Source organism: Bacteroidota bacterium, assembly GCA_016718825.1.
GTDB lineage: Bacteria > Bacteroidota > Bacteroidia > J057 > JADKCL01 > JADKCL01.
Genome location: JADKCL010000006.1, coordinates 173,014 through 230,684, shown reverse-complemented (window position 1 = coordinate 230,684; position 57,671 = coordinate 173,014). Strand labels below are relative to the sequence as shown.

General features: G+C 50.8%; 47 protein-coding genes (2 of these 47 only partly in view). 14 read left to right on the top strand and 33 right to left on the bottom strand.

The window, feature by feature from the left end; all coding sequences use genetic code 11:
• Both IPN95_09240 and rbfA read right to left on the bottom strand, forming a co-directional pair.
• Window positions 1-371, bottom strand: the start of a protein-coding gene (locus IPN95_09240; GenBank protein MBK9449586.1) for an ABC transporter permease. Its footprint begins 451 nt before the window's first position; 371 of the gene's 822 nt are visible here — the first part of the coding sequence; its start codon is at window positions 369-371; the stop codon falls past the left edge of the window.
• Between the two features lie 18 nt (window positions 372-389).
• Window positions 390-752, bottom strand: coding sequence for a 30S ribosome-binding factor RbfA (gene rbfA / locus IPN95_09235; protein MBK9449585.1), 363 nt, complete (start codon window positions 750-752; stop codon window positions 390-392).
• Window positions 753-788: 36 nt separating this feature from the next.
• On the opposite strand from rbfA, the gene IPN95_09230 reads away from it, so the two are divergent.
• Window positions 789-2,615 (top strand): ABC transporter ATP-binding protein, encoded by a 1,827-nt coding sequence (locus IPN95_09230; GenBank protein MBK9449584.1) that lies wholly within the window; start codon window positions 789-791, stop codon window positions 2,613-2,615.
• Between the two features lie 94 nt (window positions 2,616-2,709).
• Here IPN95_09230 and IPN95_09225 read toward each other — a convergent pair whose 3' ends face one another.
• The 4 genes from IPN95_09225 to ubiE all read right to left on the bottom strand — a co-directional run bounded on the left by IPN95_09225 (window position 2,710) and on the right by ubiE (window position 7,765).
• Complete coding sequence (locus tag IPN95_09225) at window positions 2,710-4,086, bottom strand: dipeptidase (GenBank protein ID MBK9449583.1); 1,377 nt, start codon at window positions 4,084-4,086, stop codon at window positions 2,710-2,712.
• Between the two features lie 137 nt (window positions 4,087-4,223).
• Window positions 4,224-5,969, bottom strand: a complete 1,746-nt coding sequence (locus IPN95_09220) for a hypothetical protein (GenBank protein ID MBK9449582.1) — start codon at window positions 5,967-5,969, stop codon at window positions 4,224-4,226.
• 369 nt (window positions 5,970-6,338) lie between these two features.
• Window positions 6,339-7,001, bottom strand: a complete 663-nt coding sequence (locus IPN95_09215) for a PorT family protein (protein MBK9449581.1) — start codon at window positions 6,999-7,001, stop codon at window positions 6,339-6,341.
• Between the two features lie 26 nt (window positions 7,002-7,027).
• A complete protein-coding gene (gene ubiE / locus IPN95_09210; protein MBK9449580.1) occupies window positions 7,028-7,765 on the bottom strand; it encodes a bifunctional demethylmenaquinone methyltransferase/2-methoxy-6-polyprenyl-1,4-benzoquinol methylase UbiE in 738 nt (245 codons plus the stop codon).
• Between the two features lie 135 nt (window positions 7,766-7,900).
• Here ubiE and IPN95_09205 point away from each other — a divergent pair, with 135 nt between their 5' ends.
• The 3 genes from IPN95_09205 (at window position 7,901) to IPN95_09195 (ending at window position 10,310) form a co-directional block, all read left to right on the top strand.
• Entirely contained in the window at window positions 7,901-8,521 is a 621-nt protein-coding gene (locus IPN95_09205; GenBank protein MBK9449579.1) for a YihA family ribosome biogenesis GTP-binding protein, read from the top strand.
• Window positions 8,522-8,604: 83 nt separating this feature from the next.
• Window positions 8,605-9,459, top strand: coding sequence for a UbiA family prenyltransferase (locus IPN95_09200; protein ID MBK9449578.1), 855 nt, complete (start codon window positions 8,605-8,607; stop codon window positions 9,457-9,459).
• 86 nt (window positions 9,460-9,545) lie between these two features.
• Window positions 9,546-10,310, top strand: coding sequence for a DUF2071 domain-containing protein (locus IPN95_09195; protein ID MBK9449577.1), 765 nt, complete (start codon window positions 9,546-9,548; stop codon window positions 10,308-10,310).
• On the opposite strand, the gene IPN95_09190 is transcribed toward IPN95_09195, so the two are convergent.
• The gene (locus tag IPN95_09190; GenBank protein MBK9449576.1) at window positions 10,284-12,938 is read right to left on the bottom strand and encodes an AsmA family protein; all 2,655 of its coding nucleotides are present in this window, start codon (window positions 12,936-12,938) and stop codon (window positions 10,284-10,286) included. The genes IPN95_09195 and IPN95_09190 overlap by 27 nt on opposite strands.
• 207 nt (window positions 12,939-13,145) lie before the next feature.
• On the opposite strand from IPN95_09190, the gene IPN95_09185 reads away from it, so the two are divergent.
• Window positions 13,146-13,517, top strand: a complete 372-nt coding sequence (locus tag IPN95_09185; GenBank protein MBK9449575.1) for an acylphosphatase — start codon at window positions 13,146-13,148, stop codon at window positions 13,515-13,517.
• A gap of 77 nt (window positions 13,518-13,594) precedes the next feature.
• Here the strand turns inward: IPN95_09185 and IPN95_09180 are convergent, their stop codons facing one another.
• From IPN95_09180 to IPN95_09165, 4 genes are all read right to left on the bottom strand, one after another.
• Complete coding sequence (locus IPN95_09180; GenBank protein MBK9449574.1) at window positions 13,595-15,760, bottom strand: S9 family peptidase; 2,166 nt, start codon at window positions 15,758-15,760, stop codon at window positions 13,595-13,597.
• 158 nt (window positions 15,761-15,918) lie between these two features.
• Entirely contained in the window at window positions 15,919-16,302 is a 384-nt protein-coding gene (locus IPN95_09175; GenBank protein ID MBK9449573.1) for a gliding motility-associated C-terminal domain-containing protein, read from the bottom strand.
• 242 nt (window positions 16,303-16,544) lie between these two features.
• Complete coding sequence (locus IPN95_09170; GenBank protein ID MBK9449572.1) at window positions 16,545-17,534, bottom strand: RHS repeat protein; 990 nt, start codon at window positions 17,532-17,534, stop codon at window positions 16,545-16,547.
• Between the two features lie 405 nt (window positions 17,535-17,939).
• Entirely contained in the window at window positions 17,940-19,208 is a 1,269-nt protein-coding gene (locus IPN95_09165) for an acetyl-CoA hydrolase/transferase family protein (GenBank protein MBK9449571.1), read from the bottom strand.
• Between the two features lie 167 nt (window positions 19,209-19,375).
• Here IPN95_09165 and IPN95_09160 point away from each other — a divergent pair, with 167 nt between their 5' ends.
• A complete protein-coding gene (locus IPN95_09160) occupies window positions 19,376-19,840 on the top strand; it encodes a DUF4268 domain-containing protein (GenBank protein MBK9449570.1) in 465 nt (154 codons plus the stop codon).
• Between the two features lie 66 nt (window positions 19,841-19,906).
• Here the strand turns inward: IPN95_09160 and IPN95_09155 are convergent, their stop codons facing one another.
• The 7 genes from IPN95_09155 to IPN95_09125 form a co-directional block, all read right to left on the bottom strand.
• Window positions 19,907-20,407: a hypothetical protein gene (locus IPN95_09155; GenBank protein MBK9449569.1), complete on the bottom strand. Its 501-nt coding sequence runs from the start codon at window positions 20,405-20,407 to the stop codon at window positions 19,907-19,909.
• Between the two features lie 419 nt (window positions 20,408-20,826).
• Window positions 20,827-21,474 carry a hypothetical protein gene (locus tag IPN95_09150; protein MBK9449568.1) on the bottom strand — a complete coding sequence of 216 codons (648 nt, stop codon included), beginning with the start codon at window positions 21,472-21,474 and terminating at the stop codon, window positions 20,827-20,829.
• Window positions 21,475-21,813: 339 nt separating this feature from the next.
• A complete protein-coding gene (locus IPN95_09145; protein MBK9449567.1) occupies window positions 21,814-24,618 on the bottom strand; it encodes a carboxypeptidase-like regulatory domain-containing protein in 2,805 nt (934 codons plus the stop codon).
• 45 nt (window positions 24,619-24,663) lie between these two features.
• Window positions 24,664-27,558: a CocE/NonD family hydrolase gene (locus IPN95_09140; GenBank protein ID MBK9449566.1), complete on the bottom strand. Its 2,895-nt coding sequence runs from the start codon at window positions 27,556-27,558 to the stop codon at window positions 24,664-24,666.
• Between the two features lie 218 nt (window positions 27,559-27,776).
• Window positions 27,777-28,208 carry a hypothetical protein gene (locus tag IPN95_09135; protein MBK9449565.1) on the bottom strand — a complete coding sequence of 144 codons (432 nt, stop codon included), beginning with the start codon at window positions 28,206-28,208 and terminating at the stop codon, window positions 27,777-27,779.
• Window positions 28,209-28,365: 157 nt separating this feature from the next.
• On the bottom strand, window positions 28,366-28,857 hold the full coding sequence (locus IPN95_09130) for a DinB family protein (GenBank protein MBK9449564.1): 492 nt from the start codon (window positions 28,855-28,857) through the stop codon (window positions 28,366-28,368).
• Window positions 28,858-28,949: 92 nt separating this feature from the next.
• Window positions 28,950-29,663, bottom strand: a complete 714-nt coding sequence (locus tag IPN95_09125) for a CHAP domain-containing protein (GenBank protein MBK9449563.1) — start codon at window positions 29,661-29,663, stop codon at window positions 28,950-28,952.
• A gap of 161 nt (window positions 29,664-29,824) precedes the next feature.
• Here IPN95_09125 and IPN95_09120 point away from each other — a divergent pair, with 161 nt between their 5' ends.
• Both IPN95_09120 and IPN95_09115 read left to right on the top strand, forming a co-directional pair.
• Window positions 29,825-31,474 (top strand): aryl-sulfate sulfotransferase, encoded by a 1,650-nt coding sequence (locus IPN95_09120; protein MBK9449562.1) that lies wholly within the window; start codon window positions 29,825-29,827, stop codon window positions 31,472-31,474.
• On the top strand, window positions 31,471-33,129 hold the full coding sequence (locus tag IPN95_09115; GenBank protein ID MBK9449561.1) for an aryl-sulfate sulfotransferase: 1,659 nt from the start codon (window positions 31,471-31,473) through the stop codon (window positions 33,127-33,129). The genes IPN95_09120 and IPN95_09115 overlap by 4 nt, the downstream gene beginning before the upstream one ends.
• Window positions 33,130-33,132: 3 nt before the next feature.
• On the opposite strand, the gene IPN95_09110 is transcribed toward IPN95_09115, so the two are convergent.
• The 6 genes from IPN95_09110 to IPN95_09085 form a co-directional block, all read right to left on the bottom strand.
• On the bottom strand, window positions 33,133-34,074 hold the full coding sequence (locus tag IPN95_09110) for an L-histidine N(alpha)-methyltransferase (GenBank protein ID MBK9449560.1): 942 nt from the start codon (window positions 34,072-34,074) through the stop codon (window positions 33,133-33,135).
• Window positions 34,075-35,226, bottom strand: coding sequence for an ergothioneine biosynthesis protein EgtB (locus IPN95_09105; GenBank protein ID MBK9449559.1), 1,152 nt, complete (start codon window positions 35,224-35,226; stop codon window positions 34,075-34,077). It abuts the gene before it with no gap.
• Window positions 35,227-35,321: 95 nt separating this feature from the next.
• Window positions 35,322-36,260, bottom strand: a complete 939-nt coding sequence (locus IPN95_09100) for a PD40 domain-containing protein (protein MBK9449558.1) — start codon at window positions 36,258-36,260, stop codon at window positions 35,322-35,324.
• Window positions 36,261-36,361: 101 nt separating this feature from the next.
• Window positions 36,362-36,772 (bottom strand): hypothetical protein, encoded by a 411-nt coding sequence (locus IPN95_09095; protein MBK9449557.1) that lies wholly within the window; start codon window positions 36,770-36,772, stop codon window positions 36,362-36,364.
• A gap of 103 nt (window positions 36,773-36,875) precedes the next feature.
• Window positions 36,876-37,838, bottom strand: coding sequence for a DUF1152 domain-containing protein (locus IPN95_09090; protein ID MBK9449556.1), 963 nt, complete (start codon window positions 37,836-37,838; stop codon window positions 36,876-36,878).
• A 151-nt stretch (window positions 37,839-37,989) separates the two neighbouring features.
• Window positions 37,990-40,095, bottom strand: coding sequence for a DEAD/DEAH box helicase (locus IPN95_09085; protein MBK9449555.1), 2,106 nt, complete (start codon window positions 40,093-40,095; stop codon window positions 37,990-37,992).
• Between the two features lie 397 nt (window positions 40,096-40,492).
• Between IPN95_09085 and IPN95_09080 the strand changes: the two genes are divergently transcribed.
• Entirely contained in the window at window positions 40,493-42,121 is a 1,629-nt protein-coding gene (locus tag IPN95_09080) for a DEAD/DEAH box helicase (GenBank protein ID MBK9449554.1), read from the top strand.
• A gap of 97 nt (window positions 42,122-42,218) precedes the next feature.
• Here the strand turns inward: IPN95_09080 and IPN95_09075 are convergent, their stop codons facing one another.
• The 5 genes from IPN95_09075 to IPN95_09055 all read right to left on the bottom strand — a co-directional run bounded on the left by IPN95_09075 (window position 42,219) and on the right by IPN95_09055 (window position 47,195).
• The gene (locus IPN95_09075) at window positions 42,219-43,040 is read right to left on the bottom strand and encodes a hypothetical protein (GenBank protein ID MBK9449553.1); all 822 of its coding nucleotides are present in this window, start codon (window positions 43,038-43,040) and stop codon (window positions 42,219-42,221) included.
• Between the two features lie 117 nt (window positions 43,041-43,157).
• On the bottom strand, window positions 43,158-44,591 hold the full coding sequence (locus IPN95_09070) for a hypothetical protein (GenBank protein MBK9449552.1): 1,434 nt from the start codon (window positions 44,589-44,591) through the stop codon (window positions 43,158-43,160).
• 360 nt (window positions 44,592-44,951) lie between these two features.
• Complete coding sequence (locus tag IPN95_09065) at window positions 44,952-45,809, bottom strand: outer membrane beta-barrel protein (GenBank protein MBK9449551.1); 858 nt, start codon at window positions 45,807-45,809, stop codon at window positions 44,952-44,954.
• Window positions 45,810-45,814: 5 nt separating this feature from the next.
• Window positions 45,815-46,642 (bottom strand): hypothetical protein, encoded by an 828-nt coding sequence (locus IPN95_09060; protein ID MBK9449550.1) that lies wholly within the window; start codon window positions 46,640-46,642, stop codon window positions 45,815-45,817.
• On the bottom strand, window positions 46,626-47,195 hold the full coding sequence (locus tag IPN95_09055) for a sigma-70 family RNA polymerase sigma factor (GenBank protein ID MBK9449549.1): 570 nt from the start codon (window positions 47,193-47,195) through the stop codon (window positions 46,626-46,628). The genes IPN95_09060 and IPN95_09055 overlap by 17 nt, the downstream gene beginning before the upstream one ends.
• Window positions 47,196-47,415: 220 nt before the next feature.
• On the opposite strand from IPN95_09055, the gene IPN95_09050 reads away from it, so the two are divergent.
• The 3 genes from IPN95_09050 (at window position 47,416) to IPN95_09040 (ending at window position 52,429) form a co-directional block, all read left to right on the top strand.
• Complete coding sequence (locus tag IPN95_09050) at window positions 47,416-48,651, top strand: tetratricopeptide repeat protein (protein MBK9449548.1); 1,236 nt, start codon at window positions 47,416-47,418, stop codon at window positions 48,649-48,651.
• A 93-nt stretch (window positions 48,652-48,744) separates the two neighbouring features.
• Window positions 48,745-50,418: an OmpA family protein gene (locus IPN95_09045; protein ID MBK9449547.1), complete on the top strand. Its 1,674-nt coding sequence runs from the start codon at window positions 48,745-48,747 to the stop codon at window positions 50,416-50,418.
• Window positions 50,419-50,626: 208 nt separating this feature from the next.
• Window positions 50,627-52,429 carry a M2 family metallopeptidase gene (locus tag IPN95_09040; GenBank protein MBK9449546.1) on the top strand — a complete coding sequence of 601 codons (1,803 nt, stop codon included), beginning with the start codon at window positions 50,627-50,629 and terminating at the stop codon, window positions 52,427-52,429.
• Window positions 52,430-52,513: 84 nt separating this feature from the next.
• Here the strand turns inward: IPN95_09040 and IPN95_09035 are convergent, their stop codons facing one another.
• Entirely contained in the window at window positions 52,514-53,065 is a 552-nt protein-coding gene (locus IPN95_09035) for a YqgE/AlgH family protein (GenBank protein ID MBK9449545.1), read from the bottom strand.
• A 254-nt stretch (window positions 53,066-53,319) separates the two neighbouring features.
• Between IPN95_09035 and IPN95_09030 the strand changes: the two genes are divergently transcribed.
• Entirely contained in the window at window positions 53,320-54,111 is a 792-nt protein-coding gene (locus IPN95_09030) for an SDR family oxidoreductase (GenBank protein MBK9449544.1), read from the top strand.
• A gap of 33 nt (window positions 54,112-54,144) precedes the next feature.
• Here IPN95_09030 and IPN95_09025 read toward each other — a convergent pair whose 3' ends face one another.
• Window positions 54,145-54,912: an SDR family NAD(P)-dependent oxidoreductase gene (locus IPN95_09025; GenBank protein ID MBK9449543.1), complete on the bottom strand. Its 768-nt coding sequence runs from the start codon at window positions 54,910-54,912 to the stop codon at window positions 54,145-54,147.
• Between the two features lie 543 nt (window positions 54,913-55,455).
• Between IPN95_09025 and IPN95_09020 the strand changes: the two genes are divergently transcribed.
• Window positions 55,456-55,872, top strand: a complete 417-nt coding sequence (locus IPN95_09020; GenBank protein MBK9449542.1) for a hotdog fold thioesterase — start codon at window positions 55,456-55,458, stop codon at window positions 55,870-55,872.
• Window positions 55,873-56,447: 575 nt separating this feature from the next.
• On the opposite strand, the gene IPN95_09015 is transcribed toward IPN95_09020, so the two are convergent.
• Both IPN95_09015 and IPN95_09010 read right to left on the bottom strand, forming a co-directional pair.
• Window positions 56,448-57,119: an SOS response-associated peptidase gene (locus IPN95_09015; protein ID MBK9449541.1), complete on the bottom strand. Its 672-nt coding sequence runs from the start codon at window positions 57,117-57,119 to the stop codon at window positions 56,448-56,450.
• 183 nt (window positions 57,120-57,302) lie between these two features.
• Window positions 57,303-57,671, bottom strand: the 3' portion of a protein-coding gene (locus IPN95_09010) for a hypothetical protein (GenBank protein ID MBK9449540.1). It continues 102 nt past the right edge of the window; only the last 369 of its 471 coding nucleotides appear in the window; the start codon falls outside the window, past its right edge; its stop codon occupies window positions 57,303-57,305.

Here is a 57,671-nt window from a genome sequence, read left to right as displayed (position 1 = left end):
ACAGCGAACAGGGAATCTGATTCCACCATCGTTTTCCCGCGCGCAGGCATCACGCGCACATCCGCGTCAAAAGCGGTGTACATGTTTTCAATATAGCCTTGGAAGCCGTTGAAAATCGACAAAACGACGATCAGCACATAAGTCACATACGTGATTCCCAGCACCGAAATGAAGGAAATGATGTTGATCGCATTGCGGTTTTGCTTCGAAAACAGGTAACGGTCAGCGATGTAGGCCGGTACGGTCCCCAACAGCAATCCCATGATTTTGCGCAGGAGAAACTTGGTATTGAGATACGACAAAAGCATCGCAGCCAACGGAATGACCGTGAGCAACAAACCAAGCAAAATGTATTCTCTGGCTGAGCACATGGGCAGGAAACGCGGAACCTAGGCCTCCGGATTGGGTTTGCGAAGGCTGCCGAATAGATCTTCCATTTTTTCGACCTCGTTCAGGGTATCGTCGAGGAAAAACTGGAGTTCAGGAATGTAACGTACCTGCGTTTTGATGCGCTGGGCCAACACGGATCGGATTTCGCGGTAACGCTTTTCGACCTCGGCCAAGGCCGCAATTCCCTTTTCATCCGGGAAAACGGAGATAAAAATGCGGGCCATGCGCAAATCGGGGGATGCACGCACCACCGTCACCGTGAGCATGGGTTCGCCTTCCAAATGCAGATCTCGCTGAAATACCTCGCTCAGCTCCTTCTGTAGCAGCTTCCCAAACTTCTTCTGACGGTTCGACTCTTTCATTCTTTGAATTTCTCTAACTTTGGCCAAAGGTACGAAATGAAGCTATACTTGCGCATTCTGGGCTACGGAAAACCCTTCCTCTCCCAGGGAATCATAGGGTTTTCCTGCCTGCTGGTCTACAATTTCTTCAGCATTTTTTCGATTGCGCTGGTCATTCCTTTCCTGCAAATCCTGTTTCAGCAAGGTGATACCGCTGCCATCGTGGAAGCTGCACGGTTGAGCGCAGACCCCTCCTGGATGGAACGCGGCTATATTTTCATTGCGGATCTCGTGCTGCAACATGGCAAAATCGTTGTGCTGTATTATCTCTGTGGCATTTTGGGCGCCTCCATCTTTATGAAAAGCCTTTTCCGTTACATGAGTTCATATTTCATTGCGCCCTTTGAACAAAGCGTGATCCATTTGATGCGGAAGCGGTTGTTTCATCACCTCAGCACACTCAGCATGTCATTTTTCACCGGCAAGCGGAAGGGCAACATCATCAATGTGCTGGTGACCGACGTGCAAATCGTGCAAGAATCCGTCATCGGGACCGTACAAAACATGGTCAGCGACCCCATTCAGATGATTTTGATCTTGGGAAGCCTCTTTGTGATTTCCTGGAAACTCACTTTGTTCACCTTGATCGTGCTGCCACTGACCGGAGTCTTCATCAATTACATCAGCAAGTCGCTCAAACGCAAGGCCCGCGCAAGTCAGGAGCGCCTAGGTACGCTTATCGCCATCATTGACGAATTTGTCTCCGGCATTCGGATCGTGAAGGCATTTCGCACCGAGGATTTTGAAAAGGGGCGCTACGAAGAAATGAACAGCCAATATCGCGACCTGATGGTGTCAGTAAAACGCCGCAGCGACATGGCCTCGCCGCTTACAGAAATTTTGAGTGTCGGAGTCGTGATCACGATCATCCTGTTTGGGGGAAGTTTGATTATCTCCGGCAAGGGCGAATTGATGCCCAGCGCCTTCATTGGATTTGTGGCTTTGTTTGGTTCGTTCATCCAACCGATCAAGACATTCAGTTCGGCTTTGTCCAGGATTCAACGCGGGGTGGCTTCGTTTCAGCGCGTGGAGGAATTCTTGCTGATTCCGGAGGATGTGAAGGAGCGGCCGAATGCGGTTTCCATGCGGGAATTCAAGGAAAAAATCTGCTTTGAGGGCGTTTCATTTGCCTACGAATCCGAGGAATGGGTGCTGCAGGACGTCAACCTCTGTATCGCAAAAGGGCAGAAAATCGCTTTGGTCGGTCCATCCGGCGGCGGGAAATCGACCTTGGCGGACCTGTTGCCGCGTTATTACGATCCTGTGAAGGGGCGCATCACCATTGATGGGCAAGACATCCGTGACTTGCGCGTCCCCGACTTGCGCGGGGCAATTGGCGTCGTGACGCAAGAAGGCATCCTCTTCAACGACACCGTACTTGCCAACATCGCCTACGGCGATAGCCAACCCAACCGTGAAAAAGCCACCGAAGCCGCGCGCATCGCCAATGCCCTGGACTTCATCCTACAGATGCCCCAAGGATTTGACACGATGATCGGCGAACGCGGCACCAAACTCTCCGGCGGACAACGGCAGCGCCTTTCCATCGCCCGCGCCATTTACAAAAACGCACCGATTCTGATTCTGGACGAAGCGACATCCGCGCTGGACTCCGAATCTGAACGACTGGTGCAAGAAGCCTTGGAACAACTCATGGAAGGCAGGACATCCCTTGTGATCGCCCACCGATTGAGCACCATCCTTGATGCTGACCAGATTTTCGTTGTCGAAGGCGGCAAAATCAAGGAACATGGCACCCATCACGAGCTGCTTGCGCTGGGCGGCTTGTACCGGAGTTTGCATGATTTGCAGTTTGGGGATTAGAAATAAAAATGGCGAAAACAGGATTTGAACCCATTTTCGCCATTCATTTCCCTGGAATTCCGCATTCGCAGGGAGGTCAAGGTCAAACAAATACTCAGCCTTTCTTGCTCATCGCCGCAAAATGCCGGTGAAACAAGGGAATCGTCTCGATGCCTTTGTAGAAATTGAAAAGCCCGTAGTGCTCGTTGGGGCTGTGGATGGCGTCGCTGTTGAGACCGAAGCCCATGAGGACGGTATTGGCGCCCAAGACTTCATTGAACATGGCCACGATGGGGATCGAACCGCCATCGCGGGTCGGAATGGGCGACTTGCCAAAGCTTTCCTCAATGGCGGCGCTTGCCGCCTTGTAACCGATCGAATCGATCGGCGTCACAACCGGGAACCCACCATGGTGGGGCCTGACTTCGACCTTGACGCTTTTGGGTGCGAGGCTTTCAAAATATTGCTGAAACAGCTGCATGATCTTGTCAGGATGCTGATTGGGCACCAACCGCATCGAAATTTTGGCCGCAGCCTTGCTCGGCAACACGGTTTTCGCACCTTCGCCGGTATAGCCGCCCCAAATCCCGTTCACATCCAAGGTCGGACGAATCGAAACCTGCTCGATGACGGCATATCCCTTTTCGCCACGCGTTTCAGCGATGTCGAGTTCGGCGCAGTATTGGGCGTAGTCGAATGGGCGTTGCGCCATTTTTTCACGCTCCGCAGCGGATAGCTCGACGACGTCGTCGTAAAATCCGGGAATCGTGATATGGCCGTTTTCGTCCTTGAGTTTGGCGATCATCTCGCAGAGCGTGTTGATCGGATTGTCCACCGCGCCACCAAATGTTCCCGAGTGCAAATCACGGTTCGGCCCAGTCAAAAACACCTCCATATAGGCCAATCCACGCAAGCCCGTCGTGAGCGAAGGCGTGTCATTGGCAATCATCGAGGTATCGGAAATCACGATCACGTCGCAGCCCAACATTGCCTTGTGTGCACGGATGAAGGTTTCGAGGTTCTTGGAACCAACTTCTTCCTCACCTTCGATGACAAATTTGACATTGCAAGGCAATTCGCCGAGGGATTGAAGGACTTCAACGGCCTTGACATGCATGAACATCTGCCCCTTGTCGTCGCAGGCGCCACGGGCATAGATTTTGCCGTCTTTGATGACCGGCTCAAAAGGCGGACTTTCCCAGAGATCCAATGGATCAGGGGGTTGCACGTCGTAGTGGCCGTAAACGAGGATTGTAGGCCGGTCGGGACGCAGCTCGGTTTCGCCATAGACGACGGGATGACCCGCAGTAGGGTAAATTTCCGTTTTGGCGAGGTTCAATCTTTTGAGATGATCCTGTACGAGTTCGGCAGTTTTGGCGACGTCCTCTTTGTGCGCTGGATTTGCGCTTACACTTGGAATGCGCAGCATTTCGAGCAGTTCCTCGAGAAACCGATCCTTGTTTGCCGCAACAACGGCTCTAATCTTGTCCATATTTAGCATTTACGGTCCATCATCCTGTCGTGAGCTGACGAAAGCGCGCGACAGAACTTTTTCAGATGCAAATCTAACTAAAATCTTACGCCACATTCGCGAGAAAAATCAAAGGTCAAAAAGTGTACCTCACGCGACTATTCCCAGGCAGCGATCCAGAATCCCGGCCGAAGGTTGTAGATCGGCGCCTTGGCAAATCGCTTGCTCAGGACAAGACATTGATTGTTTGTCCAAAGGAAAACATAAGGCTGTTGATCATAAATGGATTTTTGGATCTCCTTTGAAAGTGCCAAGTGCTTGCCGGGATCAATCGTTTCGTCATATCTTTCGACTTGTGCGTCAGATTCCTTGCTTCCAAATCCGACGAAATTGGAGCCGACGCCCCAGCTTTTGGAATGCCAAATCTGGCGGTAGGTATCTTCGTTGGGGTCTGCCACCCAAGCCCCAATGGCAATTTCAAAATCTCCGGATTTGAGCCTCGCAAGGTATTCTTTCCATGGCAGCGGGACGACGCTCACAAGAATACCAGCTTTGAGGGCATTTTCGGCAAGATGATCTGCGATGGCTTTTCTTTCGGACTTATTTTCATTGTAAATGCACTCAAGAACGATCTGGACATCTTCCCCGCCAATCGTTTTGTCGCGCAAACCATTGGCATCATGGTCCAACCAACCCGATTGATCGAGAATGGAATTGGCTTTTTCTGGGTCGAATGGAATCAATGGGAGGTCAGGATTCTTGAAATCCGGACGTGTGGCGGGATATTCGGATGCAATTCTCGTTCCCAAGCCATAACAAACCTGTACTGCAAGCAAATCTACGTGTACCAAATGCGCCAAGGCGCGCCGCACCGCAACATCTGCTGTAGCGGGATTGCGTCCACGATCCGTGCTGCGCATGTTCAAGCCGATATATTCATACGATGGACCAGGAGGCGAAACGAATTGGTACTTTGCCGCCAAGGCTGGAATGTCGCTTAGATTGGCGAAAATCTGCTGCGGCATCGAAGCGAAGAGGTCAAATCGGTTTTCAAAAATGGCCTTGCGAATAGCAGCCTCTTCGGAAACGATCTCAAAACGGATTTCGCCGACATTCTGCTTAAAATAGTCATTGGGAATCGGCAACACCTTTTTCCCCCAGAAGTGTTTGTTGGTTCCGAGGACAATTTCGGCACCACGGCGCCACGCAGTCAGGATGTAACTGCCGCAAGTAGGATCAGGATTGAAGGCTGCGAATGAGCTTCCGTACACATTCAGTCCGTCAGCGACCGTTTTCAAGGCCTTGAGTTTGTCCATTCCCAGCTTATCGCCGAGCCCTTCCTCCGAAATGGAGACGGCATCCAAGGAATGCTCCGGGTCAAAATGCTCCTCTGAAAGAATGGCAAACTCGCCTGTGATGCGCATCGCCTGGGAATTGGGCTTTTTGACATGGATCACAACTCTGCGTTCGTCGAGGGCGTTGGCATCCGTAATGATCTCAAAATGAACGCGTTTCTGGGAATTGTTGACATACGGATTTCTAAGTGCCTTGATACTGAAAACGACGTCGCGGGCTGTGACCTTTTTCCCGCTGTTGAATTTCGCAAACGGATGGATGGTATAGGTGTAGCTGAGCATGTCCGAACTCACTTCGGGCAGATTCTCGGCGAGCAAAGGGACAAAATCACCTGTCTTTTTGTCTGTGCGCAGGAGTGAAAAAAACAGGTACTCGTTGATGTATGAGCCTGTTGCTGAGAAATTTGTATAGGGATTGAGCTGATCCGCATCGCTTGTTTCACCGACTGTGACACGCTCGATGGACTGTGCTTGCACCCACATGCTCGACGCAACCAACAATAGCAGTCCGAGCATTTGCATCAATGCCTTTGCGTATTTTTGTTCCATGTCCTTCCAATTTTGATCCCAACAATTTTTACCCATTGAGAAGTTAGGCATTGGAATCGGGAATTCCCGTCGGCGAGCAGGACGATGTAAGCATCAAGCTTGCAATGGCAATGCTATATCCCCAACCGACCCGATGGATTCTGTTAGAATCTCGGCTTTGGAAACGAAAACTTGCCTCTGAAGCAATCCGATTTTACCCCATAGCGCAAGCAAAGCAACCCTCGCTACATTTCATCGGACCAAAAAATGGCGAATATCCATGAAAGGGAAGTAGAATTCCTGTCGCAATCGCGATGTGCGAATTCAACCGAAGAAATCGGATTTGGGGACCGAGGGCAACAAAAATTCGGATTTCCCGCGCGTCAAGCCCTACTCAAAATTGATATTGAGTACGAGCAACTGCGAAAACAGGTCAGAAATCGCCCTTGGGAAACGCGTGCGGTCAGGAATGTAGATGTTTTTGAACCCCCGTGTGAAACGCAGTTCGGGCGACAATTTCAGTTTTTCGCCGTAGAGGTCGATCCCGACAGAGGCCAAGTACTGCATATCAAAATTGTTGACTTTGAGCAAATCCGGATCGTTGCGGACCTTTTTGCTGCTTGCGAGGTTGAGGGACGGCTGAATGCCACCCATGACCCAAACGCGGACATTGCGATGGAAATCAGACTTGAATTTGATCGCCAATGGGAGGTTCAAGTTACTGGATTCGATCTTTTTGCGCACGATCGGATCGGAATTGGTCGTCGTCGAATCAAGGTAAAAGAGAAAATCCCGTTCTTCGAGCGATACTGACGGCATGAAACGCAAGTCAAAGTACTCGTGAAGTTTCAAATTGGTGATCAACCCAAGATAAACACCTGGCTTCGGGACCAACTGCACAGAATGCACGACACGTCCTGTCGACTGATCAAACTGATTGATCTGGGCGGTCATGTCATAATGCGCGAGGCACATGCCCATGGTGAACCCAAGATTAAACTTGCGGTAATCAAAGTAATGGGAAGTCTGCGCCGACAAAGAGCCTGCGGTCAAACAAACCAAAAAAGCCAGAGGAAGAATTACTTTTCTAAAAGATACAATGAGCATATACCCGCGGTGAGTGGTTTAAAGGTGCACTTTCTGAACCCGACCCGCTTGCAAATCTCGACAAAGTCTTCGCCATTCGGGAATGCTTTGACTGACTCAGGCAGGTAGGTGTAAGCGCGACGGTCGCCTGAAACGAGGCGGCCAAAGAAGGGTAGAATTCCTCTGAAGTATATCGAAAATAATTGTTTCATGGGAAATTTGGAGGGCACAGCCGGCTCCAAGATCACGGCTGCATGGCCGGGTTTAAGCACGCGCAGGATTTCGCCAAGGCCTTTTTCCAAGTGCTCGAAGTTACGCGCACCAAAGCCGACGGTGACGGCGCCGATGCTGTCGTCTTCAAATGGCAAATCCTCGGAGTCGCCCAAGACCATGTCGATTTTGTCGCTGAGTTCGCGTTTGGCGATCTTTTTGCGCCCTACCTCAAGCATACCGGCCGAAATATCCAAGCCGATAACCTTTTTGGGATTGAGCAAGCGCATGGCTTCCAATGCAAAGTCACCGGTGCCGGTGGCGATATCCAAGACAATCTCGGGATTGTAAGGCTTGAGCATCTTGATCGCCTTGCGGCGCCACCGGATGTCAATGCCCATACTCAGCGAATGATTCAAGAAATCGTAGCTGGGAGCGATGTTGTCAAACATTTCCGTGACCTGTTCCTTTTTGGAACGGTCGGCATCTTGGTAAGGGGTGACGATTTTGCTCACTGCCATCTCATCTCGTGTTTCAATATAAACGTATCTTTGGCCCGGTGGTTCTTGAAATACAGGGCAAATTTATTGACACTCACCCGATTTTTCTGGCACAAGCCGCAAAAACAGGGCCAAGTACGGGAAAACCGTCTGATAATGGAGATTACAACAGCATATTTTTTTCGCAGCGCACAGCATTATTCGCAGTTGCCGCCCGCCGACAAACCCGAATTTGCCTTTGTAGGCCGGTCCAATGTGGGTAAGTCTTCCCTCATCAACAAGGTGGTGAACCAAAAAGGCCTTGCCAAAACGAGTTCGACACCAGGCAAAACACAGTTGATCAATCACTTTGTGATCAACAAAACTTGGTACCTCGTCGACCTTCCGGGTTTTGGCTATGCGCGTGTCAGCAAGAAGACAAGGGCGCAGTTTCAAGGCATGATTCAAGACTACGTGACCAAACGGCCCAACTTGGTCACTGTATTCGTATTGGTCGACAGTCGCCATGAGCCGCAGAAACTCGATTTGGAGTTCATGGAATACCTTGGTGAAGCCGAAGTGCCATTCGCCATCGTTTTCACCAAATCCGACAAACTCGGAAAACCGTCTTTGGAATACAATTTGGGCATTTACAAATCCAAATTGTTGGAGCAATGGGAGGAATTGCCGCCACTTTTCGTGACGTCGGCCGAATCCGGCATGGGTTGTGCGGAATTGCGGGCCTACATCGGGGAAAATTTGGAGCTTTTGGGCGATTTGCCTGTACAAAGCGTTTGATTTTCGCGTCAAAAACCTCAGGATTCCCAAAAATCCAGTAATTTTCCGCCCCTGAATTTTTGTTTACACTTATCAATCTTCCGTTGGTAAAGAAGTATCTCTCCCTTGTCAAGTTCACGCACACGATTTTCGCGTTGCCATTTGCCCTGACGGGCTTCTTTTTGGGCTATATCACAGCGCCAGACAAATTTGAATGGCATTTGCTGCTCTTGGTCGTGCTCTGCATGGTCTTAGCGCGGAATGCTGCGATGGGATTCAACCGCTGGGCAGACCGGGACATCGATGCCGAAAATGCGCGGACAAAGGTGCGCGAGATTCCCTCCGGAGCGATCACGGCCAAAAACGCCCTCATTTTTGTGATTTTGAATGCCGTTGCCTTCATCATCACGACTTGGTTCATCAACAAGCTTTGCTTTTTCCTGTCTCCGGTTGCTTTGGCCGTTGTGCTCGGATATTCGTTGACCAAACGCATCACAGCGCTTTGCCATATCGTTCTGGGATTGGGCCTTTCGCTTGCACCTGTGGGGGCCTTTATCGCGGTCACCAACGAGTTTCAGATCGCACCGATTGTATTGGGAATCGCAGTGCTGACTTGGGTCAGCGGATTTGACATCATCTATGCCCTTCAGGATGAGCAATTTGACCGCGAACACAAACTTCACAGTATTCCTTCCTTTTTGGGCAAAAACAAGGCGTTGATGGTTTCCAGCTTGCTGCACGTGCTCACGGCGGGCTGCATTGCGACGTTTATCTATTTGATTGGCGGCGAATACTTGGCTTGGGGCGCAGCGCTGTTTTTTGTGAGCATGCTGATTTATCAGCACCTGCTGGTCAAGCCCAACGACCTCAGTCGCGTGAACATTGCCTTTTTTACAACCAACGGCATCGCTTCGGTTGTCTTTGCCAGCTTGGTCATTTCGGAATTGTTGCTTTTTTAAGCAAATCCTGATAAAATTTCAGACAAGTGCATTGATTTCGGCAACTGACTGCCGTAAATTCTCACTTTCTAAGAAACTTTGCTCCCATGAAGGTCTTCCTTTCCGCCGAATGGCACAATTTGATCAACCTCACCTACCGCGTTCCGGCCGAAAAGCTCGAACCACTCCTCCCGAAAGGCGTCGAATTGGATCTTTACGAAGGTCATGCCCACTTGAGCCTTGTTGCATTCGACTTTATCAATACACGGGTCAAAGGAATGAAAATTCCCTTTCACGTCGATTTCCCTGAAATCAACCTGCGTTATTATGTGCGGGCGGGCCGGCATCGCGGCGTGGTTTTTGTCAAGGAATTGGTTCCCAAACATTGTATTGCCTTCGTAGCCAAGCGCTTCTACAACGAGCCCTACGAATCGCAGCCCATGGAAAGTGGGCATGAAACCGATGGAGATGGCAAATTGAAAAGCCACCACAGCCTTTGGGTAGATTCACAGGAACATACCATTGACACGGTCGCATCAGCCGAAACTCAAATTCCCGGATCAGATACAGCAGCGCACTTTTTCAAGGAGCATGACCTTGGCTTCGGAATCAACAAAAATGGCGAGACGTTGTGTTACGAGGTTTCGCACCCTGTTTGGGAAACACGCGAATTATTGGATGTGAAGCTGCATTTTGACTTTGCAAAGGTCTATGGGGAGGAATGGGCCTTTCTGAATGGGCTTGAACCACAGTTCCCCCTCTTTGCAGTCGGATCTGCGATCAAAGTTTACCATCCATTGAGCTTGGAAAATTGGCTCGAAACACGCGGTGCAGAACAGGATGCGCTACTTGCCAAAGCGGTCGCCGATTGATTTGAACGGCTTTTTGATCTTGTCCAACGGCTTTTTCAACTTGTCCAGGACTTCTCTTGCACCTGCCTTGTTCAGGGTGTCGGCAGGATCACGTTGCACGTCGATCAAGTCATCGACTTCGTTGGTGTCTTGCACGCCCCAAGTTTCCTCCATCTCCTTCTTCCAGCCCTCCTTGAGTTCATCGCCTTGCTTTTTGATTTGCTCATCAAGCTTGGCAGCCACATATTCCCCTTCCAGGCGATACTTGGGATGATCGACGGTGCCCGTGATGTGAACTGGAATCACAATTTTGATGGGATCCGCCTGATTTTCTTCAATCAAGTCCTGTACCTCCTTGTTTTTGGAGGGTTTCGCGTCTTTTCGGGGCAATTCCACATAAACTTTGTAGTCAAGACTATTGTCAAATCCGTGTTTGCCCAAAATCACCATGCTGTAGCGATTGGCCTTGACGCTCATCTTGGGAATGTAAAAATGCTCTTCTCCGATCCGGAACTCGGTGTTGATCTCCGAAAACTCGATGTGCTGGAGATCTTCCATCTTCACAAAGCCTACCAAGCCCTCCAATGGCTCAAAATCGACCAATTTACAGTCCCGAATGTTGATCATACCCAATGACACCAAACTGCTTGGATCAAGTGTGAGTTCGTTGTCAACCTTGCCTGAGATGTGAATGTCACCCGAGAAAATGCCGAAAAGGTTTTCCTTGACCAAGGCAAATGCTGCCAATTGCTCAAACGTGCGGAAGGTTTTGTTGATATCAATGTTCTTGACAATCCCATCCAATTGCACTTGACAATGCGCTTCATCCAGCACCTTGATATAGCCCGAGACCTCACTCGATCCAGCCAAGGTGTTCATTTGCAGATTGTTCAACTGCAATTGCTGATCAAACAACCGGCAACTGCCATTCATCGCGGAAGCTTCAAACTTGGCAAATTTGAAATTTCCAATTTGCATGATCAACTCGAAATCAACTCCTTTGGGCAGCTTGAAGACAAAAGTTTCTGTCGAATTTGCTTCTTCAACCTTTGCAGCAACCGCGGGAGCTGCATCTTCGACAAACCATTCGTCGAGATCCATGTTGGCGCAACGCATTTCGGCGACACCTTTGATCGTGGCATTCTCGTCAAAAAACCAAGGCAGGTATTCTGTTACAGTTCCTTTGATGTTAAAATCGGAATGCCCTACTTTTCCGGTAAGGCTGCCCACTTCGATGCGATAATTGTCGAGGAGGATGTTGCCCGTCAGATTTTCGACGGGCATCGTGAGGCGTGGGTCATCAATACGCAATGCTGTGAAGCGCATGCCTCCAAATGCTTTGATCGCAGCATGGTTCCTTCCTTTAAAATCTGCGATTCGGCCTTCGACCTGGGCGTCTATCTGCACATTGCCTGACATTTCGGTACTGTCTGCGAATGCCGGATAAAAGTCACGCACATCCCTGAGAGACAACTCTCCCTGAAGTGCAACTGCGAGGCGCGGATCCTTGAAATTGGCATAGGTGAGCTTGCCCTTCACTGCCTTGTCGTGGAGCGTAGCATTGAACTTCTTGATATCAAAGTGGGAGGCACTCTGATCATTTTGTTCCAGGTGGAATTCACCGAGCATGTTGACGCCGGTGAGACGTGATTCGTAGCCAACGTAGTGAAATGCGCCATTGGAGACGCCGTAATCAGCATGAACATCAGGACCTTGACCGGGGCCTGCCTTACCTTTTAACCAGCCTTTGGTGACAAACTCGCCGCTGTATTCATATTCGCGGCCCGTGTCAAGCAAACCGCCCGGAAGCAGGGAAAGAAAGCTCTCAAAGCTGTTTTTGCTGCTCGCGAATTTCAAATCCAAGTCAAATACGTTGCCGTCGCGGCCAATTTGGCCTTCAATGGCAAGTTTCAGCGCAGCGATGTCGATGTTAGCGGTTTTCAACTTGTAACTTTCATTCTTTCCAAATTTGACATCGGCCAGAATGTGGGCGGCCACATGTTTATTGTGTGCCCAATTGGCCCGGCCTGACTTCCAATCTGCGAGATGCACTGCAAATCTCGTCTCAATGTCTGACCGGTCAGCACTGAAGTCGCCTTTCATTCCAAGCTGAATCGAATCAATCTGGACTTCCGAACCATCGCCTAAATCTGCATACTTAAAACGCCCGTCATCAATCCGCACATTGTACAATTCGAAGACGGGATCAGGCCCCTCTGTGGGTGTATCATTGGTGTCGGACGGTGGCTGAAACATTTCCCCATAGTTCCAGTCGCCTTTTTTGTCACGGATCAACCGCACATCCGGTTCACGTAGTCGCACACCATGCACCTTGAAATTATCCGTAAAAATGCTCCAGAATCCGATTTTGAACTCGGCAGACTTTACCGCCATGACATTCTCCGGAGTTTTGACCCCGCGCGGATTGAGTGTTACATCCTTCAAGCTCACACGCACCTGCGGCCAACTGCGCAAAAAGGAAACGTCGGTTTCGGAGACTTCGATGTCGGCATTAATCACCTTTTCCAGCTCGCGGATGGCCATCAGGTGGATTTTGTCTTCAAATACATAACCCAAAACCACCAACAACGTGATGAGCCCAAAGAGTATTCCAAAGGTCCAAAGGAGAATCTTCTTCAGTCGTTTCAATATCCGCTTTGCCAACATCTCTCGCTTTTCAGGCTACTATACGGCCAAACGGCAAATTTGGACAGTTAAGGCGATTAAATTCTGCGATATACACAAGTCGCGTTTACTATTCTGGACATACCGGCAAGTCAAAAATGAATGTGAGCCTTTTTCCCGGATCAAATCCAGGCTTCTGTTCTCGCGTTTTTTTCTATTTTTGTCCTACCTATGCATTGGCTCTATCTGATTTTGCTGTTTTCGCTGACTCCCATTGTAGGGGATGCATCGGGCAATGAATTCGCGGCAAGTGCGGTCGAAACCTCCCCTTATATGGTCACACAACGAATCCATGTTTTTTTTACCGGCAAGGTGCAAGGCGTTGGATTCCGGCAATCGGTGCACGATTACGCCGTCGAATTGGGCCTCAAAGGCTGGGTCAAAAACCTTGAAGATGAGCGGGTAGAGATGGTCGCCGAAGGAAATGAGGATGATCTGAATTTGCTGCTGGGCAAAATCTGCTCGGAATTCGAGGTCAAAAAAGCAGAAGTCAAAAAGGAAAAATATACCGGGAACCTCAAAGGATTTGAAATCGTGCGTTGAGTGATTCTCGTCTCAGAAGAATAGAAAAAGCCAGACAAATTGCCTGGCTTTTTCATTTTAATTCCCTGATTTTCTGATCAATAGATCACTGGCGAATTGGTATTGTAGAAGAGGAAGGCCCAAATGTCGGCGGCCTCTTCAATAATTTTACTGGTCGGCTTTCCGGCACCGTGACCTGCCATCGTATCGATCCGAATCAAGACGGGCAATTTGCCCTTGTGCGCCTCCTGCAGACGTGCAATGAACTTGTAGCTGTGTGCCGGTACGACGCGGTCGTCGTGGTCTGCGGTGGTGACCATCGTTGCGGGGTATGCGGTGCCGTCTTTGAGGTTGTGAAGCGGCGAATAACCATAGAGGTTGGCGAAATGCGCGGCAGAGTCACTGCGGCCATATTCGACGGCCCATGCGTGGCCGATGGTGAATTTGTGGTAGCGCAGCATGTCCATGACGCCGACACCTGGGTAGGCGACTTTAAAAAGGTCGGGACGTTGGCACATGACCGCGCCGACGAGCAATCCGCCATTGGAGCGGCCCATGATACCCAGCTTCTCGGAGCTTGTGTATTTGTTGGCGATCAGGTATTCGGCGGCGCCGATGAAGTCGTCAAATACATTTTGCTTCTTCAGGAGCATGCCACCTTGGTGCCAGGATTCGCCGTATTCGCCGCCACCACGCAGGTTGGCTACCGCATAGATGCCGCCATTTTCAAGCAATACAATGTTGGAGGTGCTGAACGCAGGCAAAATGTTGATGTTAAATCCGCCGTAGGCATAGAGCAACGTCGGATTGTTGCCGTCCATTTTCAAGCCCTTTTTGTGGACGATGAACATCGGCACCTTGGTGCCGTCCTTGCTATTGTAGAAGACCTGATTGGTCTCATACTTCGTGGGATCAAAATCGACTTCCGACTTCCGGTATTGTTCGGATTTGTTGGTTTCGACGTCGTATTTGAAGATCGTCGTGGGATAGGTAAAGGAAGTAAAGGTGTAGAATGCCGTTTTATCATCCTTTTTACCTTGAATATCGCTCGCAGTGCCGATGCCGGGCAGCGTCACTTCGCCAAGGGACTTGCCGTCGACGGAATAAACGTAGATTTTGCTGCTTGCATCCTTCAAGTAGCTTGCAAAAATTTTCCCGCCGACAAGCGAAACACCCGTCATGACTTCTTCCTTTTCAGGAATAACGACCGTCCAGTTTTCCTTTGCAGGCTTATTGACGTCGATTTTGACCAAGCGTTGCTTGGGGGCGCCTTCGTTGGTCATCACAAGCAGCTGGTCGCCGACGTTGTCAATCACATTGTAACTGTTGTCAAATGTCGTGACGATGTCAATGAATTTGGATCCTAGCTTGGACAGATCTTTGACTTTCAGTGCATTGTCATTGGTGGCACCTTCGCTCAAAAACAACAAAAGGAAGCGTTCATCCTCCGTAGTCCCAGCATAAACACCACGTTTCGGATGGGCTGGATCTTGATAAATCAACTGATCCTTGCTTTGATCTGTGCCGAGCTTGTGGAAATAGACCTGCTGATTTTCGTTTTCAGAGGAAAGCTGTTTGTTGGCTTTGGGTTCGGCAAATCTGCTGTAAAAAAAGCCATCCCCTTGCCAGGCTGCGCCCGAGAATTTGATCCATTTCAAGTGATCGGCGACTTTTTCGCCTTTGTCCACGTCCATGACAAAAAATTCGTTCCAGTCAGAGCCGCCTTCCGATACGCCATAAACGGCACGCTTGCCATCAGCGGAAACGCTAAATGTAGAAAGGGAGGCCGTGCCGTCGGCTGACAACTTGTTGGGATCCAAGAAAACCCGGGGTTCGCCATCCAAACCATCTTGAATGTAGAGAATGGCTTGATTCTGAAGTCCGTCGTTTTTGTAGAAGAAATAGTGATTGCCTTCCTTGAACGGGGCGGAATATTTTGGGTAATTCCAGACTTTCTCGAGGCGCTCCTTGATTTTGTTGCGGAATGGCACCTTTTCCAGCCAACCAAAGGTTACTTTGTTTTGCTCAGCGACCCAATCTTTTGTCGCAGCAGAATCCTCGACCTCGAGCCAACGGAATGGATCTTTGACTTTGGTGCCAAAGAAATCCTCTTCAACATCGACTTTTGCGGTTTGAGGGTAGGTAACGGGAATCAGGGGCATGGAATCGTGAGATTGATCAGAGTTTTGCGACTGTCCATCAGGCTTGTTGCAGGCTACAAGCAACAAAGCAGCAACAATCGGCAGGAAGTGTCTTTTTTTCATGTGAATGCGTATTTTCCAGAATTGAAATGGCTGGAAAATTAAGCATATTCCTTTGAACTAATGCCTTGTCAGCGGGGTGAATTGTTGCCATTCTGCAAAAACAGAAAATGCTCTCTTTTGAAAGCATTTCCCGTCTGAAATGTATTCTGAAAGTTTCCTTAGCGGACAATAGTGATGTTGCCTGAACGCCTGATATCGGCCTTCTTGGCATTGGAAGCGCTGAGTACAAAGACATAGATGCCTGAAGCGACTTGTTTGCCTGCCGATTCGCCGGTCCAGCGAAAAGAGGGGGAGTCTGAAAAATAAACCCTGTTTCCCCAACGGTCAAAGACTTGAAATTCAAATCTTGTGAAGTTGGCGTCAGGGATATAAAAAACATCATTGACACCGTCGCCATTGGGTGTGAAGGCGTTCGGGATAAAAACCCCGCTTTCGTCTTCACCCTTGGGTAGGGCACCAGAATAATTTTCACTGTTCTGCGCGTGCAGGACACCCACAGAAAGCAAGAGCAACAATGCGAGAAAGGATAGAATCCTCTTCATAGATTTCAAAACTCCAAATTACCTGTTAGCAATATACGCACATGTTGGCAAGAATCAATCCTTTTTTCGCGAATTGCAGGTTTTGGGCACCCAACGGTTAGTTTTTGTGCTTCAAATGTCATTCGAATGGATTCATCCGTATTGATTTCCCCATTCCCAAAGCCCTTTTTCCCAGCGTAGAATCACCAGTTTGACATCGAAGGCGCCCCAACTCAATCCCCAGATTCAGGGCCGAATGCAGATTACTTCACGGGAACCTTGCCGCTGTACTCAAATCGCATTTTTTTTGCCGGAAGGTCAGGACCTTGCCGCGCATGCTCCTCAGTTAAGACGCGACCTTGGGCATCATAAGTGTAGACAACTGTTTCATTCACCATGCATTTCCCGGCCGCAAAACCCGCCTCGTCACAGAGCCCCTTGTATTGCACCTGCTTTGTCAGACGTCCAAGTTTGTCATATTCAAACTTGGCTTTCAACTGCTTGGTCTTAAAATAGGCACTAAAATCCTGCAAATAAATCGCAGTCTTTTTGCCATCCGGGTTGTATTCAAAGTATTCAATTTGCGAAGGATTGCCCTCATTGTCCATTCGCTCGATCTTGGTTGGGTTGCCGCTGTCATTGTAGCTGTACTTGACTCCCAAGAGTTCCTTCCCATCAAAAGACTCAAATTGTCTGATCACCCTTCCTTTCGAATCGAGTTCCATCCGCATCTTGACCTGTGTTATTGCCTCCACAAACCTGCGGTCTTCCTCTTCCGAAGCGATCAAAGTTCCATTTGTATCAAATTTGTTAATCACCTTTAGCACCACCCGTGAATCGGCGGCGGAAAACAATTCCGTCGTTTGCTGGGTGTGATTGTCGTTCCAAACTGAACGGTATTCCATGGTCTGAGCCGCTCCGCCCATGTCTTCTACCTTTAAAGTTTCATATCCCCCGGCATCGTATTGTGTAGTTATGCGTTGAGGATTTGCGCCGTAAACAACTACGGCAATTTCATGCCCGGCGTCATCGTAAGTATAGTCTGCTGACAGTTGCCAATCGCTTTGGGCAGTACTGGAATCCCCCATGATCATGGTAAATTCCCGCTTCATATTGCCTTGAAGCGGAGCAACCTGCTGCTTCAAGCTATCAGCCGCAGTGCCCTTACTTTCAGCTTCACGGCTGCCTTCAGAGGTGCATCCGGCAGCGAAAACAATCATCGACCAAAATGCCAGCTTACCAAAATGTTTCATAGGGCGAGTTTATAGAAGTTCGCGGTAAATCACAATTGCTCGCTTTCAGGAAAGGATCTGTTGAAAGGGGGGGGGACAAATTGTCCCCCCCCCTTTCAGTATCGCTACAAAGGGCAACCGAACTTAAAATCACCACATTTCCAATCAAAAGGCATTCCCCAAAAAGATTCTTGCTGATTTCAATGGCTTTTCTCTGATTTTTATCTGTTTTAAACCATGAACGAGATCAACGTTTTGAGTCAAAACAGGTTCGAACCCTCTGGGACACCAAGGAAGAGCGATGGTATTTTGTGGTGATGGATAATTTGCTTCTACGCCTACCCCGGCGAGGGTCCCGGCCGCCCCCTGGAACCGCGGGGGGCGCGCCGGCAGGGGGGGGTGGGGGGGGGGGGGGGTGGGCGGGGTTTAACCTCCAAAATATTCAGCAGCCAACCGCTCCCGATGATCAGGATGGGCGATCTCAAGCAATGCTGCTGCACGTTGCCGGATTGATTTCCCGTATAGATTTGCTATTCCGTATTCGGTCACGATGTAATGTACGTGTGCACGGGTCGTCACAACGCCTGCACCGGACTTCAGGTAAGGCACGATCCGGCTTTCGCCTTTGCTTGTAAGCGATGGCAGGGCAATAATTGGCTTTCCGCCTTCTGCCAATGAAGCGCCTCGGATGAAGTCCATTTGACCGCCAACTCCACTGTAGAGGAACCTTCCTATGCTGTCGGCGCAGACCTGTCCCGTCATATCGACTTCGATCGCACTGTTGACGGCGGTCATTTTATGCTGCTTTCGGATCACCGCCGTATCATTTACATAAGCGATGTCCAACATGCGCACTTGCGGGTTGTCATCGATAAAGTCATACACCCTCCGAGAACCCATCACAAACCCGGAAACAATCATCCCGTGGTGGCGTTTTTTGTATTTTCCTGTGATAATGCCCTTTTCGACGAGGTCTACCACGCCGTCACTGAACATTTCCGTGTGGATTCCGAGGTCTTTGTGATTCCCAAGTGCTGCCAAAACTGCATTCGGAATGGCACCGATCCCCATTTGCAGGGTGGCGCCGTCTTCGATCAAACTTGCCACATGTCCACCGATTGCCATTTGTATTGCATCAGGCACAGGAACCTCGCTTTCAAAAATCGGCGAATTGTCCTCGACCAAAAATTTGAGTTTGCTCACATGTACAATGCCGTCGCCATGGCTCCTTGGCATACTGGGATTGATGACGGCGACAACATCGCGTGCCGTTTCCACGGCTGCCAAACTTGCATCGACTGAAACGCCCAAGCTGCAGAATCCATGGCTATCCGGCGGAGAAACCTGAATCAAGGCCACATCGATTTTGAGCAACCCACGCCTGAAAAGCAATGGTACTTCGCTGAGAAATACGGGAATGTAGTCAATATTGTCAGCGCGGCTGTCGTTGGTGGCCTTTCTCACGTTGGGGCCGATAAACAGTGACGAGACCCTGAAACTATCTTTGTATTCGGGAGCGGCGTAAGGCGCCGTGGCTTCATGGTGCAGGTGCACGATCTCTACATTTCGCAGGTCTGGCGCACGTTGTACCAAGGCATCAATCAATATTTGAGGAGCAGCAGCCGCGCTATGAATGAAGACGCGGTCCCCGGATTGGACGCACTGCAATGCTTGAATGGGTGTCAAAAAGGTCATCGAATTCTATTTTGCGCAAAAATACACCGACAGCGCACTTGCGCGACTGACTAAAATCAGTTTTTGATACCCGCATTCCTTTTCATGCCTGTTGCTTGGCGAGAAAGCGACCCGACTATTCTCAGCGGCGCACTGCGCGGTGCTTCACGATTTCCATATCTTGCACCATGTTTTCCAAGGAAGAGGCCAAGCAACTCCGTATCGACTTTTGGACCGCGTTTGGCGTGTACATGCGACAACATTTGCCTGTGGCAGACGCCAACAAGAAATGGGTCAATTACAACACCGGCGTGAAGGGCATATTTTTCCGATTGGATGCTGAACCGAAATTTGTGCGGGTATCCATTACGGTTGAGCATTCAGACGAAGGAATTCGGGGCCTTTTTTATGAACAATGGCTGGAACTCCGTAGCTACCTGGAAATAGAATCGAATGCGGAATGGACATGGGTTCGAGAAGAATTCCTCCCGGACGGACGCCCGATCAGCCGCATTTCCAGAATGCAGCAGGGACTCAGCCTCTACAACCGTGCAGATTGGTCGTCGATGTTTCAATTTTTGGAAAGCGGAATCCTCCCCCTCGATAGCATTTGGGCAGATTGCGGCGATGTTTTCAAGGACCTTGCCGAATGACCACATGCAATTGACCATCCTCAAGAAGCCTGAATCCTCAGCCATTAGGAAGCGATCCTACAGCACTTAATAGCAAAGTTCGACCTTTTCTGCAGGAACATAGTGGATACCAATCTCCTCAGAACGACCAGATTGCACAGAGAACTGAACACGGAGACATCCATATTTTTGCTTGAAAAACTGGACTTTGTATCCTGGAATTTTTTCCTCGCGCACAGGATCGCCGTAACGGAATTCCAGATCAGCAGGTTTCAAATTCAGCAAACGGTTGTCCCAAGCACCCTTGAAATCCTTTCTGATTTCCCAGTAGTCCCGGCCTGTGTAGGCATAAAAATCATGGTTAATGAAGAACACCCCTCCTCCACAATTATAACCTTCTTCTTCCTTGGTCACGCCGGTAAAGCATGGAAGTGCCTCCTGAATCTTGTCCATGGTGGCATTGGGCTTGAGTTTGTTGATCGTACCCTTTTTGATACTTACCACAATCTCAGGGCAATTGCCGTTTTGAGCGTGACCGCCCAAAACAATGCCCAAAAACATCAAAATCAATAGCAGTTTCAACTTCATCTTCATTATCCTATCCTGGAGATTACTTTCCACACAAAAACTGCTTTCCTCTTTCAAATGAAGGTGCTTTCTCAAGGCAACACTTCCAAAGGTGGCGCACCACCCAACCGTTTTCAAACAAAAATGCCAAGCGCAGATGGTTTTCAGGAACGGCAATCCTCACTTGGCACTCGAGATCGCCTCCCCAAAGTGCATACGCACCTCTTAAGGCAAAACCGAATTTCCTTGTGGAAACCGTTACTGAAAATACTGGACTTGGCGATAGACTGATTCAATTCGAAAGTTAGCAGATCGTGAGTCAAATGCAAGGGGTTTTGTAAAAAATATCTTTGTCAAACGTTCCAAATCCAAGCTATTTGGCAACTGTCATTTTCGTATCCGCCGCCACGATTTAGTTGGAATCGTTCAGAATCAATCGGTCAGGACTTTTTCAACCATCTTCGGAACCAACCTTTGCGGGTATAGAGTGGATCCTTTTTCGGTTGATGCCCATAGTCAAACTGAAAGAAATAGGTACCGTCATCCGCGATGCCGATTGGGAATGCCGTTCTGCGAAGCCAATACTCATCATCCAAGGCTGGATTGGGGTCCTTTGCAAGGTCCATCCGAAAGCGGCTGCGAGAAGTCTCGACGATTTCGGCTTCTTGGCTGTGTTGGTTCATTGCGTAGAATGCGACCTGATCGGCGGGAATTTGCAGCAAAGTGATGAGCGCATACTGCCCTTCCAAGAGCACGTCCAAAATCTTGAAAAAGCATCCACGCGGCATCGTCCAAGCACCATAGGCAACAAAACTCTCCCGAAACTCATTGGCCATGTTGGTAATCACATGGTAACGCGAATGCGCAAGCGGCCCACTTTCGAATTCGGAGACATCGATGAATCCCGTTTCTTGTATCACCAGGCCCGGCTTGTATTTGCCAAAGACGCCGGGAGCAAAATTGGCATCCCGAATAAACGTTTCTAAATCTGTGAGCGGAGCAGGCATGGATTGATTCTGATCCACTGTTGATTGGCCTGGAATCACTTCTGCCTTTTGCGCCGTTTCAGCTTTTGTTGATTTACACATCGTCGTTCTACTTGGCAATTGAGTATGCGACAAATGTAAATTGTCAAATTTCCTCGCGCAGCAAGAATGAACGAACGGTACACCTGGAAGGACGAAGTGGTCGTTTCACTTACCCAACGGGCAGGAGCGCATGGCGGAAATGCAAGCGGAAACGATCATCCAGAGGCAATTTAGCCATCGTCGCGTTCGCTTCAACGCCGATTTCATACCGATTAACTCCGTTTTCCCGTTTGCGGCTCAGGGCAAGCCCAATTTGGATGAACGGGTCAAATTTTGGATAAACGGGCCCGCTTTCCGGACGAAAGGGCAGGATGAGAAATGAAGATCTTTTGTTGGTGCCTACTTTTTCAGGTCCAAGGTCCAGCTCAAATAGGCGATACGGCCAATGGTTGGTGAACCATAAGCTTCGATGTGGTAATTCCCCAGCAAATTGGAAGCACCAAGCCTGAATACTGATTTCCAAGATTTTACATCATAGCTGATTTGAGCATCCATCATGGAATAGCTCGGAACGGGCCCATCACCAAAGCTGCTTTCCCAATAGAAATTGTCGACCCATTTGAAATTGGCGCCAAATCCCAAGCCTTTCCAAACATTCCGGCCAGTGACACCGACATTGAATTTATGCTTTGGCGTGTTGAATCCAGGGATAATCGGGTCGGTCAAACCGGTCGTGTCCAAAATCGAAAGCGTATAGTTCGCGGTTGCAGAAATACCCTTTCCGAAATAAAACGACATCGCCAATGTGCCACCATAGCTTGTGACATTCTCACTTGCATTCGTGGGGATCTGATAGACTTGGTAGGTTTGGTTGCTGCCTGAATTGGTGAGTAAGGCATTTTCCCCGCTCTCCTCCCCTGCCACGGCGCCATTCAGCGGGTTCACGACCCTGACATCGCCAATGAAGTTGCTGTAGATGCTGTAATAGCCTGAAAGGTCGATGAAAAGCCGTTCGCCCAAGATGGTGCGGTATCCGACTTCCAAGGACTTGATTTGCTCTTGTTTGAGCGGTGCCAAGGTGATGGTCTGCAAACGCGTCGGATCAATTTCAAAGGTCGAATCATAATGATCTTGAAAGTCCTCCACGGAGGCCAAGGTATAGAGATTTTCCCATCCATCGAGGTTTCCGGAGAGCGTGATCGGACCCAAATCGAGCAAAATGTACTGATTTTGCAACGTCGGGCTGCGGAATGCGCTTTGTGCTGCGACACGGAAATTGTGTGTCCGAAACGAATAAACAGCCGACAATCTCGGCGATACCTGCGGCTTGAAATTTTGATTCTTATCAAAACGCAAGGAGCCGGAGATTTTCAGACGGTCATCGAGCAAACGCTTGGATGCCTGCACATAGGCTCCCACTTCCCATTGCGAAATGTCTGCATACTTTGCATCAGGGTCATTTTGACCATTGGGCAGGGTGTCACCGACGTTGATCAGGGTGTCCCTGAAAATGGTACCGAAAGAATTGGGATCATACCGCCGCACGTTTCCGCCCATCATCAGATCCAATGGCTTCAGGTTAAAATTGTATTGACCTTCAACATGTTGCAAAGAGGAACGGTCCACAAATTTCGAACCTTCCTTGAGGTCCGGATTGGTTGTGATCGTGTTAAACAGACTGTCAAACGTGGTGGAACCCGGCTGATACCAAGCGTCAGATGCCGCAGTCAAGGCTGCTGCTTTGGCGCTGTCGACCATCCAAGGATCTGCATCTGCATCAAATCCATTCGTCAGGGTATCCAACGTTCCGAAGTACTGCTTCAGATACTCGGAAACGTAGTTTCCCACGCCCGCCTTTGAGATATTGATCGCGGTAAACACGATGTCATAGCTATCACCCGCATTTTCCAAGGTCGTGTAGGCGCGTACAAAACCATTCTTGCCTTTCAATTCCAGACGATGCTGCTGAAAGAGAATGTTGTTGATGCCATACCGGTTGGTGCCCTGGTAAATCGCCGTTCCGCGACCAAATTTGTAATCGTAGCTTAACTCAAGGCTGTCTTTAAGCTTGTAATGCAAGCCGGCCCCAAACTTGATGCTATGCGAAAAACGTTTGGTGAGGTCAATTTCGCGGTAGCCGGGGGCGGTGATATCGACATTCCCCGGATAGGCAACAGGGTTGAAATCCAGGTAGTTGTTGAGGGCAATCCATTTATCGCGGTCTTCCTGGCTCAAGCTCTGATCATACTGTTGTTGTTGCACGATCGAGCTGAGATTTTGCGTCGTGCTGATGTCGCCATAGAGATTAGCCACCGAATCGGTCGCCCACCATTCTCCTGCTTTTGAACCCGAACCTGTTACCTTGATGGCGAAACGTTGTTTGGCGCCAAAGGCATGGGCATAGCGAAATTGGCCATCAAACATGTCGCGATCCAAGGATCCGCCTTTTAGCTGCAAACTCAGTCCTTGATAGAGATAGGGATCCTTGGTGGTCATGCTGATGACCCCTTGAAACGCATTCGGGCCATACAAGGCAGATGCGGCTCCGGAAATCAATTCGACACTTTGGAGGTCGAGATCATTGGCGCCCACCAAGTTGCCGACCGGGAAATTCAAACCGGGCGCCTGATTGTCCATCCCGTCAATGAATTGCACCGAGCGCACCGGTGAAGTCGTATTGAAACCGCGGGTATTCACGGTCTTGAAGCCAATACTCGAAGTGGTGATGTCCACCCCAGCCAAATTCCCGATGCTCTGGTAAAAATCCCCGGAAGCTGCACCTTGAATTTCGCTAATGCCCATTTTTTGAATGGTGACGGGCGACTGCAAAATGTTTTCGGCGACGCGCGAACCCGTAATCACCACTTCTGCCCCCAAAACGGCGGTGCTGCGCAAACTGAATGACAATTGGGTTGCCGATTTGGCTGTCACTTTGGTGATTTGCGGCGAATAACCCAGGTAGCTCACCTCTATATCCACCGCCTCGTCCCCCTGAAAGGTCACTGCAAGTGAATAATTTCCGGATTCATCCGACATGGCACCCGCCGATTTGGCCTTTACCTGCACTTGTGCCCCTACCAAGGCTTCGTTCGTCTCACTGTCGAGGATCCGACCCTTGAAGGTCACGGTTTTGAGCTCGACAAACTGCGCCTGACCTACGACTGCAGCAACGACAAATAGGCAAAACAAAGCAATACGCTTCATGTATCAGTAGTTCTAGTTGTTCAAAAAGAAGGATTCTACCCCAAATTACTTCTGCACCACCAACTTTTCGGAGGCTGATTTTCCGGTTTTTTGGTCGATCATCTTGACGAAATACACGCCGCTTTGCATGGCGCCCATTTCCAATTCCATTTGCTCACGCATGTCACCGTCAATGACCAATTGCCCGATCGCATTGAACACTTGCAAACGGTAGTTCCCGGGCTTGCTCGCGTGTACGGTGGCAATGTTGCGCGTCGGATTGGGGTAGATCAGCATATCGGTACCCATTTCCATCGTTGCTGCCTCGGCCTCTCCCACAAAAAAGTTGGGATCATAAACGGGCAAATTGATGTATGCAGGGTGTTCCGGCGAAAAATGAACACGCTGCACCGCTACGCGTGGCGCCATTTCCACACCATTGTACATATAGGTCTGACCATCACCCGGCTTACGGCGGAAAAATTCGCCATCCTCGATCGGAAGATTTGGATTGACCTGATAGCGTGTATAGTTGCTCGAACTGATGAGGATTTTGACCTTGTGATCGATCCCCCAAGTGTAGGCAATCGGCAACATGCGGAATTTATACTGATAAATCTGACCGCTTTCGATGTTGTTGAAAGGGATATCAGCTTTCTCTACGCCATGGTCGGCCATGTGTTTGGCATACAACCGCGCACGGGCATTCACGGCACCTTCAAATACAAAATACTGACTTCCATCGGGATACACGTCCAACACACGCACGTTGAAATCGGTATCTGTTGGCCCGGCAGGCCCCGCAGGATTGGTCTTTGCATAGAGATTCATGACAGGAAAGCCCATGATGGTCATGGTATCGTTCAGGGCATCGGTTTCAAAGGCGATTACACCTTCACGGTCCATGGTATAAGGTGCGTACCGCGGGTCAGCCAGGTTGAATTGGCCTTGGCTGTCGCGGGTGCCATCGGGGGTCCGCACGATCATGTTGCTGCCACCAATCGTCGCAATCGGGTTGTCGGGATCGTGGACAAACAATTTGTAACCTTCGTCCGCAACCGGCGCGGCATCGTCCATGCGGCCATCTTGGTGCAAATATTTGGGCGTCCAACGGATGTGCTGTACCATTGGGAAGGTATCGGCAGCAAACCAATAATTGCCTACACCTTGATTGGCAGCAACACCATCATCCACAGGACCAGGCACATACATCCGCACAGCGGGTACACCCTGTGAAAAATCCTTGAAGGGAATCGCGCCCATCGGTGACGCAGCGATGTCCGGGATGAGCGGACCAAGATTCGGAACGGGAATCGTGAAAGGCAAAGTGTTGCCAAACAGATTTTCCTTGACCTCAACGGGTACACCCTGCAAGTCGCCTTCGCCGATGATAAAGTTGATCAGATCCTGCAATGGCAACACCAAATCAGCTGATGGAACACGCACTTGAAACAAGTTGCTTCCGACATCCTGCCAGATTTGGCTCTCAGGGATGATGACTTTGGGTTCGCCAAGCTCGCGGCCGGGGATATAATTCAAATTGTAGCGGAACCATCCGACAATCTCCGAATTGATCGCCTTTCCAAGGTCCAGATTATTGCCGAAGTCGTCGAGGTTGATGCCGATCAAGTCACCGACATTTTCGGGATAGGTGCGGTCACCTGTCGTGCGTCCACCTGTGGTTTGGTGAGCCCAAGGGCCGATAATGAGCTTTTGCAGGTTGCGAATACCGGGTTCATTGTATTGCCGCATCCTTTGCCATGTGTCAATTTGGCCATCCGTAAAGATGTCCCACCATCCGCTGAGATGGTAGGCCGGCACTTTCAGGTTGGTGTAGCGGCTGAATTGACCGTTGGGGTCGCCTTCGCCATTGGCATCAACGGGCGCAGCGGATGCGTCCATGTCGGCGCGGCCGCGACTTGTCGGGTAGTAACCGCAGGGCTCATCATTGTATTGAACGGTGCTGAAGTGGTCAATGGCCTTGTTGGCAGCATCGAATTTGTTGGGGAGACCGTAATCCGTGGCGCTGTGCAAGGTATTGTCGATGTCGTTGTCGATGTCGTTGAGGTCATCGTCGGTTCCCGTAAAAATCTGTCCCTTGAGCCATCCCGTGACAATGCGGTCACGGAAAACACCATTTTGGTAACCGGTATAGCGGTAATGCTCGAGGGTCGCGACAATCGGAAACAAGGCTTTGAGACCGGGTTTGGTGGGATCAGGATCGATGCGATGCGCGGCTGCGGCTTGATACTGCGAATTGCCCAGTGCAGAGGCACCAAACATCGCAATGTCGCCTGTGGTCATCTTGTCAGAGGTGTGGGGCAGGTTTCCGTAGTCGCGGAAAAGGCTGTCAATGATGAATTTAATCGAATTGTAACCGTCTTCGTGGCGGTTGCCGTTGCGCGGGTCTGACAAGTCAGTCACATCCAAAACGTGCCCGTAATTGGGGTGATAGGGGTTTTTGTCCCAACTGTCACTGTACATGGGCATGTAAACGCCCTCGGAGGCATAACGTCCACGCATGTCTTGCATGACGGAGGCGTAGCCAAAGAGGCAAACGTATTCGCCGGTGATGTCGCCCGTTTTATCATAAGGTGTACGCGTAAAAACGACAGGCAATTGATAAGGATTCGGATTCAATTGCCCGCCGATCGAATCATAAAAAATAATCTGCGTGCGATTGGGAATGAGCATCACATCGCCCAAATTGGTCGTACCGCCCAGCCAACCGGGAAGCGGAAGGGTGATGTTGACCAACATGCAGTCCTGGGTCTGCGGAATAAACACATCTGTGCTGAGTTTGATCCCATCGGGCATGGTAAATGGGATGGTTTGCCGCGTAGAAAACTCCGAAATAGCGTCAATTTTCCCGTTCAAGACGTTTTGGCCTTGAGCTTCGAATGCCCCAAAACAGCAGACAAACCCTAAAAACAGCAATGCCAATTGTCGAAATCGCATCATGGGAATACGTTTTGTTGATTGAAAGAAACCAAACCGAATTATTTCGGAGGCTGAATATATCAATTATCGGATGGATTTCCCAAATCCCCACCCCATTTGTGGAGATTTTGGTCGTATCTGGCAAAAATGTCCCTCCAAAAGTCAGCAGGAAATCAGGTGCATGCACGCTCATCAAAGCTTGTCACCGCCACGAACCTTCGATCCGACAACCTTATTTTTTATTTGTCCAAGTCCACATCCAGAAACCACTTCTCCCCCAACTCCGTCGCCTTTTCCATCACACCGATTGCCGTGTTGAGGTCGGTAATCAGAAATTCGTAGTCCTGCGGGCGCACCAATTCATTCCGGATGAATGCTGCTTCATTTTTAAGCAATTTTTCACGCAGGAAATTGAGTTTTCTGAGCCCCTCTTCCGGTTCAAATCGCTGCCGAAAAACCGGCAAGGTTTTCGGATCCAAGCCCAAATGGCCATGCAATTCCGTTTTGTAGTCCTTGCGGGTAAAAGTGGTATGGCGCATCCAGCTTTGCCCCCACTCCTCTTCAGCCATTCGGTTGAGCAAGGGCGCATATGTGCCCATGAACTCGCAAGTGCAATAAATGAGGGTGTGCTCCTCAGCATCCGTGACCACAAAAAACCAATATTCCTGCATCTGAACCTCGCTTTAGGTTGAAATAAGGCAATTTTAGCGAGAATGGAAAATGTATCCCAGCGCGTTGGTCGCGGTTTAGCCTTGACAATCGAATAATCAGCGATTCGCCTAGGGCTGTTTTGTGCGCATCAGGTCAAAGCATGAAGACAGCACCTTCTCAAAGGACGTAGCTTTGCATCTGCGCCAAATGGCGATTGGCATGGATTCCGCTGAAAATCACCCATTCGGCACGGGTGAGATTTCCAAAAAACGGATGCGGGAATGCCATACAAAGCCCGTCCCAGCCCTTTTCGTTCCCGAGCTGTACCAATTCGGCACGGTTGGCAACGTAGGCGGCACGCCACTCGGCGTAGTCGGCAAACCTGCCCTTGGGATCAATCGCGCTGCCCCCTGCGAAGGGTTGGTTGAGGTCGGCCATACCGCGGGTCATGCGATTGCGGCTTTTTTCCAGATCACGTTCCACCGGTTCGGCATCGGGACGGGAAAGCTTTGCAGCTCCCTTTTCCACAATGAAAAGGTGCTCCAATACTTCCAATACCGACCATTTTCCAGAAGATGGTCGCAATTCGAACTGATCGGCACGCAAGCCATCGGCCCAATCGAGCAAATTTTGGGTATTGACTTCGAATTCAGCGGCAATCGTATGCATTGTATCAATGAGCTTTCCTTTCAGGTCTGAAATTTGGTCAAAAAACCGCATTCGAAGAAAAAAGTATGCGAGGTTCCCAAAATCCAGCGAATCTACTTGGGCAAACGCAACCATCCGAGAAGCCTGCTATCTGCCAGGCGGTAGGTGGTGCGATCATCCCTGAAGCGTAGCTTTTCCCGTGGCTTGCCAAATGGACCTGGATTCTGTTGAATGTATTCGATTTCGTGGCGATCGGCCTTTTCGTCATCGATCACCTTGCTCACGATCGCCACGTGTCCGTAGGTGTTCCAAGTTGTAGGTCCCCAGACCAACAAGTCACCAACCTGCGGATGCGAACGGCTTCCATTCTTGAATTGCCGTAGTCCGCGTGCCCCATTGATCGCCCCATCCTTCAACTCGGGGTCAAAAAAATCCTTGGCATGCCCATAGACATTGGGCATTTTGTGATTGTAATGCTCAAGATAATAGCGCTTTACAAACTCCACGCATTGAAATTTGATGCCGACATTGTAGCCATCGACCATATTCCGGCCATGGTTTTGGCTCACGCCGCCATTGTAGTAGACCGCTACCCCGTCCAAACTATCCAAGGCCTCTCCCACGGTATGGGAAGGGTTCCAATTGACTCGCTTGGAGAAATAAAATCCGGAAAATGCCACCACACCTACCACGGCAGCGATGATGCCCCACTTGATCCAAGCTTTTTTGCCGGCGGATTTTTTGCCTGTCGCGCGTCTTGCTGTTGGCTTTTTGGCGGATGGCTTTTTTGCCGCTGGTTTCTTCTTCTTCGTGCTTGGTGGTTTCATTGCCCCAAACTAAGGGCATTTCAACGGCAAGGGCAAACGAAAAAGTCCACAGGCAGGTTGCCAAAATGTCCATTACCCAGTGCAGACAGATTTTTAACGCATGAACCTCGCATTCCAATCAAAAATCGCGAAATTGCATTCAGTTATTGAAATCAACCCGAATGCAAAAATTTACACTTCGCAGCTTTGCTTGCTTGCTTTTGCTTTTCTCTTTCAGCCAAATGGCGACTGCGCAGCAGACAGTCGGCCTGTTTCAAAATGATGCTGGAACGGCTGAGGGCTACACCCTTTTTGCACCGCTGACGAGCACAAAAACCTACCTGATCGACAATTGCGGACGTGAAGTGCATCAATGGCCAAGTGGCAATACGCCGGGAAATACGGTGTATTTGCGCGAAGATGGGATGCTCGTACGTGCTGATCGCCTTACTAACCCCGATTTTAACATCGGAGGCGTTGGGGGCCGCGTTGAAATTCTCGATTGGAATGGGAATGTAACTTGGCATTATACCGTTTCAGATAGTATGCAGGCCCATCACCACGATGCCCTTCCCCTGCCCAACGGCAATGTGATGCTGATCGTTTGGGAATCCATTGACAGCTTGGAAGCGATTGCGAATGGCCGCGATCCCAATACCCTGACCTCCGATCTATTGCCAGACAAATTGGTCGAAATCGAGCCGACCGTGCCCGGCCAAGGCAATATCGTCTGGGAATGGCGTGCTTGGGACCACTTGGTGCAAGACTTTGACAGTACCAAAAACAACTTTGGGGTTGTTGCCGATCATCCGGAATTGATCAATTTGAATTACTACGACGCCACCTCCAAGCGAAATTGGATGCACTGCAACGGCATCGATTATGACCCCGCCAAGGATCAAATCGTGATCAGCAGCCACCGCTTCGACGAAATCTGGATCATCGACCACAGCACGACGACACAAGAAGCGGCAAGCCACAGCGGTGGGCTTCGTGGCAAAGGCGGCGACTTGCTCTACCGCTGGGGCAATCCACAGACCTACAACCGCGGCACAGTGAATGATCAGCGCTTGTTCGGGCAACACAACATTGGTTGGGTGCCGGCTGGCGACCAATACGCTGGAATGCTCAAAGTCTTCAACAATGGCCTCGGCAAGCCCGCAGGACCATTTTCCACGGCCGATATCTGGGAGCCACCTATGGATTTGCTCGGAAATTATACCATTAACCCGGGACAGCCATTTGGCCCGGTCAATCTCGCTTGGAGCTATGCAGACAGCCCTGCCTATTATTCCAACATCCTGTCGAGCGTGCAACGTCTTCCCGGCAACCATACTTTGATCTGCGAAGGCACGACGGGTCATTTCTTCGAAATTGATTCGGCTGGAAACACTGTCTGGAGTTATGTGAATCCTGTACAGGCCGCCGGACCACTCAACCAAGGCGATTCGATCACGGGAAATACCGTTTTTCGTGCCATTAAGTACCCGTCCAATTATGCTGGATTTATTGGGCATACGCTTACGGCAGGTGCGCCGATCGAAGGAAATCCCTTGCCTCCGTTGCCCAATTGCGAGTTGGCTGCAATCGGCTCCGAATTGGATTTGACCTTGGCGGAAGTTGGTCCCAATCCCTTTGCGGATCACCTGACGATCGTTGCTGCACCAAAAGGAAGGCATGCCTTTGAAATTTTGGGCGTGCAAGGGAGAATCGTCTATTCAGCTGAAAATCTGCGCATTGGACAGGAAATCGCAACAGGAAACTGGCCTTCGGGATTGTACTTCCTACGCATCCAGGGCAGCGCAAAGGCACTCAAGTTGGTGAAACAATGAGAAGCACATTCCTGCGAATGTTTGTCATCCTCTCCCTCCTTTCGGGATTCTTGGATGCCGCTGCGCAGCAGACCATCGGCCTTTTCCAATACGATGCCGGCACTTCGGATGGGTACACGCTGCTCGCACCCACGCCGAGCACCAACACCTACCTGCTGGACAATTGCGGACGCGCAGTGCACCAATGGCCGAGTGGTTACACGCCTGGAAACGCGGTGAGACTACTGGAAAACGGCGAATTGTTTCGCACATGCCGCATCGCCAACACGACCTTTCCGGGCGGCGGCCTCGGCGGACGGGTGCAAACAATGGACTGGAACGGCAATGTGACGTGGTTTTACCAATATTCCGATGCCAATCACAGTCAGCACCACGATGCATTTGTTCTTCCGAACGGAAATGTCTTGATGATCGCTTGGGAACTGAAAACCAGGGCCGAAGCCATCGCAGAGGGCCGGGATTCGACGCTCTTGCAACAGCGCCTTTGGCCTGATCATCTGATTGAAATCGAGCCCACGACGCCCGGCGCGGGCAATATTGTCTGGGAATGGCATGTTTGGGATCACCTCATTCAGGACCACGACAGCAATAAACCCAATTTCGGGGTTGTTGCCGACCATCCGGAACTCGTGGACCTGAACTATGTAAAGCCGGGAACGACCACTTACCGCGATTGGATGCACACCAATGGCATTGATTACAATCCGACGTTGGATCAAATTGCGATCAGCATCCACAACTTTGACGAGGTCTGGGTGATCGACCATAGCACCACCACACAAGAAGCTGCAAGCCATAGCGGTGGCAACAGCGGCAAGGGCGGCGACCTGCTTTACCGCTTCGGAAATCCAGCGGTATATGGACGCGGCACGAGCAACGAACATCTGCTTTTTGGGCAACACAATGTACAATGGGTGCCCGCAGGGGACCAATACTCGGGTCAACTGATGGTCTACAACAACGGCCTTGGCCGCCCCGCAGGGGCTTATTCGACCATCGAAATCTGGCAGCCGCCCGTCGATGTCAACGGCAATTACAGCATTTCCACCGGACAGCCCTTTGGCCCCGCAGCCATGTCCTGGACTTGGCAAGACAATCCGCCGACGGATTTCTACTCACAGCTGATTTCAGGCGTGCAACGCCTTCCCGGCAACCATACCCTGATCTGCGAAGGCAATTCCGGTCGCATCTTCGAACTCGACGACCAAGGCACGCAAGTCTGGGAATATGTAAATCCCGTGCAATCTGCCGGACCGCTCAATCAAGGCGATATTGCCAACAACAATGCCGTTTTCAGGGCCTACAAGTATCTCCCGACCTATCCGGGGTTGAATGGACAAGTCTTGACACCGGGCAATCAGATTGAAGGAAATCCGCTACCGCTGCCGGCGATTTGTACGGGTTCGGCGGCTGCGGATCCCCTGAGTTCTGGATTTTCAGTTGCTCCGAATCCATTTTCGGACGGTTTTTCCTTGCAACTGCTACATGAAGAAGGCGGTGTGATCGAAATCCATGACATGCAGGGAACTTTGGTCTTGCGGCAAGCTGTGCATTCCGGTGGCAACGTCATCGCGGCCTCCCATTTGGCGGCAGGAATTTATTCCGTGAGATTGCAAGGGAATGCCTCGGCGGTCAGGGTTGCAAAGGTTTGGTAGGCATCAAGCTTCCGTTCGTCGCCACAGACTGTCCACAAAATGGTGCTGACAGTCAAAGAAATTCTGTTCAAGGACAAATCCAGCTTCATCGGCGAGCTGCGAAATCTCCAGCAGGCTGTATTTCTTGCTCATTTCGGTCCAAATCAACTCATTGCGTGCGAAAACGAACTGCCTGCCGAGTTGCCCGATCGTGACATTTTGCTGCTTGAGCGAAACGAGATAGCTCCGCAATTCACCGCTGTCGGGATTGTAATGGCAGTAGAAATCGAATTGATCGAGTTGGAAATTGCCGTCCAATTCACGGTTGATGCGTGCCAATAGGTTGAGGTTGAAGCGCTTGGTAATGCCATGCGGATCAAAATAGGCCTGATGAATGGTCAGCGGATTCTTTTGCAAGTCAAAACCAATCATCAAGCGGTCCTCGGGAAGCATTTGCTCCCTGATTTTGGCCAGCAAATCCAAGCTTTGTTGCAGCGAATAATTGCCGATGTTCGCGCCGAGGAACAGGAAAAGCGTGGGTTCCGTGCGTTCAAATGCTTCAAGGCATTCGAAGTAATCTCCAATCAACGGCGCGACCTCCAATTGCATTCCAGATGCCGCAATCCGCTGCTCCAAGTCAGAAATGGCCGCTGCGGACACATCGATCGGCACGTAGCGAATCGACATTCCGCCCGCCTGCAGATTTCCGAGAAAGGCCAAGGTTTTTGTTCCGTCACCAGCGCCCAATTCGACCACGTTGAAGCGGCTACGGAATTTGAGCTCGGCACCGATTTTCAAGGCCTGCTGCGTCAAAATCTCGAATTCAGCAGCGGTCAAATAGTACTCCGGCATTTCCATGATTTCCTGGAAAATGCGGCTTCCCTGCGCGTCATAAAAGTATTTTGAAGGGAGAAATTTCCTTTCCGCCGACAATCCACGCTCCACATCCAACTGAAATTGCTCCATTTATTTTACCAATCTGATCCCGGTGAATTGCCATTGATGCTGCGGATGGAAAAAGTTGCGGTAGGTCGGCCGGCTATGTCCTTCGGGGGTGGCGGTGCTTGCCCCGCGCAAGACCATTTGGTTGATCATGAATTTGCCGTTGTATTCGCCGACCGCTCCCGGCGCGATTGCAAAACCCGGGTAAGGCAAATACGCGCTGTTGTTCCATTCCCAGCGACTTCCCCATTTGAAAAACGGACTTGCGACCTCCCATTCTGCCTCGGTTGGGAGACGCATCTTTTTCCATGTCGCGAAGGCATGGGCTTCATAAAAGCTCACATGGCATAAAATCGCATCCGGATCGACCTTTTTCAGACCCGCCAATGTGTATTGATGCCATTCTTCCCCTACCCGATGCCAGTAAAGCGGTGCCTGAATGCCATTTTCCTTGACCCAAGCCCAGCCTTCATCCAACCAAAGCTCAAACTTTTTGTAGCCGCCCGCAGCCATAAATCCTAGGAATTCCCCGTTGGTTACCAAGGATTTGCAAATCGAATATCCATTCAAATAGACCTTGTGGCGGTCCAATTCATTGTCAAAGCAAAAGCCATCTCCCGCAAAACCGATTTCGTAAATCCCTTCTTGCATTTCGACGAATCCGACCTCGGAATTAACGCCCGATTCGAAGTTGGAATGGACATCGTATTTGGGAAAAGTCGGCTGATGACCCAGAACATACTTGAGATCCGTGACCAACAATTCCTGATGCTGTTGCTCATGGTTCAGGCCCAAAGTGATCAAAGCCACGAGCTCGGACGGCAATGAATCACTCTGCAGCAATTCGAGCATGTGCCGATCGACGTATTCACGGTAACGATAGACCTCTTCGACCGTCGGACGCGTATTTGCCCCGCGGTTTCCGCGTTCGGTGCGTTCACCGACATGGTTGTAGTAGCTGTTAAAAAGGTAGCCGTACATGATGTCAAACACCTCGTACTGTGGGTAATGGCGCCGCAGGATCATCTCTTCAAAAAACCAAGTGGAATGCGCCAAATGCCATTTCGGCGGACTCGCAAACACCACAGGCTGAGGCACATAGTCCTCGATCGCGAGTGGCTTGCAAATCGCTTCCGTGCGGGCACGCGTCATCAAGTATGCATCGCGCAAACTCATGGTCGGCATCCTTTCCTGGGCATAAGAGGGTGTTTCTGAAAAAGGAGCATCTTCAGAGGGTTAACATGGAAATCGCTGCGAATGTTTGCCGGATTTCAGGGCAATTTGAAGGGAATGCAAAACACGCGTTCCAAGCCGTTGGCAGGGGTTTTCAAACGTGTGAGCAATTCCGCAGTGGACATTTTGCGCGGCATTTGCTTGGGAATTTCGGAGCGCTCCGTGGTGAAATAGAGCAGGCCGGTGGAAGCCTCCACAAACGGACAGAAGTCGATTCGGGGAGAATTGACGGGCAACGGCATCGGTTTTGCGGCCGACCAAAGCCCTTTTGAATCACGCTGACTCACCCAAAGGTCGCCGCCTCCCTGATCACCGACGCGTTTGTAGGCGCCAAAAATCAAATAGGATTCGTCGGGCGCGACGAAGGCATTGTATTCGGCGCCCATGGTGTTCACGCCGGCACCCAATTGCTGGGCGGCCTGCCACTGATTTTCCTTCCATTCGCAGACCCAAATGTCTTCGTGCGGCGTGGCATCTGCCGTAGGCCGGGTGAAGTAGAGGTTGCCGTTTGCGGCGACCGAGGGGTAAAATTCGTCTTCTTTGGTGTTGACCATCGGGCCCGCGTGCACGGGAGCGGACCAAGGTTCGCCCTCTGCTTTGCGTTCCAGGTACCAGACATCGTAGTCCTTGGCCTCCTTGGAGGCGGCAGAAAGCGGTCTTGCGGATACAAAAAACAGCCGGAGCCCATCGGGCGAAAATGCAGGTTCCAAGTCGCGGAATTCTCCGCTGAAGCCAGCGACTTGCGGTTCACTCCATTTTTTGCCCTTCTTCAGGCATGTAAACAAGGCCGAAAACTCCTTTTTGTAGCTTTCGACAGTAAAGAACATTTCCTTGCCGTCTGGCGAAATGGCCATGTCGCGGACATTGGGCAGCCCGGCGAACAAATCCGGAAGAAATGCGCGCAGGCTGTCATTTTGGGCTTGCGGCACAAGGTAAAAACCGAGCAAAAGCAGCCCTGCTGCGATGAATCGTGGCATCGTGGTCATAAAACAATGTTGCATTGAACTGTAAATCTAAGGGAAAACCAGTTGACGATTGGGTCAAATGACTTTCCCTTTACCGTGAAAGGAACCACTTCTCAAATGGCCCTCATCCGGTTGTTTTTAGGATTGTGCTCCAATTCGCAGAGGCCCAAACGCTCCATCAACGGCGGCATATAGACCCCAAAACGCCCGCGAAGGCCCTTTTTCAAGCCATACCAACCGCCAACAGGATTGCTTTCGGAACGGCCCCAGGCTTCGACGGTGCCTTCCTTGACGGGCTTCTGTTCGTCGGCACCGCCCAAATCCATCCAATCACCGTGGGCTTTGAGCATCGCATGCAAGTCGGCAACCGCACGCCATTGATAGAGCAAGGTCGTCGAACCGACCACGCAGTAAATGACTTCCTGCCCGTCCTTTTCGCCTTTGTACATTTCATAGTCGGATGTGCCGGGCGGGGTTTTGAGTTTCCAAGGATTTTCTTTGGTGCCTTCGAGGGTAGTGCTCATGGATTTTTGAGTTTAGACTTTAGAGAATGAAATTTTGAAGCTGGAATTTCGCAAAATGCGGAGACTTGGCAAAGGAAATGTCTACGGCATTGGAGAATCATTTTCAAATCGGAAGTCGCTTGTGCTTACGTTTTGTTTTGAGATTGCTGCGGTATTCCTGCAAAATGCCCGACAATTCGCCCATCGAATTGGTGTCTTTGATCAAAGGATAGTATTCGATGCGATCGATCACCTTCCGCAGGTCAAATGCCCAAAATGCAGTCATCAAAGGATTGATCCAGAGATGACTACCCGCCGTGCGGCCACTGAAATGAACGTCACCGTAGTTTCCCAACAACGCTGACAAAATCGAGTTGCAGACGATGCTTGGGCGACTCGCAACCTTTTCATTGGCAAATTCAACGGCCGAAATGAATTGTTTGGCCTCGGACATTTCCTTCATCAGTTGCCACATGCCCAAGTATCCTCCTTCCTTTGCCAACAGCGCCACATTTTCCAGAAAACGGTAGTGGGAAACGCCGTGAAAATGATCAATTCCAAATCCGATGCTGAGAAGGAACTGATGCGTGATTCCGCTGCGAAAAGCTGCTGCCATCGAGCAGATGTCCTCATGCGGCGTGCCGAGGCTTTCTTCATCGCCAAACATCAAACTATCCGTGCCGCCATCCATCAAAACCACGGTGTCGATTCCGTGAATTCGGGCGATTTGTTTGTAGGCGTCTCTCAACGGGCGTACGCCTGTCTTGCGAAAAGCGTACACGGACAATGGAATTCCTTGATGTGCAAACCATTGGCAAAGCACCTTTTCGGGAAAATAATCGCCGCCATCGATTAGACGATCATTGGCATGCACTTTGTAGCAGGCGTTGAATAGCAGTTCAGAATTGGTACGAGAGAGATCCGTGAAGGAAAGGTTGGCCAATGTAACTTCCTTTCCAAGTGCTGTCAAGGCAAAATAAATCGGAATCCCGGTAAAAATATCGAAGCCTCCGCCCGCACCTGCGAGTAGGATCCGTTTGCTCGACTTCAAATGCTGGAAAAAAGGGATTTGGTCGACTTGAAACATTGTGTAGGCTGCGAAATGAGGGTGAATCTGTCAAATTTAGTTGAAGGCCTTCAATTTTTCGAGGTTTTCAGAAAATACAAATGGGGGCTAAAAACAAAAGGATCCTCAGTTGCCCAAGGATCCAATTTCATCTTATCTCAGTTTGCAATTCTCAGTCCAACGACGAGATGCTTTTCTTTGCTTTTTTGGGCTTGGCAGTTTTGCCAATCGCGCTGGATTTGGCATCCTTGGCAGGGGCTTTGGTCCAGAATCCGTCACCGGATGCATTGCGTTCAGGGCGTTTGGAAGCAAAACCCGTGCTGCGGGCTTCACGCAAACGTCCGCCGAATGCTTCTTTTTTGGCGCCAAATCCTTTTTCCTTGGATGGCGCATCAGGTGCTTTGGGTGCTTCTGCCTGCTCGACGTGGATGGTCGTGCCGTCAAAGTCCTTGCCTGTCAACAATCCGGCAGCGTCGCCGCCATGGCTGTTGTCCAATTCAAAGAAGCTGAACTTCTTCAACACTTCGATCTTGCCAATCTGGACACCGCTCAGGGCCTCCTGATTGTTGATCATGTTGATGAGTTTGGGCGGCGTGAGGTCGTTTTTCGAACCCAAGTTGATGAAGTAGCGGGTGAAGCCCTTGGCACCTGCACGGGCACGCTCTACTTTCTCGCTTTTCTCAGCACGGTCAAAACCTTCGCTGCGGTCCACGATCGAGAGATGCTCATTGGAACGAACCTTCGGTGCAGGGCGCTCTTCACGCTCTGGGCGGGTTGTACGCTCTTCGCGGTCAGGGCGCGTGGTACGCTCGACACGCTCAGGACGTGTGGATGGACGCTCGTTGCGCTCCGGGCGGTCTGTGCGCTCACGGCGTTCCGGACGGTCGTCGCGGCGCTCGTAGCGGTCATCACGCTCGCGGCGTTCTGGACGCTCATCACGACGCTCAAATGCCGACTCGGCATTGATGTCGCCGGCACGCTGATAGTAACCCAGCAAACGGCTGAATTCCATGCCCACAAACTTCTGAATCAGTTCTTCGCGGGTCAGGTAAGCCAATTTTTCATACACAGGCTCCATCAACGGGGCAAGACGCTCGGCATCGACTTGTGTATCGATGATGCGGCTCACGTAGTTCACGAGCTGCTGCTGCACGATTTCGGCACCGCTAGGAATGCGCTTCTGGATGAAGGGCTTGTTGATTTGATATTCGAGCGACTTGATGAGGCGCTTGTCGCGTGGGCTGATGATCGAGATCGAAATGCCATTTTTACCTGCACGACCGGTACGGCCCGAGCGGTGAATATAGCTGTCGAGTTGATCTGGCAAACGGTAGTTGATCACGTGGGTGAGGTCATCCACGTCCAAGCCGCGTGCGGCGACGTCGGTGGCGATGAGCAACTGCAAGTTGCGGCTGCGGAAGCGGGCCATGACATGGTCACGCTGTCCTTGGCTCAAGTCACCGTGGAGCGCGTCTGCATTGTAGTTGTCGGCGATCAGGGCAGAAGCCACTTCCTGCGTTTCCAGACGGGTTTTGCAGAATACAATCCCGTAGATGTCGGGATGCAAGTCGGCAATCCGCTTGAGTGCGAGGTACTTGTCCTTGGGATGCGTGACATAGAACCAGTGCTCGACGTTTTTGGCGCCTGTGTTTTTGGTGCCTACAGAAATCTCCTCAGGGGATTTCATGTAGCGCTTGGTCATGCCCACGATTTCCTGCGGCATGGTTGCCGAGAAAAGCAGGGTTTGACGGGTAGCAGGCGTGGCAGCCAAAATGGCGTCCATGTCTTCCTGAAAGCCCATTTTGAGCATTTCATCCGCTTCGTCCAAAACCAGCCAACGGATGACCTCTACTTTGAGGGCACCACGGCGGATCATGTCCAAGGTACGTCCAGGCGTGCCAACGACGACTTGTGGGAGGCGATGCAATTGCTTGATTTGGCCTTCCATGCTTGCACCACCATAGATGGCAGTGACTTTGAAGCCTTTCAAGTGGGCACCGAATTTCTCAAGGTCTTTGGTGATCTGCATGCACAACTCCCTGGTTGGAGCCAAGATGAGTGCCTGAATGCCACGCAATTGAAAATCAAGCTGTCCAAGGATCGGAAGTCCAAAAGCTGCGGTTTTACCCGTTCCGGTTTGTGCCAAAGCGACCAAGTCATGGTCTTTGCTCAGGATAACTGGAATAGCTTTTTCTTGAATGGGGGTAGGCGCTGTGTAGCCCAAGTCGGTGATAGCCGACAGAATTTCCGGCGATAAGCCGAGCTCTGAAAAGGTCATACGGTAATTTTAAGTTCAACAACTGAGCTGTGAATCTTGAATCCCGCACCCTTCTCTATCGCCGTACGCACGGCGCCTCTTGGCTGCAAAATTCTGCCGTCCAGCAGCTTGCGAGTGCAAAGATAAGCAGAGTTTTCCGTTTTGATACCAAGCTATCGAAAATTACGAATGTTCGTACTATTTGGAATGGAAAATTGAGAATGGATAATAGACAATGAATGAGGGGGTTATGGGTGATATTTTCAAAAATGCCATGAAGATTATTTTCGACGAATGATCCTTTCTGACAGATCAAAACAAGTGGAATTCCGCTGATTTTCGGGCAAATCGCCCCAATTCTCATGACCGGTCAACGCATTTGTCAATTGTTCCGTACCTTTGCAGTAGAATTTGTATTATGACCTTTGAAAATTTAGAGATTATTCCGCCCATCCTGGAGGCGTTAAAGGCACTAGGATACACCGAACCGACCCCCATTCAGGCACAAGCCATCCCCATTTTGCTCCAAGGACGCGATTTGCTGGGTTGTGCACAGACAGGAACCGGCAAAACTTGCGCATTCGTGGTCCCCATTTTGCAGATGATGCATTCCCGGGTTGATCTGAAAGCAAAAGGCAAGAAAATCAAGGCTTTGATCATCACCCCTACCCGCGAGCTTGCGATTCAAATCGACGAAAGCATTCGCGACTATGGCAAGAACTTGGAAGGATTGCGCCACACTGTCATTTTTGGCGGCGTCAAGCAAGGCAATCAGACCCACGAGCTTCAGAAAGGCATCGATATCCTGACTGCAACCCCTGGTCGACTCCTCGACCTGATGCAACAAGGCTACATCCACCTGAAAGACATCGAGTTTTTTGTCTTGGACGAAGCAGACCGCATGCTCGACATGGGCTTTATCCATGATGTACGCAAGGTGATTGCAAAGCTTCCATCCAACCGGCAATCGCTGTATTTCAGTGCAACGCTGCCGCAGGAAATCGTCGAATTGTCCCAAAAAATCCTGAACAACCCCGCAAAAGTCTCTGTGACGCCTCAGTCGACGACGGCCGAACGGGTGGAGCAAGGACTTTATTTTGTGGACAAGGGCAACAAGAACGCCTTGTTGGTGCATTTGTTGAAGAATCCGGTGATCACCCGTGCCTTGGTCTTTTCCCGGACCAAACACGGCGCCAACAAAATCGCGAAAGTGCTGATGAAAGTCGGCATTGGCGCTGAAGCCATTCACGGCAACAAGTCCCAAGCTGCGCGTGTCGCAGCCTTGGAAGGCTTCAAAGCCGGCCGTTTGCGCGTTTTGGTGGCGACTGACATTGCAGCAAGGGGCATCGACATTGATGACTTGAGCCACGTCATTCAGTATGACCTTCCGAATGTACCTGAAACCTACGTCCACCGCATCGGTCGTACGGGTCGTGCAGGTGCAGCAGGTATTGCCTTGGCATTTTGCGATTCCGAGGAAAGGGCATACTTGCGCGATATTGAGCGCTTGATCCGTCAGCAATTGCCGCTCGTTCAAAACCATCCGTTTCCTCCGGGAACTGCATTGGCGAAGATGAGCGAGGCCGAGGCGGCTGAAGCCGAAGTGGAAGCAGCACGTGGTGGACGTGGCGGCGGTGGCCGTGGTTACGGCCAAGGTGGTGGTGGAAATCGCGGCGGCAACAGCCGTGGCCCTTCGACCCAAAGCCGGGACAACAACCGTCAACCGGCCCCGAAACCGCAATCCGAGCGTCAAAACCCTGTCGAACGGCAACCGCAGCAGCGGCCGGCTCCTCAAGGCCAAGGCAGCGCACAAGGTCCGCGTGATGGCAGCCCATCGCGTAACCGCAGGCGCAAGCGCCCTAGTGGAGGCGGTGGCGGCAACGCAGGCGCAAACAGCAGCAATGCGAGTTCAGCCAACACCAACTTCAACAGCGCACGCCAAGGCAATCCGCCGGCATCGCAGCCGAAATCCAATCCGGTAGAACGGAAAAACGAAAATTCCGGCAATAACCAAGAAGGCTTTCGCGGCGGAATCAGCTGGGATTAAGCCATTTGCCAGATAGATATTGACATCATCGGGACCGCGAAGAATTTCCAGCAATGGGTTTTTCGCGGTCCTGCTCTTTGGAGGCAATGAGATTCGCCTAAAAAATCAATTGAATCACGGGGTAATTCGCGGTGAGTCCACCATAGCCGATTCGCAAACGCCCGCCATAGATGCCGCCAACGCGTATCGGCTCACGCGTATAGCCCCAAAATCCGGTAAAATTCAGCCCGATCCCAATGGAAAAGGCATGGTTGATGCGCGCATTGATCCCTCCGCCGACACAACCCAGGAGTCCCATTCCGGAATAGGATCGGCCCCTTTTTGCCGATTGGATTTGCAGTGGTTGACCATCATTGGGTAATGTAATGACTGCATCGATGTCATTGAAGGAAAGCATCGCCCCGGCACGCGCATCCGCATACAGCCTGAATACGCGCAAGAAGGTTTTACCTGTAAACCAATGCTTTCCGTACAAAGCTGTGATTTCCATTCCGCCTTTGTTGTAGCGGTATTTACGGCTGTCATTCGAAGTTTCTGCCTTGTCGTGCGTGATCCCAAGCGTCAAAATTTCGTTGCGATCCGTGTTGATGTGGTTGAAATAATAGTAATTCCCCTGGTCGAATGTACCCTGACCGCCTTGAAATGGCTTTTGAAGAGACTGCAGCGCATAAAATCTCAATCCCGAAGGCCAATCGAGCCGCTGCCCATCCAACCTGAAATGGCCTGAAGCCTGCGGCAAGCCGCCGTAATGATAAAGTGTCCCCCATTCCAAGGAATAGAGATGCTTGTCGTCGACGCGTTCGGGAACCAACCGCAAATCAACCGGGCCAATCTCCGATTCAGGTGCTTGAGCCATGCTGCTACCCGCCTTCGCGACGATCAGAAACAGGAAACACAGCAATTTGACGGTGAATTTCATGGCAATACGATCCGTTTTTATTGCTACAAGCTACAAGAATTTCTGTGAATTCTCTCGTTGCGCATACCGGCATAATGCGTGATGGTCAAGGTCTTTTGCTCCATCTTAGTCCTACCGTCAATTCGGTTCCTGTTTCAATTCCCGCATCAGGCTTTTCACTTGCAGGTCAGTGAATCCATAAATCCCCTGTCGGCGCGTGAATTCTTGAAAGATCTCCTCGAATGTGCTTTTCCCCTCAGCCAGAATTTGCCGCAGCGCGGCTTGCGGCTGACCTTCTCCCCCATTTTCAGGGAATCGCGCCCAATGTGCTTCAACCACCTCCGGCAACCACCTGAAACACGGGCTTTTTGTTTTCGCCAAGATTGTCAAGGTGCTGCGGTCTTGCTGCTTGAAGGCCTTCCAAAGCGCACAGGCCAATTCGATATCCTCATTTTCAAATGGAATACGCGCAATCATCGCCGCCGAGATGCCGGATTCACCGATCCCGTCAAATCCCCGCCAGCGATTCCCTCCATCAGATTCAAGCGGAATTACGCGGAATAGCTGTCCCTTCCTTCCATTTTCAACCCAGCGGTTCACGACAAACCAGAGATTGACCTGACAAAACAAGTCATCGCCAAACCAAAGGTTGAATTCAGCATCTTCCCCGGCAAGCTGTAACCGGTCCAGCTGTTTCAAGACCCATTCGCTGTATTTTTCGACCGAAGCTTGGTATTCAGTCCGGATGAACTCAGCCCTTGCTTTCCAAGAACGGTCATTTTCGGGCAATGGACCCACCACATAACATTCCCGGATCACGACCAATTCGCCGGGGACCATTGCCAAGTCAAAGGTTTCGCGCAGGCGGTCATCTTGCAGGATATGCCATTGGGGATGGACTTGAGTGAACGGGTCCTCGACGACAACACGTGGAAATACCGCTTGCGGATCATCGAGCGCGATAAAATGGGCATCGAGCACTTGGGCGAATGCCAATCTCAAACGATCGTCGCCGCCTTCTCCGAGTTCCAAAGCCGGCCAATTCTGGCGAACCATCGCCGACAAGGTTTCGTCCAAGGTCGCATATTGAAAGGCGGTGGCTCGTTTTTCGACTTGAAAACTCAGGATGATCCCCCCGAAAAAAACGAGCAGTCCCCAGAGCGGCAACAAAAACATCATCACAAAGCCCGCCAACAACACTGCCCCCCAGATGTACTGCGCCCAGACAGGCAAGCCGATTCGTGGCAGTTTCCAGGTTAGCATTTCCTGCAATTCCTGCCATTTTTGCCTGCGCCCGTGATGCGGAAAAAGTCCGGTCATTGGGGTTTCCGGCAACAATTCGGTGGGGTCCATGCCCAGTTGGCCAGCGATCGCAGCCTTCAATTCGAGTCCAATCAGAATGCGGCCCCGCCAGAAGAAGTCATTTTCCATTGGGGAGAGATGCTTCATCAGGGCCTCCAAATCGACGTTTCCCGACTGATAGTCCAATGGAACCGGTCGTTCAAACCGCACCTCCAACGCCTTGCGGCAGGCCTTCCAATTCAGACGGTCGACATGGATCTCTTGAGACATGGCCAAAGATAGAAAAAACACCGCCGGGAAGGGAGAATGGGGAATTGAGAATTGAGAATTGAAAATTGAGAATTGAAAATTGAAAATTGAAAATTGAAAATTGAAAATTGAAAATTGAGAATTGAAAATTGAGAATTGAAAATTGAAAATGAAAAATGGAGAGCTGCAGTGCAACTGCGAAGCACATCGCGAAGACCTTTGAAACGTGACAACGCTGAGTACAACACGAAGACCTTTGACAAAGAAACACCTGGAGCAATCGAAGAAGTCCAACCCGCAGGGTTCAGTGAAGCCAGTGGATAATGAAAAATGGAGAATGGCGATTGTATCCACCATTCTCCATTTTCAATTATCAATTCCTTACATTGTTCCGGTAAGGGCGATTCCGAAGTTGATGTTGTTGAAGGTCGGACCTTGGCCGTCGCGGAAAATGTTGCTCAGCGTGTAGTTGGTGTACACCTCGAGGCCACCGTAGCCGATGCGCGCGGTGACACCATAACGCAGCGGATTCAAATTATAGTCGTCTTTGTAGATGACCTTGCCGCGCTCCTCGCTTTTTTGCTTGGTGCTTGCTCCCAAAAACAATCCGGCGAATCCACCCAAGGAAAAATGGAAGCTATGTCCGCGATTTTCGGGTTTGGTTTGGAAGCACAACATCAGCGGAATCTGTCCATACCACATGTTGAGCTTGTTTTTCTTGAATTTCACCGAATCCGTGAAGGTGGTGACATTGGGCTGATTGGGCAACAAGCTCACGTTGTTACGGAATTGATAGCGCTGATTTTCAAAGGTCAACGCGGTCAAAATGCTCACTTTGCCTTTGGCCATGTTGAAGTGGGTCGGCAAGAAGTGCAAAGAAACCTGTGACGAGCGCAGTGGCTCCGTTTCGAAACTGCTTTCATTCGCAGGGATGCTGAAGCTGTTGTTGTAGAGCATCCAATTGAGGCCCAAGTCGATCCCGATGAATTCCGTGTCGACGGGCTTGATTTCGTCGTCGTCGTCTTTGTCGGGTTCACTGTTGTGTACCTGCACGTCCTTTTTGCCGGATACGGAGTCAACGGTGATCGTGATGACTTTTTTTCCGACGTAGACTTCGGTCGTATCGGTGACGACATCGTTGGTGGTCTGGGCATTGAGCCCCATCGCGGTGAGCAAAAACATGCTCAGGAACAAGAACTTGGACATATTGATCGCGGAAATTGATATATACTTTTTCATGTGATTTACTGCTTAACGGTTTTGACTCTTTTGATTTTGAACAAGCCGAAATCGGCATTGAAGGCAGTCATTTTGAGGTCGTCTTCCTGCCTTTCTTTGTAGCTGGCATTCAGTCCGAGAAACTCATTGGCACCATTGGTGACGGCTCCCAGGATGGCACCTGACTTGCTGCGCAGGTTTTCCGAAGTCAGGTCATCGCGACCGGGGACACGGATGCTGCGTTTGTTGGAATTGCTCGCGATTACCTTGAGGGTCTCAGGCCGAGGTTCGACGGGCAGAATGGTCCTTGGGCCACCATTGTCGGGGGATGGGGCTTTTGGGACTTCCATTTTGGGCGTCTCTTCCTGCACGATCAGCTTCTCAGGTTGGCCGGGGCCAAAAGGTGAAAGTGCCTTTGTCTTCAAGGAATCAATTGCGGGATTTACTTTTTCGGGGGCAGGATTCGAACCGTGGGCGAAGGCGGAATTGCCTTGCTTCACGTTTGGACGCTGCGTTGGATCGGGGGTAACATCCTTTGCTTCCTCAGCAAGGTAGATGTCTTTGGTTCCCATCCTGTCAAGCGGCACGACTTGGATGCGTGGCGCTTTTGTCTTTCTGGAGAAGGCGAGGGCTTTGGGGGCCGTGGATTCGCCTTGGAAGAACATGTAGCCTGCACCGACCACTGCGAGGACCGCCGCTGCAGCAGCTACCCTGAACAGCCATGGGCTGGACTGCGCCGGACCGTGATGCCCGATGGCACCCCGCACCTCGGCCCAAACGCGTGCCGAAGGCTCGTCTTCCAACGTGCCAAGCTTGGCCTTGATCGCTTCGTCAAATTTATCGTGCTGCTCCATAATTCTCGCGTGTCGAAACGTGGATGTTCTCCTGCAGGGTTTGTCTTGCCCTGGCAAGCTGTGATTTTGAAGTTCCTTCCGTGATGTTCAAGCGCTCGGCAATTTCCTTGTGGGAGTAGCCTTCGATTGCATAAAGGTTGAAAACAGTGCGGTAGCCGACCGGCAACGCCTGTACCATGCGCAGGATTTCCTGCTCCGACATGGACGAAACAATGTCCCATCCGCCATCGGTATTGGCTGCCTGCTGAATGTCTACGACGGGGTACATCGAAGACTTTTTGCGCAGGAATTCAAGGGCAGTGTTGACGACAACCCTTCTGATCCAACCTTCCAAAGAACCTTTCCCTTCGTAACTGCCGATGTTTTTAAACACTTTGACAAAGCCGTCTTGCAAAATGTCTTCGGCGGTTTCCCGGTCGGGTGCATAGCGCAAACAAACGCCAAACATTTTCCGGTAGTACAGATTGTAGAGTGCCTCCTGATGTTGTGGTTGCCCCTTGACACAACCACGCACCATTCGCTCCTCTTCATTATGTCCCCCGAATATTCCCATGGATAAAACTCCAAATACGACCTTAAGATGATGCACACCTCCGATTCGTTGCATGGCATGTTGAAATATTTCAACATCCTACCACAACAACCTGTATATCAAATATATAAATATCGTTTTCAACAAAAAATGTCATTATCCACAAAACAGGTTGCTACTAGGAGTCCGTTGAAAAATGACTAATTTGCCTCCGCTTTTTGATGACAATGATCGATAACGCGTGAGTTTTTGGTGGAAATACTTCCTTGTTGGGCTTTTTTGCCTCGGGAGCGGATGGTTGCCTGCACAGGACATGACCGCGAGGGACTATTTCCTGATGGGAACCGCCAAATACCGTTGCAAGGCTTGTAATCAAGCCGTTGAGGATTTCACCAAAGCCATTGAACTGAACAAGGAGTATGCAGAAGCCTTCTATGGCCGCAGTCTTGCCTACACCTGTGCCAAAAACTATCCGGCAGCGATCACCGACATCGACCGGGCGATTCAACTCTCACCCAACCAAGTGCTTTACCGGGAAGGCAAGGCAAGAATCAAACTCGCCGACGGCAAAAATGTAGAAGCACGGGTAGAATTTGAAAAGGCCCTTCGAATGGATAGCCTTTGTTGGCAGGCATGGTATGGCATCGCGCAGGTACACGACAATTTGGATTCGACGCGGCTCTCCCGCAAAGCTTATGAAAAGGCCGTGACGCTGAATCCGGATTTTCCGATGGCCTACCTTGGGGTCGCGGAAACAAAAATCAAGCTCGGTGACTACGAAGGCGCGATGCCCAACCTGATCATCGCCGCAGAAATGGCCCCCGAATATGCCAGAGTCTATGAACTGCTCAGCCTTGCCAAACTGCGTCGTGGGAACTTCAAGGAAGCGATCGAGGATGCGACCAAAGCTACAAGCCTGGATGCCAAGAATAAGGAAGCTTATAAGCACCGTGCGGATAGTTATCTGGCACAGGAAAATTATATGTTGGCAGACGCCGACTACACAACCGTACTTTCTTTAGACAAACGAGATGGTGATGCTTTTTATCGTCGGGGCATCTGCAACGAAAAACTGGGTGATGCCAACGCCGCCAAAAAATTCTATGGCAAGGCCGTCAAGCGCGACAAGGTACTGAAGGAGGCTTACAGCAACCGGGCCGCGATCTGGGAGCAGCTTGGAAAACCTAAAAAGGCCTTGCCGGATTTGAATCAGGCATTGTTATTGGACAAAAACAACCTCTCTTTGCGGCTGCGCCGCGGGTTTCTTTTGCTTCAGTTGCTTCAAATCCAAGCTGCATCCGATGATTTTGTCGCTGCGACCTATATCGACCCCACCTCGGGGGTGGCATTTTACGGTTTGGGGCTTGCTCGGTATCAAAATGGGAATTCGAATGATGCTTGTGATGCTTGGAAGACTGCAAAAAAACTTAACGAACCTCGTGCTGCTGAGGAACTTTCCAAATATTGCAATGATTAATATCCTTTTTTCTATCTTTGCCCGCTAGTAGGCTGAGAAAATCTTTCCGGTAATCAAATGAATTTTTGGCTTTCTAAATTTCAATTCATGAAAATGAAAAAACACGCTCTACTTTTTGCTCTTTTACTTGGGACTTGCTTGCAGGTCGCTGCCCAGACTCCGAAAGATACACTTAACCTTCGGGACAAACATTTCATGCGCCAAGCTGCGTATGAAGCCAATCAAGAATCATTTGCTCCACCACGCAGGAACAACTCTGCCCTTGGTGTCCAATTTGGCACGGCGATGATCTCTGGCGACATACGTCCAGAACTCGGCTTTGGTTTTGGCCTGAACCTGCGCAAAGCAATCAGCCATGTCATTTCCTTGCGCATGTCTGCAAGTATGGGTACAGCAAAAGGTCAAAACTGGCGCGCCAACGGCGGTTTTGCCCGCAACTCAGCCTTGAATGGTGCTGTAGACTCAGCGGCAAATTATACCACCAATGCCTATCCCTACGTTTATTACAATCACAAAACCAAGTACTACGACTTGGGATTGCAAGGAATCTTCAACATTGGAAACATCAGTTTCCACAACAAAGACCCCAAAGTGAGCTTGTATGCCTTTGCCGGTGTGGGGGCAATGCTTTACAATACACATGTCAATGCCTTGGATGCCAATGGCTCTACCTATGATTACAGCGGTATCAACGGTACGCAAAATTTGAGTGACCGCAAGGACATCCTGAGCAACCTCAACAACTTGATCGACGATTCCTACGAGACAGCGGCTGAATCCCATCCTCACAAACCTGGACTCAACGAGAATACCCTGGCTGTGGTTGGCCATGTCGGTTTGGGCTTGGAATTCAAACTCTCCCGCAGGTTGAGCTTGAGCTTGGAGCACCGCGTGACCTGGAGCGGCGATGACCTCTTGGACGGTCACCGCTGGGAAGAGACCCTGACCTTGACCGCCAACGGCGACTATTTGCAAAACACGACGATCGGATTCAATTTCCGCCTCGGAAAAGGTCAGGAAAGCTACTGGTTCCAGAATCCGCTTTCTTCGATTTACAATGATGTCCGTGACCTGAAGCGTTTCAACAAATCGGGTGACAAGGACAGCGACAACGACGGCGTGGTGGATTCCCGCGACAAAGAGCCAGGCACACCTGAGGGCGTACTGGTTGATGGCCAAGGCCGTGCGGTAGATTCCGACGGTGATGCTATTCAAGACTTCCGCGACAAGGAGCCATTTTCACCTAAAGGTTCTGAAGTGGATCGCAATGGCATTGCCATCGACAGCGACAACGACGGCGTGATCGACTTCTACGACGACGAGCCGGGCAGTGCTGCAGGTGGCCAAAGCGATGCAAACGGCAAAGCCATTGCTGTGCAGGCTGCTCCAACCGAAGCCGTCGGCGGAAGCTACTTCGGCATGATCAACTTTGATTTGAACAGCTCCGATGTCAAGCAGGAATACTATCCGGTGATCTTCCAAGTCGCCAAATACCTCAACGAAAACCCCACCAAAACCATCGTCGTCGTCGGCAACGCCGACAACCGTGGCAAGTCCGACGCCAACACCGAGCTGTCCAAGGCCCGCGCCACCAACGTGGCCAAGGTCCTGAACACCAACCTTGGTATCGCTCCTGAACGTATCAAAATCGACTACAAAGGTTCCGACGAGCAATTGGTCAAAAACCTGCCCGCCGACTACAAGGATCCAAAACTCGAAGCGCTTCAGTTCTTGAACAGAAGGGTTGAGTTCCGTGTGATTGAATAATCACCGGTGACTAGATTTCAGAAACGGCAGTCTTAGGGCTGCCGTTTTTTTTTTGTGTTTTGCCGAGGCAAGGCTTTCTCCAAATTAGGGCAGGAGGTGGAAGACCGGCGACGCCGACCGTCTCAAATTCCTTTTTATCTTTGAGGCGCACAAAACGCTTTTCCAGGATATGAAAAAGACCTCCTTCTTCGTTGCAGCCTTGTTGGTGATGGCGCTCACAGCCAACAATGACAAAACCACCACCGGAAACGGCAACATCACGGCCGATTCGACGGGCAAAGGCAATGCAAAGGCACAGGCTTTTCTCGACAGCTACACCAAGGAATTTCAGGCACTTTACTACGCAAGTTCCCAAGCCGAATGGGAAAGCAATACCCATATCGTCGAGGGCGACAGCACCAATGCCGTGCGTACCAAGGCCGCCAACGAGGCCTTTGCGGATTTCACCGGTAGCGAAGAAAACATCAACAAAACCAAGAAATTCCTCAAGAAAACCGATCTGAGCCCGATCCAAAAGCGACAGTTGGATGGCATTCTCTACAGCGCAGCCAACAATCCCGCGATTGTCAAGGACGTGGTCAAAAACAGGATCAAAGCTGAAACAGAACAGACCGAGAAGCTGTTTGGCTTCAATTTTATGCTGGATGGCAAAAAGGTTTCGACCAACGACATCGACAAGATTCTGGGAGAGGAAACCAACTTGAAGAAGCGCAGAATGGCTTGGGAAGCAAGCAAGGAAGTCGGCAAAGGCTTGAAGCCCGGCTTGGTCAATCTTCGCGGCCTGCGCAATGAAACGGTCAAAGCCTTGGGTTACGACGACTATTTCAGCTATCAGGTGAGCGACTACGGCATGACCCGTCAGGAAATGATGGACCTGATGCACGGATTGATCCGCGACATTTGGCCACTCTACCGCGAACTGCATACTTGGGCACGCTACGAATTGGCCAAGAAATACAAAGTGGTGGATGTTCCGGATCTGATTCCTGCGGATTGGCTTCCGAATCGTTGGGGGCAGGATTGGTCATCGTTGGTGGATGTCGAAGGTGTGGACCTTGACGCAGCACTCAAAGACAAAAGCGCGGAGTGGCTTGTCAAGACCGCGGAGGAATTTTACGTGAGCCTTGGTTTTGAAAAGCTTCCACCTGTATTCTGGGAAAAGTCCAGCCTCTACCCTGCTCCAAAGGATGCCGGCTACCAAAAAAACAACCATGCAAGTGCTTGGCACCTGGACTTGGAGCGCGACGTGCGCAGCCTGATGAGTGTGCTTCCCAATACCGAATGGTATGAGACGACCCACCACGAATTGGGACACATCTATTATTACCTCACGTACACCAACAAGGATGTGCCCGCGCTCCTGCGCAAAGGTGCAAACCGTGGCTTCCACGAGGCCATCGGCAGCTTGCTGGGGCTGGCAGCCATGCAAAAACCCTATATGGAGCACCTGAAGCTGATTCCAGCCGACACCAAAACCGACGAACAAAAGACCTTGCTGAAAGAAGCCCTGAATTACATCGTATTCATGCCGTTTGGCGCGGGCGTCATGACCGATTTCGAGCATGATCTCTACGCCGGCAATCTCCCTGAAGCCGAATTCAACAAAAGATGGTGGGAATTGGCCGCGAAATATCAAGGAATGGCCCCGCCGACGACCAGGGGCGAGGAGTACTGTGATGCCGCGTCCAAAACGCATATCAACGACGACGCCGCGCAGTACTACGATTATGCGATGAGCTACGTGCTGTTGTTCCAATTCCACGACCACATCGCCAAAAACATCCTTCATCAGGATCCACACGCGACCAATTACCATGGAAATCAAGAAGTTGGAAAATTCTTGAAGGACTTGCTTTACCCAGGTGGAAGCCGTGATTGGCGGGAATTGCTCAAGGAAAAACTCGGTGCCGAAATGAGTGCCAAGGCGATGCTCGACTACTTCAATCCGCTAATGGATTTCCTGAAAAAGGAAAATGAAGGCCGGAAATACACGCTGCCGGAAACGATTTGATAGTTAGAAGTTAGCAGTTAGCAGTTAGCAGTTTTGATTCCGCCGATAGCGTCATTGGAATTGCTAACTGCTACTTTCTAACTGCTAATTGAGTGAAGGGTCAACCGGATAATGCGCCATGGCTTTGTATTTGCCGCCCATGGCTTGCAGGATTTCGCCCCAGAGGGCTTCGGAGCGGTCGGCGAAGGCAAATTTGTCGCTGCGACTGCTGACGATCCACGATTTCATCTCCATTTCGCCTTCCAATTGCTGCGGTCCCCAACCTGAATAGCCGACAAAAAAGCGGATGTCGTGAGGAACCACAATTCCGAGGCGGATCATCCGCTTCAGTTTTTCGAAGTCGCCGCCCCAATAGACACCGGGCGCAATCTCGTCGCCATCGTCGGCCAAGGCCTCGATACGATGAATAAAGTGCAAGGAGTCGCGTTGCACCGGCCCGCCCATGTACACGGGCGCGTCAAATTCAGGGAAATCTTCAATAATTTCGTTGATTTTGTAGATGATCGGTTTGTTGAGAATGAACCCGATCGACCCTTCTTCATTGTGCTCGGTGAGCAACACGACGGAACGGGCAAAGTTCGGATCCTGCAAAAACGGCTCCGAAAGCAAGATGTTTCCCTTGGTTGGCGTTTTCATTTTTGTAGCCTTGAAAATCAATTTTACCAAAACTTTCGGCAAAGATCAAGCCTTTCGCCACGGAATTGTGGGTCTTTGGGCATGAATGGTGTAAAATTGTCGGCTTGACGGCGTAAACATCACTTTGCCGAATTGGGGACAGTATGAGTGTTGCACCATGTTGGTCTATTTTCGCGATCGAAGGGTGTACAAATGCAGCCGTTTGATGCCGGCATTCTGTCTAAATTGCCCCGCATTTTCAGTTGGAAATTGACATGGAAAAAACAAAAGGTTTTGCGCTCGTCACGGGCGCGAGCAAGGGTATCGGCAAGGAAATCGCGCGTCAATTGGCCGCGCAGGGGTGGTCGTTGCTCCTCGTAGCGCGTTCTGCCCATTTGCTCGAAGCGATGAAATCCGAATTGGAAGGGCAATACAAAGTCACCGTCCAAGTCTATGCCGTCGATCTTGCCGCCCCCGAAGCGCCGGGCAAAATCCTCGAATTTTGTCAGCTTAATCAGTTGCGCGTTCAAATTCTGGTCAACAACGCCGGCTTTGGGGTTTGGGATAAGTTCGAAAAATCCAGTTTTGAGGAATTGGAAGCGATGAACGCATTGAATGTCACCGCCTTGTTGCGGATGTGCCATACGTTCATTCCCCTCCTGAAACAAAACGAAAAGGCCTGGATCATGAATGTCGCAAGCTTGGGTGCCTATCAACCCCTCCCGAATATGGCGCTCTATGGCGCAGGAAAGGCTTATGTGCGTTCGTTTAGCTATGCCTTGCGCGCAGAATTGCGCTCCACCCCTATTTCCGTGACTTGCCTTTCACCGGGCAGTGTGACGACGGATTTTGCCGAAAGAGCCGGTAGCCAACAAGTGATCGAAGCCAACCAACGCGTCACGATGACCGCCGAAAAATGCGCTCGCATCGCCCTCAAGGCCATGTTTCGCGGCAAAGCCGAGACCATTCCCGGTTGGTACAACGGCCTCGGAGCCTTCCTTACGAAGCTCATTTCCACCCAAATGGCAGCCAAAGCCGCAGGTCGCATCATGCACAAACCGGACTGACCTGCTTGGCATTCGCGTCGCACGAACCTTGCCTTACATCCCAGCGTTGCGGATCATCGTGCTCACATTGGCTTGGGCGGTGCACGTCAGGTTGATGTCGTTGATGCAGATGTGCGCAGGCTGACTCGCTGCAAACCAAACCATTTCGGCGATGTCGGGCCCGGTTAGGGGCGTAATGCCTTCGTAGACAGCTGCTGCCTTCGTTTCATCTCCGCCAAACCGCACCACGGAAAATTCCGTTTCCACTGCACCGGGACTGATCGTGGTGACTTTGATATTGAAGGGTGCCACGTCCAAACGCAACGCACGGCTCAGGCCTTCGACCGCAAATTTGCTCGCACAGTAGACATTGCCATTCGGATAAACCTCACGACCGGCCACGGAACCCATGTTGATGATATGCCCCGAACGGGCGGCCACCATTTCGGGCAGCACCATTTTGGTCACGTAGAGCAAGCCCTTGACGTTGGTATCGATCATCGTATCCCATTCGTCGACGTTGCCTTCATGCAGCGGTTCGCGGCCCAAAGCAAGGCCGGCATTGTTGACGAGGATGGCCACTTTGCGCCATTCCTCCGAAAGGCTCTCCCAAGCCGCCTGCACGGCCGCACGCTCGCGAACGTCAAAAACCAGGGTTTGGACTTCGACACCTTCGGATTTGCGAATCTCATCCGCCAAGGCTTCCAAACGGTCGGCACGCCTTCCCGTCAAAATCAAATCATGCTTTTGTCCGGCAAATTTCCATGCGCAGGCCTCGCCAATACCCGCCGTCGCGCCTGTGATCATCGTGATACGTCTCATGGTGCAAGTTAAAAGTGAAAAGTGATAAGTTATAAGTGAAAAGTTGCTCGTGGAGAGTTTAGATTTCAGAGTTGAGAGTGATATAAACTTTGCGAACCGGCGCTTGTCCCGCGAGCGGGGATTACTACTAGGACATAATACTCCAATTGCCTGTGCATGTGTGCTTTATAACTCTTCGCCATCCCGCCCAGAATCTTTAGATCGCCGCAGGCAATGGGCCGTCTATCGGTAGCCCGAGGTGGAAGCCTCGGGTGCAAAGCGGCTCCCACAGTTTGCGGCCCGCCCTGGCGGGCCGTCTATTCAAAAGTCCGTCAGATCAACAACAATGGGATTGTTATCTGTTTCGAAGCTGGTGCACAAGCCAACGGACACTTTGCGTTGATAGAGCGGCAAAGGAACACGCAAAAGGCGCAAATGTTCGCGGAGGGCGCAGAGAAGGGGAAATAGGCCAAAATCACGCTGAACCAATCCCTGGACATTCTTCCAATCATCGGCGCTGCGATTTTGCGTTATTTGCGTTCTGAAACACCCAATATAGATCTCATGTGGTACCGCGCCTATTCTCTCGAGGAAATCTCACACATCAATAACATTCACATGTTGGCCCACGTGGGTCTTGAGCTCACGGAAATCGGCCCTGATTTTCTGAAAGGCCGGATGCCGGTCGATCACAGGACGACGCAAACCTTCGGGCTGTTTCATGGTGGCGCGAGCGTGGTGTTGGCCGAATCGATTGGAAGTATTGCTGCCAACATGGTCGTCAACCCTGCCACACATTACGCGGTCGGCTTGGAAGTCAATTGCAATCACCTGAGTTCGGCGCGCAGCGGATGGGTCACGGGAATCGCGAAACCCATTCGCATCGGGCGCACCACACAGGTCTGGGAAATCAGAATGTCGGGCGACAATGGCGAACTCACCGCGATTTCGCGGTTGACGATGGCTGTATTGCAGCGCTGATTCAGAAAAAATTTTGCATTCAAAAAATTCTTCGTTGTAATCCATTCCCGTAAAAGAATGGGCATTTTGGCTGTCCTAAAACGATAAGCCAACGGCCAACCTATAGGTAAGCATACCCCAGAACTGTGTAATCCAAACAAGATTCTCTGCTTTACATCCCGTCAAAATCCCTGCAACTTGGTATCAGAATCAAGGACGTCCCTTGATTGTTCGCACGGAAAAGGAAAACGAGATGAAAACCCAAAACGTGAAGATTGCCTTGCTGCAACTCGCCTTCGCCACCGCGATCCTTACATTTTTGATCCTGAAAATTCGACTTTCACATTGAAATGGAAACGCCCACGACACGCGACCAAGAAAGCCAAAACGATCGCCCCATTTGGTGCCCAAGGTGCACTTTGAGCCACCAAGGATAAACTTCGGTTCGCCAGCCTCGGAGCCCGTAAGCTCTGTGGCGGTGGCGGACTGATTCACAGGAAAGTAGCAGTGTTTTTCATATTGGATGATTGATTCTTCGTACAGCAAAGCCGGGGCCCTCGCCCGGCTTTTTTTGTCCTTGAACCGCCTCCTACAACTCAAAACAGCGTCCCGGGCCCATCCAGCAAACCCGGACCTTCATTCCGCGGCGAATTGACCAGATTTCCGACCGCATCCGCCGCGAGCAGACCATCCGAAAGTGGGACAAGCAGGGCATCGATTTCCGCCTGCGGCGTCTGCGGATTCAGCCATTTTTCACGGAATTCGGGCGGGATGATCACCGGCATGCGGTCGTGAATCTCCGCCATCAACGTATTGGGCGTCGTGGTGATGATGGTAAATGTGCGCAACTCCTTTCCTTCGCCATCGCGCCAGCTTTCCCAGAGTCCGCCGAATGTAAGCAAGCCATTGGAAAGCAAGTGAATATGCTGCGGGGATTTCCCGTAGGGCGTTGCTTTCCATTCGTAGAATCCATCTGCCACCACCAAACACCGCCGCATTTGTAGCGCCTTCCTGAATGCCGGTTTCTCCGCCAAAGTTTCGGCGCGGGCATTGATCAGTTTGTTGCCGATGCCCGGATCCTTGGCCCAGGCGGGCACCAAACCCCAGCGCATGAGCTGCAAACGGCGGGGCGATTCGCCCGTAACAACAGGCAACCGTTGCGTCGGCGCGATGTTGTAGCGCGGCTCGAGGATGAATTCCGGATGGTCAAGTCCCAATTCGGTAGCCACCTGCAACAACGGCATCTTTAAACTGTAGCGTCCACACATGTCTTTTGAACCAATTGCGCTTCAAGCTAAGGAAATTCAAGGGTTGGACGAATGAAAATTCGCCTTCATCATGCCTGCATCCGGCCGAAAAAGTAACTCCCCAAGCATCCGAAGGTCGAAAACTTGGGGAGTAAAGCGTGCGAGACCTTTAAAAATCAGCCTCTGCAGCGCAAAACGAAGTCTTTAGATCGCGGGCTTGTCGTGGGAGACCAACTTGTAGGCGCCTTGCACGTCAGCGCCGCCGTCACCAAGACCGCAACCTTCGGGGGTCGAGGCATAGGAAACGTCGCAGCCCGTGGCCGAGAATTTGAAGGCGATGTAGCAGCCATCGTCTTGATACTCATAGCTGCCGTCGCCTTTCTTGACCAGATTTCCTGAAAATTCGGATTCAGCGGCATTGCCGGCGCTTGCGCTTAATTTGAAGCGGACCGATTCACCGGCCTGATCTACCATAAGATCCGCCAATTCGCCTGCGGAGCCTTCCATTTTGTAGGAACCGGTGATACCGGCATCAGCAGGCTTCTGATCGGCTGCAGGTGCGGCCGTCTCGCC

Excerpts from the sequence above, each read along its gene's own strand:
- rbfA (MBK9449585.1), bottom strand. The coding sequence starts at position 752 with ATGAAAGAGTCGAACCGTCAGAAGAAGTTTGGGAAGCTGCTACAGAAG.
- IPN95_09230 (MBK9449584.1), top strand. The coding sequence starts at position 789 with ATGAAGCTATACTTGCGCATTCTGGGCTACGGAAAACCCTTCCTCTCC.
- IPN95_09225 (MBK9449583.1), bottom strand. The coding sequence starts at position 4,086 with ATGGACAAGATTAGAGCCGTTGTTGCGGCAAACAAGGATCGGTTTCTC.
- IPN95_09220 (MBK9449582.1), bottom strand. The coding sequence starts at position 5,969 with ATGGAACAAAAATACGCAAAGGCATTGATGCAAATGCTCGGACTGCTA.
- ubiE (MBK9449580.1), bottom strand. The coding sequence starts at position 7,765 with ATGGCAGTGAGCAAAATCGTCACCCCTTACCAAGATGCCGACCGTTCC.
- IPN95_09205 (MBK9449579.1), top strand. The coding sequence starts at position 7,901 with ATGGAGATTACAACAGCATATTTTTTTCGCAGCGCACAGCATTATTCG.
- IPN95_09195 (MBK9449577.1), top strand. The coding sequence starts at position 9,546 with ATGAAGGTCTTCCTTTCCGCCGAATGGCACAATTTGATCAACCTCACC.
- IPN95_09185 (MBK9449575.1), top strand. The coding sequence starts at position 13,146 with ATGCATTGGCTCTATCTGATTTTGCTGTTTTCGCTGACTCCCATTGTA.
- IPN95_09180 (MBK9449574.1), bottom strand. The coding sequence starts at position 15,760 with ATGAAAAAAAGACACTTCCTGCCGATTGTTGCTGCTTTGTTGCTTGTA.
- IPN95_09175 (MBK9449573.1), bottom strand. The coding sequence starts at position 16,302 with ATGAAGAGGATTCTATCCTTTCTCGCATTGTTGCTCTTGCTTTCTGTG.
- IPN95_09170 (MBK9449572.1), bottom strand. The coding sequence starts at position 17,534 with ATGAAACATTTTGGTAAGCTGGCATTTTGGTCGATGATTGTTTTCGCT.
- IPN95_09165 (MBK9449571.1), bottom strand. The coding sequence starts at position 19,208 with ATGACCTTTTTGACACCCATTCAAGCATTGCAGTGCGTCCAATCCGGG.
- IPN95_09160 (MBK9449570.1), top strand. The coding sequence starts at position 19,376 with ATGTTTTCCAAGGAAGAGGCCAAGCAACTCCGTATCGACTTTTGGACC.
- IPN95_09155 (MBK9449569.1), bottom strand. The coding sequence starts at position 20,407 with ATGAAGTTGAAACTGCTATTGATTTTGATGTTTTTGGGCATTGTTTTG.
- IPN95_09150 (MBK9449568.1), bottom strand. The coding sequence starts at position 21,474 with ATGTGTAAATCAACAAAAGCTGAAACGGCGCAAAAGGCAGAAGTGATT.
- IPN95_09145 (MBK9449567.1), bottom strand. The coding sequence starts at position 24,618 with ATGAAGCGTATTGCTTTGTTTTGCCTATTTGTCGTTGCTGCAGTCGTA.
- IPN95_09140 (MBK9449566.1), bottom strand. The coding sequence starts at position 27,558 with ATGATGCGATTTCGACAATTGGCATTGCTGTTTTTAGGGTTTGTCTGC.
- IPN95_09135 (MBK9449565.1), bottom strand. The coding sequence starts at position 28,208 with ATGCAGGAATATTGGTTTTTTGTGGTCACGGATGCTGAGGAGCACACC.
- IPN95_09130 (MBK9449564.1), bottom strand. The coding sequence starts at position 28,857 with ATGCATACGATTGCCGCTGAATTCGAAGTCAATACCCAAAATTTGCTC.
- IPN95_09125 (MBK9449563.1), bottom strand. The coding sequence starts at position 29,663 with ATGAAACCACCAAGCACGAAGAAGAAGAAACCAGCGGCAAAAAAGCCA.
- IPN95_09120 (MBK9449562.1), top strand. The coding sequence starts at position 29,825 with ATGCAAAAATTTACACTTCGCAGCTTTGCTTGCTTGCTTTTGCTTTTC.
- IPN95_09115 (MBK9449561.1), top strand. The coding sequence starts at position 31,471 with ATGAGAAGCACATTCCTGCGAATGTTTGTCATCCTCTCCCTCCTTTCG.
- IPN95_09110 (MBK9449560.1), bottom strand. The coding sequence starts at position 34,074 with ATGGAGCAATTTCAGTTGGATGTGGAGCGTGGATTGTCGGCGGAAAGG.
- IPN95_09105 (MBK9449559.1), bottom strand. The coding sequence starts at position 35,226 with ATGAGTTTGCGCGATGCATACTTGATGACGCGTGCCCGCACGGAAGCG.
- IPN95_09100 (MBK9449558.1), bottom strand. The coding sequence starts at position 36,260 with ATGCCACGATTCATCGCAGCAGGGCTGCTTTTGCTCGGTTTTTACCTT.
- IPN95_09095 (MBK9449557.1), bottom strand. The coding sequence starts at position 36,772 with ATGAGCACTACCCTCGAAGGCACCAAAGAAAATCCTTGGAAACTCAAA.
- IPN95_09090 (MBK9449556.1), bottom strand. The coding sequence starts at position 37,838 with ATGTTTCAAGTCGACCAAATCCCTTTTTTCCAGCATTTGAAGTCGAGC.
- IPN95_09085 (MBK9449555.1), bottom strand. The coding sequence starts at position 40,095 with ATGACCTTTTCAGAGCTCGGCTTATCGCCGGAAATTCTGTCGGCTATC.
- IPN95_09080 (MBK9449554.1), top strand. The coding sequence starts at position 40,493 with ATGACCTTTGAAAATTTAGAGATTATTCCGCCCATCCTGGAGGCGTTA.
- IPN95_09075 (MBK9449553.1), bottom strand. The coding sequence starts at position 43,040 with ATGAAATTCACCGTCAAATTGCTGTGTTTCCTGTTTCTGATCGTCGCG.
- IPN95_09070 (MBK9449552.1), bottom strand. The coding sequence starts at position 44,591 with ATGTCTCAAGAGATCCATGTCGACCGTCTGAATTGGAAGGCCTGCCGC.
- IPN95_09065 (MBK9449551.1), bottom strand. The coding sequence starts at position 45,809 with ATGAAAAAGTATATATCAATTTCCGCGATCAATATGTCCAAGTTCTTG.
- IPN95_09060 (MBK9449550.1), bottom strand. The coding sequence starts at position 46,642 with ATGGAGCAGCACGATAAATTTGACGAAGCGATCAAGGCCAAGCTTGGC.
- IPN95_09055 (MBK9449549.1), bottom strand. The coding sequence starts at position 47,195 with ATGGGAATATTCGGGGGACATAATGAAGAGGAGCGAATGGTGCGTGGT.
- IPN95_09045 (MBK9449547.1), top strand. The coding sequence starts at position 48,745 with ATGAAAAAACACGCTCTACTTTTTGCTCTTTTACTTGGGACTTGCTTG.
- IPN95_09040 (MBK9449546.1), top strand. The coding sequence starts at position 50,627 with ATGGCGCTCACAGCCAACAATGACAAAACCACCACCGGAAACGGCAAC.
- IPN95_09035 (MBK9449545.1), bottom strand. The coding sequence starts at position 53,065 with ATGAAAACGCCAACCAAGGGAAACATCTTGCTTTCGGAGCCGTTTTTG.
- IPN95_09030 (MBK9449544.1), top strand. The coding sequence starts at position 53,320 with ATGGAAAAAACAAAAGGTTTTGCGCTCGTCACGGGCGCGAGCAAGGGT.
- IPN95_09025 (MBK9449543.1), bottom strand. The coding sequence starts at position 54,912 with ATGAGACGTATCACGATGATCACAGGCGCGACGGCGGGTATTGGCGAG.
- IPN95_09020 (MBK9449542.1), top strand. The coding sequence starts at position 55,456 with ATGTGGTACCGCGCCTATTCTCTCGAGGAAATCTCACACATCAATAAC.
- IPN95_09015 (MBK9449541.1), bottom strand. The coding sequence starts at position 57,119 with ATGTGTGGACGCTACAGTTTAAAGATGCCGTTGTTGCAGGTGGCTACC.